We start from the raw sequence: 57671 nt of genomic DNA, 5'->3' as shown, positions 1-57671 counted from the left end.
TTGCCGTGCACGGCAACATCGTCGGTGAGGTCGACCTTCTTGACGTTGACCTCGTCGGCGATGATGTCGGCGTACGGACGCAGTCGTTCCGCGTCCTCGGCGGCGACGGTCACCTCGGGGAGCGGCAACCGCACCCGAAGGTTCTGGGCCTTCCGAAGTCCGAGTACCGCGCCGCACACCGAACGCACCTCGTCCATCGACTCGACCAACTCCGGATCGGCAGGCAAGTCTGCTGTCGCCGGCCAGTCCGCGAGGTGGACCGACCGTCCACCGGTCACACCGCGCCACACCACTTCGCTGACCAACGGCAACAGCGGCGCAGCAAGTCGCGTCACGACCTCGAGCACCGTGTGCAACGTGTCGATCGCGTCGGAGTCCTCGCTCCAGAACCGCGAACGTGACCGTCGCACATACCAGTTGGTGAGCGCGTCGCAGAACGTACGCAGCTCGTCGCACGCCCCTGCGATGTCGTGGACCTCGAGCGCTTCGGTGATCGCGTCCCGCGTCGCCGCCAGCTTGGCCAGAACGTACCTGTCCAGCACGTTCGGCGAATCCGTTCGCCACGTACCCGGCTTGCCTGCGTACAACTGCAGGAAACTCCACGCATTCCAGATCGGCAGCAACGCCTGGCGGACGCCCTCACGGATGCCTTGCTCGGTGACGATCAGGTTGCCACCGCGCAGGATCGGCGACGACATCAGGAACCAGCGCATCGCATCGCTGCCGTCTCGGTCGAACACCTCCTTGACGTCCGGGTAGTTGCCCTTGGACTTGCTCATCTTGAGACCGTCGTCGCCCAGCACGATGCCGTGCGCCGCAACGGTCTTGAACGCAGGACGATCGAACAACGCGGTCGCGAGCACGTGCAACGTGTAGAACCAGCCACGAGTCTGGCCGTTGTACTCGACGATGAAATCGCCCGGGTTGTGTGCTGTGGCATCCCCCGTCGTTCCGCTCGCCCCGGAAAACCACTCTGCATTCTCGAACGGGAAATGCACCTGCGCGTACGGCATCGACCCGGACTCGAACCAGCAGTCCAGGACCTCGGGAACCCGTCGCATCGTGGACTTGCCCGTCGGATCGTCCGGGTTGGGACGCGTCAGATCGTCGATGTACGGACGGTGGAGATCGTTCGGACGCACGCCGAAGTCACGCTCGAGCTCGTCGAGGCTGCCGTACACGTCGATACGTGGGTACTCGGGATCGTCGGACGTCCACACCGGGATCGGGCTGCCCCAGTATCGGTTTCGACTGATGTTCCAATCGCGTGCGCCTTCGAGCCACTTGCCGAACTGCCCGTCCTTGATGTGCTCGGGCACCCAGGTGATCTCTTGGTTGAGCTCCACCATGCGATCGCGGAACTTCGTCACCGCCACGAACCACGACGGGACCGCCATGTAGATCAGCGGCTGCCCGCTGCGCCAACTGTGCGGGTAGGAGTGCTCGATGGTCTCGTGACGCAGCAACCGACCGGACGCCTTCAGATCCTTGATGATGACGGGGTTGGCGTCGAACACCATCAGGCCCTGGTACGGCGGCACAAGTGCCGTGAACTTGCCACCGGGGTCGAGCGGCTGAACGACCTCGATGCCGTTCGCCGTCGCGACGTCCATGTCCTCTTCACCGAATGCCGGTGCGAGGTGCACGATTCCGGTACCCGAGTCGGTGGTGACGTAGTCCGCCTGCAGAACACGATGCGAATTGGCGTGTCCCAGAAAGAAATCGAACGGCGGAGTGTAAGTGAGGCCGACGAGTTCCGCACCGGTGTGCTCGGACAACACCTCGGGCTCGTCACCGAGTTCGCGGGCGTAGTGCGTGAGCCGTTCCGCGGCCAACACGTAGCGTTCGCCGTCGGTTCCGCGGACCTGCACATAGCGAACATCGGGATGAACTGCGATCGCCAGGTTCGACGGCAGAGTCCAGGGCGTCGTCGTCCAGATCAGTGCACCTGCACCGTCGAGAGGCGAACCGGGTGCCGTCACCGGCATCGTGACGGTGACCGCCGGGTCCTGACGCATCTTGTAGGCGTCGTCGAGCCGAGTTTCCTGGTTGGACAACGGGGTCTGCTCGTACCAGGAATACGGAAGGACTCGATAACCCTGATAGATCAGGCCCTTGTCGTACAACTCCTTGAACGCCCACATGACCGACTCCATGAAGTCGACGTCGAGCGTCTTGTAGTCGTTGTCGAAATCCACCCAGCGGGCTTGACGGGTGACGTAGTCGCGCCACTCGTCCGTGTACCGCAGAACCGACTGCCTGCAGTAGTCGTTGAACTTGGCGAGACCCATCTCGTCGATCTCGGATTTGTCCTTGATCCCCAACTGCTTCTCGGCTTCGAGCTCCGCGGGCAATCCGTGGCAGTCCCACCCGAACCGACGCTCCACCTTCTTACCGCGCATCGTCTGAAAGCGCGGAACGAGGTCTTTGACGTACCCGGTCAGCAGGTGACCGTAATGGGGAAGACCGTTGGCGAACGGCGGGCCGTCGTAGAAGACGAACTCGTCCGCACCCTCGCGACGGTCGACGCTGGCACGGAACGTTCCGTCCTCGGCCCAGAAATCGAGCACTCTGCGCTCGAGGTCTGGAAACGACACACCCGCGGCTTTCGGACCAACCATGTCGACCAACGGGTACTTGTCACCGTCGGTCCTCGCAACATCGCCGCTCTTCGAATCTTCGGTACTCATGACGGACGCTCCTGCCGTGCCGACGCCGTCGCTTCTGCGACGGCGATAGTTTCCTCGGCACGGGGACGACGATCGACGTGTGGGACGTCGACTACCGCGGTACCACCCCGCTTGCTTCATCGACGCCGGAAAACGATCCCTCGTCGACGAAGCCTCTCGCACTGCTGTGACGGGCTTACCCGTTCGGTTCTACTGAGCCGACCCGACCTCGACGGTCGATTCGGCCGTTCTTCCGAATGCTCCCCGGGGATGACCGGATCATCGCGTTCTTCTCGACAGTCGTTGTTCTCGACAGTCGTTGTTCTGTTCTCGATGTTCGTGATGACGACTTCGGACACCTCGAGGGTAACCGAAACGTCCACACAATCGATTCTCGGGTGGCGACTACTTCTCGGGTGGCGACCTGCGGCCGGTCAGCGCGCCTGCCAGCAACAGAATCGCGCCGACGATGCAGACACCGATGCACCCGTACGCCCAGACGACCGATCCGGTCGTCAGGGCGATGACCAGCAGCGCGAACCCGACACCCGCTGCGCACAGCGTCAAGACGAGCACTGTGCGCCTCGTTCCGCACGAGCCGGCTCACGCCGGGCGGGTTTCACGTCCGCAGCCATGCCGAACAGGCTGGGCGAGAATGCGTCAGTTGTTGCCCTTGGCATACGACTGGCTGTAGCCCGACGACTGCTCGTTCTGGTTGAAGCTGTCCGACCCGTTGTCCACCGGCAAAGCCGAGGAACGGTTCTCGAGCTCTTCGAGCTGGGATTCCAGGTAGGACTTGAGACGGACACGGTACTCGCGCTCGAACGTCTTGAGCTGCTCGATACGACCCTCGAGCACCGAACGCTGCTCGTTGATCGTCGCCATGATCTCGGTGTGCTTGCGCTCGGCGTCCGCCTGAAGAGCATCGGCCTTCTCCTTGGCCTGACGAAGCTGTGTCTCGGACCTCGTCTGAGCGTCGGACAACAGCGATTCCGACTTCTGACGAGCGTCGGTGACCATCGCCTCGGAGCGGGTCCGTGCGTCGGTGACGAGACGCTCTGCATTGGTGCGAGCGTTCCCCAGGAGCTGCTCGGACTCGGTCTTGGCGTCGCTGGTGAGCCTGTCGGCCATTTCCTGCGCGAGTCCGAGAATCTTCGCGGCTTGCATGTTGGAGTCGCCACCCTGCGCCGGCGCAGCCGCAGCCACGGGAGCAGGCGCCACCACCGGGGCGGGCTTGGGTGGCTCGACGGGGCGCTGAGGCTCCGGAGCCTTCTGCTGAACCGGAGCGGGCTGAGCCGGACCGGACTGTCGAGCCGACTTGGCATCCGACAGTTCCTGATCGAGCTCGCCCACGCGCTGGCGCAGGTCTGCATTCTCCTCGATCAGTCGCGACAGCTCTTGCTCGACGAGATCGAGGAAAGCATCCACCTCGTCTTCGTTGTAACCGCGCTTACCGATAGGCGGCTTGCTGAAAGCGACATTGTGCACATCAGCTGGAGTCAGCGGCATGGAAGGATCCCTTCACGCGTCTTGAGGCGGTAGAGCAAGCATTCAGTTATATCCCATTCCGCACTTGCCGGAACAATCAAACTGTAACTGGCGTCCATTCTGTCACATCGGTTGCGCAGGTCGCGCCTGTCCCCGATGTCTTTCATCAAAGTTCGATCAGTTCACGATCCCAGACTCCGCACGACGGACATCAGGATGAAAACGCCGAACAACAACACCATGATCGACAAGTCCAGTCGAACTCCCCCGAGATTCACGGGGGGAATCACTCTTCTCAGCAGCTTGACCGGTGGATCGGTCACGGTGAATATCGCCTCGAGCAAGACAACGACGATTCCCGACGGCCGCCAATCCCTGGCGAACGTCCTGATGAATTCGACGATGATGCGGCCGATGAGAAGAAGCCAGAAAATGAACAGTATGAAGTAGATCACCGCGAACAAGGCCACAGGTCATACTCTGCCCGAAAAGGTCGGCTCGATCAAAGCGAGCAGGTCAGAGACCTGTTCGAATCGATCGAGCCGAAGGAACGCACCAGTGCTGTCGATTGTCATTGCTGACTGTAGAAGCCCGTCTCGGCGATGCGACGCCGTTCCTGGGGGGACACGTCGATATCTGCCGGCGAGAGAAGAAATACTTTCGTTGCGACCTTGTCGAACGAGCCGCGAAGGGCGAAGGCGAGCCCTGCGGCGAAATCGACCAGACGCTTGGCGTCGGCATTGCTCATCTCGACGAGATCCATGATGACCGGAGTTCCGTCACGGAAACGCTCGCCGATCGTCCTGGCTTCGCTGTAATCGCGGGGACGCAGGGTGGTGATCTTCGACAACGCGCTGCCGTCGTCCGCCACCGGGCTACGGCGGGTCTCCGCGCGCGTCATCGGCTCACTGCGCAGGCTGCGCTCCTGCGCGTCCATACGGGTGTCCACCGCGAGGTTGCCGCGAGTGGACACGCCTCGTCCGGCCCCGGCCGACCGCGACGAGCGACCGCCGATGGGGGCAAGTGTCGGCGCGGAGCGAGGTGCCTCGTACTCGTCGTAGTCGTCGTCGAGGTCCTCGATCTCGGCACGGGACGAGCGCCGCGAGGAGAACGACGGCTTCGCGAACTCCCGGTCGTCGTCCGCGTAGGGATCGCGGCCGCGGACGGAGTGCCGCGATTCCGGCTCGTCGAGGTAGTCGTCTTCGTAGTCCGCAAGAGGAACCATGCCGAAGTACGCCTTGAACTTGTGCAGGGTACTCATTGATGCAGCCTTCCGTGCCGGGTACTTCGTTGCCGGTCTCCAGGTTCGCAAGTGTCAGGTGTGACTGATGTGATCCGTGGACTGTACTGGCGAGGTTATCGGCCGAGGGCCGAGTATTGCGGTACCGACACGCACGCACGTCGATCCGTGTAGAACAGCAGCCTCCAGATCGCCCGTCATCCCCGCGGACAGCTCGACTGCATCCGGGTGCTGCTCGAGCAACTGCTGGTGTACGGCCGACAGATCGGCGAATGCGTGATCCGGATCCGAGTCCAACGGCGGAACGGCCATCACTCCGGACAGGGTGAGCCCGTCGGTGTCGGCCACCTGATCGGCCAGCTCGAGTAGATGCTCTCGCTCGACTCCACCGCGATGGACGTCTCCGTCCAGACTCACCTGAATCAGGACCTCGAGCGGAGTGGACCTGACCCCGTCGGACTGTGCTGCGTCCACCGCCTTGCCGAGAGCGGACACCAAGCGATCACTGTCGACCGAGTGGATCGACGTGGCCCATCTCGCGACGGATTTGGCCTTGTTACGTTGCAGATGCCCGATCATGTGCCACCGGGCCGGTTCGGTACCGAACGCTCCGGCCAATTCGTCGACCTTCGCCGACGCGTCCTGCTCGCGTGACTCGCCGAAGTCGCGGCATCCGAGACCGTGGAGAATCTCGATGTCCGACGCCGGGAAGAACTTGGTGACCGGAAGCAACATCACGTCGTCCACCGAACGGCCGGCGGCGGCGCACGCGGCGGCGAGCCGAGCCTCCACCGAGCGAAGTGCCTCCGAGATCTCGGATTCTCTGGTCGTCGTCATATCGACAGTCAAGCAGGACCGTCGGTGCGGCCGGCCGAGGTGTCCATCCAGATCACGCTTGCCGATCGTCCCGTCGGCGACCCGCGCCGATGGCTGAACAGGGTTCGGTCTTCGATGGTGCACCGAGGATCGACGGCAATCGACGTCACGCCGAGTCCGTGAAGTTGCCGTCTGATTCCGTCGCGGATGTCGAGGCCGGGCGTCTTTCTGACGGTGGTCGTGGCGCTACCGGGAAGGTGCTTCTCCACGTCGGCCTGCATGTGCGCGGGTACCTCGTACTGACGCCCGCTCGCGGCCGGACCGAGGAAGGCACCGATTCGACGTGTGTCGGCTCCGAGCGCCACCATCGCCTCGACCACACGGGGAACGATGCCGATGCGCGCTCCGACCCTTCCGGCGTGTACAGCCGCGATCACACCGGCCTCGTCGTCGGAGAGCAGGACCGGCACGCAGTCCGCGGTGAGGACGACGAGTGCTAGATCACGGCTGGTCGTGACCAACGCGTCGGTGACCGGAACGGGCTCGGGGGTCGGACCGTCGACGACAGTGACGGTCCGTCCGTGGACCTGTTCCATCCACACCAGTCGACCAGCGCCCATGCCGAGCTCACTACCGAGCCGCTCGCGGTTGGCGGCCACGGCCGACGGTTCGTCGCCGACGTGGTCGCCGAGGTTGAAGCTGTCGTACGGCGGCGCCGACACCCCGCCTGCCCGCGAGGTGGTGACCCTACGAACCTTGAAGTCGTTCTCCGCCATCGGCGATCAACGACGCATGAACGACGGCACGTCCACATCGTCTTCGCCGTCGTCCTCGGTGACGGGCACACGCCGACCCGAGTTGTTCGACCCTGACGATCCCGAGTTCGAGGACTGAAGCGGAGGCAGGCTGCTGCCGTTACCTGCACTGCCTGCACCGACCGGGTCACGGAACACGGCACCGGATTCGGTGGAGTCGGACCGAGACGACACCTCGCCGGATCGTGCGGATCCGATGGTGCTGCGTGAGGCGCCCGGAGCTGCTTCGACGGGACGTCTCGTCGGCGTCCCTCCATCGAAACCGGCTGCGATGACGGTGACGCGCACCTCGTCGCCGAGGGAATCGTCGATGACGGTTCCGAAGATGATGTTGGCGTCGATGTGTGCCGCTTCCTGGACGAGCGACGCAGCTTCGTTGATCTCGAAGAGTCCGAGGTCCGAGCCTCCCGCGATCGACAGCAGCACGCCGCGCGCACCTTCCATCGACGCTTCGAGCAACGGCGAGTTGATGGCGGACTCGGCTGCCTTGATGGCGCGACCCTCGCCGCGCGACGAACCGATTCCCATCAGCGCGCTACCTGCCCCCGACATGACGCCCTTGACGTCGGCGAAGTCGACGTTGATCAGGCCAGGCGTGGTGATGAGGTCGGTGATGCCCTGAACGCCGTTCAGGAGCACCTCGTCGGCGCTGCGGAACGCGTCCATCAGGCTGACGGCTGCGTCACCGAGCTGGAGCAGTCGGTCGTTGGGGATGACGATGAGGGTGTCGCAGGACTCGCGCAGTTGCTGGATCCCGGTATCGGCCTGCCCTCCGCGCCGCTTGCCCTCGAAGGAGAACGGGCGCGTGACGACGCCGACGGTGAGAGCGCCGAGCTTGCGAGCGATGTTGGCGACGACGGGTGCGCCACCGGTACCGGTGCCACCTCCCTCGCCTGCGGTGACGAAGACCATGTCGGCGCCCTTGAGCACCTCTTCGATCTCGTCCTTGTGATCGTCGGCTGCCTTGCGGCCGACTTCGGGATCGGCGCCTGCGCCGAGACCACGGGTGAGCTCACGGCCGACATCGAGCTTGACGTCGGCGTCGCTCATCAGCAGCGCTTGAGCATCGGTGTTGACCGCGATGAACTCGACTCCCTTGAGTCCCTGTTCGATCATGCGGTTGACCGCGTTAACGCCGCCGCCGCCGATGCCGACGACCTTGATTACGGCGAGGTAGTTGTGCGGGGGCGTCATTGGCTCTCGCCTTCCGTGGTTGTGTACTGGTCCGTCTTTGTACTCGGCTGATGCGCTTCGACAAAACCCTCAACCTAAACCATAGGCTTAAGGTTATGTCAAGTACTCGACGCTCGGAACGCTATTCACCGCAACGGAGATACGCCATTAGGCGCGCCGAGAAGTCGAGAAAAGAATTTGGGTTTCGTGAAAGTCACTTGGTGGTGGGCAGGTCCGGACTCGACACATCCAGGATTTGCCCCGGTTGAGACAATAGCGCAAGAGCCACAGCGGATTTCCGCTCGGATCTGTCGCGGTCTCCCCACACCACCGTCCTACCGTCGAACAGAATCACGGACACGTCCGACGCCGAACCCGCCCGAATCTCCCCGACCTGCACCCGCAGCGGTTCGGGCAACGAATCGAGCACTGCGAGAGCACTTTCCGTCGGCGGATCGCCTGTCACCGGGTTGTCGGTGACCAGACGAATCACTCCGGGAGGCGGCGGGGCGACGGCGAAATCCACGGCATCGGCGTCGAGCAGGTGGGTTCCGTCCGGTCGGTCGACGAACACGACCGGTATCCGCTCGGTGACGGTGACCCGGATGGTCGACGGGTACATCCGTTGCACCCGAACCGAAGCCAACGACGGAATCGACGCGACGCGCCGAGCGGCCGCGCCGGTGTCGACTCGAACGAGCTTCTCCCCCATCGGCACCGCCAGATCGGCGATCACCTCGTCCTCGGAGACCGACACCGCACCGCGTACGTCGATGGTCCGCACCGTCAGCACAGGTGAGAAGTACACGACGGCAAACCCCGCGAGTACGACGGCGACCACGGCGGCCGCGATAGTTCCAGCGCGTCGACGCGATCGCGACACCTTCGCGCGTTCGTCCTCGCGAGCCCGACGACGATCCGCTCGTTCCTGGGATTCGGCGCTCGGACGGGTGGTGTCGCGGTTGTCCCGGCGTGCGTACGCGCCCCGGTCCCGAGCTCCGCCCTTCGATGCACTGCCCGTGTCGACCTTGCCCGTGCCGACCTTGCCTGTGTCGACCTTGCCCGGGCCGCTCGGCGTTCCGGTGTCGGTCCGAGCGGCGTCCTCGCCGGAGGACGTGTCCTCGGTCGGACGCTTCGGACGAGACGTCACTGCGACGCCCGGCCGTGCCCGATCCGGAAACTCGTCCTCGAACGCAGCGCGTCGAGGATCGGCCCGGCCAGCATGGTGACGTCCCCGGCACCCATGGTGATGACGACGTCGCCGGGCTCGGCAAGAGACGCCACCTGCTTCGCCACCAGCGACAGGTCCGGTTGATAGATGACGGGCTTGGTCACTGCAGACGCGACGAGAGCTCCCGTCACGCCGGGAAGCGGTTCCTCACGGGCACCGTAGACGTCGAGGACGACCACCTCGTCGGCGATGGACAGAGCCTCACCGAACTCCGCTGCGAACGTCTCCGTACGGGAGTACAGGTGCGGTTGGAACACGACGACGACCCGGCCGCGTTCGCCCGCCCCTGCGGCGCTCGTGACGAGTTGCTGAGCTGCGCCCAGCACGGCACGCACCTCGGTGGGATGGTGCGCATAGTCGTCGAACACGCGGATGCCGTGTTCGCGCCCGCGAATCTGAAAACGTCGGTGCACACCGCCGAAGCCCGCAAGACCTTCCAGCAGATCCGTCGCTGCGGCGCCTGCCTGGGTTCCGGCTGTGAACGCGGCCAGTGCGTTCAGTGCCGTGTGTCGTCCGGGAACGCCGAGTCTCAACGTCCGCGGGCTCTCCTCCCCCGCGATCAACAGTTGGGCGACGCCTCCGACGTCCTCGGGTTCCCACTTCAGCAACCGAACCGCCATGTCCACGTCGCCCGCGTCGGTGTCCTCGGATCCGTATCCCAGCACGCGTACGCCCGGGAGCGCTCGTTCGTGGACGCGCCGAGCCAGAGCGGCCGATCCTGGATCGTCCATGCAGGCAACGAGCACTCCACCCGGTCCGAGCAACGCCGCGAAATCGTCGAAGACCTGCGTGTACGCCTCGGGAGTACCGAAGTAGTCGAGGTGATCGGCCTCGATGTTGGTGACGATGACGACGTTCGGGCTGTACTGCAGGAGCGAACCGTCGCTCTCGTCTGCCTCGGCGACGAACACGTCACCACTGCCGTGGTGCGCGTTGGTGCCGGCCTCGTTCAGTTCTCCACCCACCGCGAACGACGGATCGAAGCCACAGTGCTGCAGCGCGACGATCAACATCGACGTGGTCGAGGTCTTGCCGTGCGTGCCGGACACCAGCAGTGCCCGATAACCCTCCATCAGCGATGCCAACACCGTCGGCCGGAGCACGACGGGAATTCCTCGGCGCCCGGCTTCGACCAGTTCGGGGTTGGTCTTGGGTATCGCGGCGTGCGTGGTGACCACCACCGTCGGACCACCGGAGATCAAGTCGAGAGCCGAGGCATCATGACCGACACGAACCTGTGCACCACGAGCGCGCAGTGCCAGAACCCCTCGGCTTTCCTTCGCATCGGAGCCGGAGACTTCGCCGCCACGAGCGAGCAGAATCCTGGCGATGCCGGACATGCCGGCACCCCCGATTCCGACCATGTGAACCCGTCGGAGATCCTCCGGCAGTTCAGCGGGTAGCTCGGGCATGTCCGTCCTTTCGGTACCACCTTGTCGTGCCACGACCGTCACACGCCTCGTCGACGCTGGGAGGCGACGTCGAGCACGATTTGCGCCACGGTCGCCGCGGCGTCGCGGTGGCCTGCACTCGCGGCGCTCTTCGACATCGCTTCCACTCGTGCAGAGTCTGTGATCAGGTCGATCACCTCAGCGGCGATGTATTCCGGAGTCACCGATCCGTCGGCCACGAGTATGCCTCCCCCGGCGTCGACGACGGGGCGTGCGTTGAGTTCCTGTTCACCGTTCCCGTGCGGCAACGGAACGTACACCGCGGGCAGACCCGTCGCCGACACTTCGGCAACCGTCATGGCGCCCGATCGACAGATGGCCAGATCCGCAGCGGCGTACGCCAGGTCCATGCGGTCGATGTACGGAACGGCGACATACGGTGCTGGCGCATCGGCCGTCGGTACCTCGATCGAATTCTTGGGTCCAACGGCATGCAGTACCGACACTCCGGCTTCGGCCAATCGGTCCGCGGCGCCCGACACGGCGTCGTTGAGCGACCTGGCACCCTGCGATCCGCCGAACACCAGCAGTACGGGGCCGCTCCCCGGCAACCCGAAGTACTCGCGAGCCTCGGCGCGCATCGCCGCTCGGTCCAGCCCGGTGATGGTCGGTCGAACTGGAATTCCGACGATGTCCGCGTCCGAGCGGCCACGAGCGGACACGCCGGATCCGGCCACCGCGGCGAGGACACACGTCGCGACCTTCGCACCGACCTTGTTCGCGATCCCGGCACTGGCATTGGCCTCGTGGACGATGACCGGAATCGACCGGCTGCGTCCGAAGGTTCGCCGTGCAGCAAGGTAGGCGGGCAGGGCCACGTAGCCACCGAACCCGATCAGTACGTCGGCGTCGACGGCCGCGAAGACCGCCCGGGTGGCCCGTACCGACCGAATCACACGCCCCGGCAGCCGGACCAGATCCAGGGTGGGCTTACGCGGAAGCGGCACCGGAGGAATCAACTCGAGCTGGTAGCCCCGCGCCGGTACGAGCGTGGTCTCGAGTCCACGCTCGGTTCCCAGAGCGGTGATCCGTACCGAGTCGTCGAGCGCGCGCAGTGCGTCCGCGACAGCCAACGCCGGCTCGATGTGTCCCGCGGTCCCACCGCCCGCGACGACGACGGACAAGTGTGTGGGAGATGCATTCACCGTCGATATCCTCGCGTATCCGAGTGTCCGTACGCACCGCGGGGTTGAGCGCCTGCGCGCGGTGCTGCGCTGCGGCCTCCAACTGCACCGCCACGGGGAAGTGCCGCGCCGGTTCTGCGTGGTTCGGAATGACGAGGGGGCTCGCCCCCTCGAACTCGACCCGCCCTGCCACCGGCGTCCGGTGCACGACGCTGCGACGAACCGCTCTCGATCCGACGGCGATCCTCGCGATCGAGCGCAGGCCGGGTCGACTTGGATCTGGCCGCGGCGGCACGCAACGGAGAGAACGATGCGGGCATCGGGAGTCGCAGCACACGGTCCAACCGCGAGTCCTGCCCGGAGTGCAGCGCCGCGATGGCTTCCGGTTCGTGCCGGGCGGCGTTGGCGATGATGCCGAACATCATCAGCGTGATCGCCGTCGACGAGCCGCCGTAGGACACGAGCGGAAGCTGAAGCCCGGTGACCGGAAGCAGCCCGACCACGTACCCGATGTTGATCATCGCCTGCGCGAAGATCCAGGTCGTCGAACCCGCCGCGAGCAGACGCAGGAACGGATCCACCGAACGCATCGCGATGCGCAGACCGGTGTAAACGAACAACGCGAACAGGCCCAGTACCGCGAGGCAACCGATGAAACCCAGTTCCTCGCCGATGATCGCGAAGATGAAGTCGTTGTGCGCGTTGGGCAGGTAGCTCCACTTTGCGCGGCTCTGACCGAGACCGACACCGAACGGCCCACCGTCGGCGAGCGAGAACTTGGCCTGATTCGACTGGTAACCCAGCCCTTGCGGATCGTCACCGGGGTTCAGCCAAGCCTTGATTCGGTTCGATCGGTATCCCGCGGTGAAGGCGAGCACCGTCGCCGCGGCGATACCGCCGCCGACGATGATCGCGAAGAGCCTGGCGTCGAGACCGGCGAACCACAGCAGCGACACGAGAATGATGCCGATCGCGATGGCGGTACTGAGGTTCGGCTGCAGAACAACGAGACCCGCCATCAGCAGCGCTGCGGGCACGAGCGGAATGAGAAGCGATTTCAGGCTGGCGTGCTCGCTACGGCGAGATGCCAGCAGGTGGGCTCCCCACAGTACGAGGGTGACTTTCGCCAGCTCGGAAGGCTGGAACGAGACGCCGGCGACATTGAACCACCGGCGCGCGCCGTCGGCGCCCTCCGATCCGATACCGGGAATGAGCACCATCATGAGCATGACGACGGATAGGCAGAACAGCGGAAACGAGACCTTCCGCAGCACGCGCACGGACGTACGCAGCGCGACGTAGAACGCCACGACGCCGAGACCGACACCGATCAGCTGCTGTGTGAACAGGGTGTACGCCGATCCGTCGGTGGCGTACGCCTCGGCTGCCGACGACGACAGCACCATCACCAGGCCGAGAATCGTGAGCAGAGCGGCAACGGTGACGATCAGGTGGAACGACGCCAGAGGACGGCCGAGCCACAATCCGATCCTGGTGCGCGGCGAGTTCGCCGGGGCATTCTCAGGACGGGCCATCAGGATTGCCCGCCCGACCGTGTAGTGCCGAGCGCGTGCACGGCGTCCGCGAAGCTGCGGCCACGGTGGCCGTAGTCGACGAACATGTCGAGCGACGCGGCGGCGGGGGCGAGAAGCACCGTGTCTCCCGGTCCGGCTCGCCGGGCGGCCTCGTCGACCGCGGCGCGCATCACGACTTCAGCATCTTCCGCAACATGAGTCACACCAGCATCGTCTCTCAGCGGGAACTCGACAACGGGAACATCCGGTGCGTGTCGCGCCAAAGCCTCTGCGATCTGCGTCCCATCACGCCCGATCAGCACCGCAGCGACGAGTCGGGGCGCCACTTCGGCCACGAGCTCGTCGACCGATGCTCCCTTGAGGAGACCACCGGCGATCCAGACGACGTGCTCGTGCGCGAGCAACGACGACCTTGCTGCGTGCGGGTTGGTCGCCTTGGAATCGTCGACGAACGTCACACCCCCCACGGTGCGGACGACCGACGCACGGTGTGGCCCCACGTCGTAGGTACGAATCCCCTCCGCCACGGCCTCTGCCGGGGCGCCGATCGCGCGGGCGAGCGCCGACGCCGCCAACGCGTCCATCGTCCCGGCCGGACCGGACGGGCTGACATCGTCCACCGACATCAAGTGCAGACGCTCGCCGAAAGCGTTGTCCACCAACTGCCCGTCGATCACGCCGAGTTCCCCGGGCGCGGGGTCTCCGAGGCGGAATCCGACCACTCGATCGGCGCGAGCCGAGCCTGCCAAGGCCGCTGCCCGCGCATCGTCGAGACCCACCACCCCGACATCGCCGACGAGCGCTCGTGCTTTGGCGTCGACGTAGCCGTCCATACCACCGTGCCAGTCCAGATGATCCTCGGCGATGTTGAGGACGACACCCGCCGCGGGCCGGACGGACGGAGCCCAGAACAATTGGAACGACGACAACTCGACGGCGAGGACCTCCGGATGCGGGTCCGACTGCAGAGCGTCGAACACCGGCAGACCGATGTTTCCGCACGCCGCACTCGCCATACCGGCCGATTCGAGGATGGACGCCAACATCGAGGTGGTCGTGGTCTTCCCGTTCGTTCCCGTGACCACCAGCCATGTCGTCGGCGGGCCGTACACACCCGCGCGGTCGACGTGCCAGGACAGCTCGATGTCTCCCCAGATCGGAATACCGAGTGCGGCGGCACGCGCGAGCACCGGCGCGTCCGGGCGAAAGCCCGGACTGGTGACGACGAGCGCGATCGAATCGAATGCGGAACCGTCCGCGAGAAGGTCGTCCTGCAGGATGCCGTCGGCACCGGCTGCATGCGCCTTGTCCACCGCGGCCGGGTCGGTATCGGTGACGAGTACTCGCGCACCGAGGGCGCGGAGCGGCCCGACGGTCGCCAACCCGGATACCCGTCCCCCGGCGACCAGCACGGTCTTGTCCCTCAGCCACGCCACGTCGTCGGACATCGCACTCCCCTTCACCGGATTCGAGCTCTATCCACCGACAGCGGCGAGGTACTCGCTGTAGAACAAGGCAAGGCCGACGGCCGACGCGATGGCCGCCAGTAGCCAGAACCTGATGATCACCGTGGTTTCTGCCCAGCCTGCGAGCTCGAAGTGGTGATGGAACGGCGCCATACGGAACACACGCCGTCGACTCGATCGGAACACCGCGACCTGGATCACGACGGAGGCCGCCTCGGCGACGAACAGTGCCGCGATGACGACCATGATCAGTTCGGTACGCGTCACGATGGACAAGCCGGCGATGAGTCCACCGAGGGCCAACGACCCGGTGTCGCCCATGAAGATCTTTGCTGGAGCTGCGTTCCACCACAGGAAACCGATGCAGGCACCGGCAGCGGCCGCGCAGATGAGCGCCAGGTCCAGAGGGTCACGCACGTCGTAGCATCCGGGGCCCGGATTGGTGGAGCAGGACTGGCGGTACTGCCAGAAGGTGATGACGGTGTAGGCGCCGAGGACGAGCGTCATCGAACCGGCCGCAAGACCGTCGAGTCCGTCCGTGAGGTTCACGGCATTGGACCATGCCGTGACGAGGAAGTAGCACCACACGATGAACACGAGTGGGCCCAGGCTGACCGTCGCGATATCGCGCACGTAGGAGAGCTGCATGCTAGCTGGAGTGAGCCCGTTCTCACCCTTGAACTGCAGTGCGAGGATGCCGAACAGAACTGCGGCGAACAGCTGGCCGACCAGTTTCGCTGTCTTGTTCAGACCCAGATTGCGCTGCTTGCGAATCTTGATGAAGTCGTCGAGGAAACCGACGAGACCCAGGACCGTGGTCAACCCGAGAACCAGCAACGCGGACGCCGACGGCCCGTCGGCGTCGTAGCCGATTCCGATCAGGTGCGAGCCCCAGTAACCAGCCCAGAGACCGGCGAGGATCGCGACTCCGCCCATCGTCGGCGTGCCACGTTTGGATTGATGACTTGCCGGGCCTTCGACGCGGATCTCCTGGCCGAAGCCTTGTTTGGAGAACGCCTTGATCAGCACCGGTGTCAGCAGAATCGCCACAGCGAGCGCGATGCCTCCGGCGAAGAGGATCTGTCTCACTGCGGTGCCTCCCCGTTGGTTGTCGTGTTCTCCCCGGCGTCCTCGCCGTCCTGCAGCAGTGTGTCGGCGACGGTCCACAGTGCGACGGACTGCGATGCCTTCACCAGCACGATGTCATCCGGTCGAAGTTCTTCCCTCAACACCGCGACGGCAGATTCCCGATCGGGAACCAACATCGATTCGTCGCCCCAGGAGCCTTCCATGACTGCGCCCTGGTGCATGGCTCTGGTCGGGCGGCCCGACTCGACGATGATCAACCTGGACACGTCGAGCCGTACCGCAAGGCGTCCGATCGCGTCGTGTTCGACGACGGAATCCGGCCCCAGCTCGCCCATCTCCCCCAGAACCGCCCATGTTCGACGCGGTGGCCCGGTTCCCGACCTCGACATCGTGACGAGAGCCTTGAGCGCTGCGCGCATGGAGTCGGGGTTGGCGTTGTAGGAGTCGTTGACGACGGTGACGCCGTCCGGTCTCGTCCGAACGTCCATGCGCCGGACGGAAGCCGCGGTGGAACCGGTGAGTGCATCGGCGATCCCGGTGAGGGTGCCGCCGCATTCGAGAGCGACGGCGGCGGCTGCGAGGGCGTTGCCGACCTGGTGCTCACCGTGGACGGCCAATACCACGTCGACGGTTCCAGCCGGGGTGACCATGGTGAAACGGGCTCGCGCTTCGGCGTCGAGTGTGACGTTCTCGGCCCTGATGTCCGCGTCCGGAGACATCCCGACGGTCACCACCCGAGCCGACGTGCGCGTGCGCATGGCCGACACGAGTCGGTCGTCGGCGTTGAGGATGGCCACGCCGCCGTCCGCGGCACTCGGAAGCGCTTCGACCAGTTCACCTTTGGCGACGGCGATGATGTCTCGGGAACCGAATTCACCGAGGTGGGCTGTGCCTACGTTGAGTACGACGCCGATGCGAGGAGGGGCAGCGTGGGCAAGGGCGGCAATATGTCCGACACCCCGCGCGGACAGTTCGAGCACGAGGAAGTCCGAGGACTCGTCGGCGCGCAGGACTGTCCAGGGATGGCCCAGTTCGTTGTTGAACGAGCCCGGCGGCGCGACGACGGATCCGAGTGGTCGCAGCACCGCGGCCAGCAAGTCCTTCGTCGAGGTCTTTCCGGACGAACCCGTCACTCCGACGATCGTCAGCCCGGAATCAGCGGTCAGTTCCACCGCCGAGGCGCGGGCGAGCGCGCTGAGCGCCGCCAGAACCGCGGCACCGGACCCGTCGGAGTCGTGTTCCAGTGCCATCGCCTTGCCATCGTGCGGCTTCGGTGCGACGACGACGGCCGGGACGCCGACCGGCCGCGCCGCCAGCACCACGGCAGCGCCTGCCGCGACTGCTGCAGCCGCGTGGTCGTGGCCGTCGACACGCGCACCGGGGAGCGCCAGGAACAGCCCGCCTGGGCCGATCTTGCGTGAATCGAACTCGACCGAACCGGTGACCAGCACGGACGGGTCTTCCACGTCGTGCATGTCACCCCCGACGATGTCGGCGATCTGTGCGATGGTCAGGTCTTTCACGAACTGGCTCCTGCGTGTTCATCGGTCGCGCGATCGAGGGCATCGGCGAGCACGACGCGGTCGTCGAACGGATACTTCACCCCATCGATCTCCTGACCTGTTTCGTGGCCCTTACCCGCGATCAGCACGACGTCGCCTTCACGCGCCCAGTTCACCGCGTCGGCGATCGCAGCGCCGCGGCCGGCAATGTTCCTGACCTCACCCCGGGCCGACTCGTCGACCGAGAGGGCACCCGCCATCACCGCATCACGAATGAGTGCAGGATCTTCGGATCGCGGATTGTCGTCGGTGATGACGAGAAGATCGGCGCCTCGGGCACCCGCGGCACCCATCAACGGACGTTTGGCGGTGTCACGGTCGCCGCCTGCACCGAGGACAACCGCGATTCTGCCCTGAGTCTGTTCGCGCAGTGTCTCGATCACGGCTTCGACGGCAGCAGGCTTGTGTGCGTAGTCGACGACGGCGAGGAACTTCTGGCCGCGGGAGATGCGCTGCACTCTGCCCGGGACGTCGACGTCGGCCATTCCGGCGACAGCCCGACGCACGTCGACGCCGGCAGCCGCACAGACCGCGGCCGCCAGTGCGGCGTTGGCGACGTTGTATCTGCCCGGCAGTCGGATCGATGCAGCGTGTCGGTCGCCGGCAGTGTCGACGAGGGTGAATCGTTGAGTTCCCGTCGGTTCCTTCGACCACCCGTCGACACTCCAGTCGGCGTCGCCGAGGACGGACACGGTGAGCAGGGTCGAGCCCGCCGATCGCGCGATGTCGGCCATGCGCTGGCCCCAAGCGTCGTCGACGCACACGGCAGCCGACCGCGTGTGGACGCGCGACTCAGCGGCGAACAGTCTGCTCTTGGCGAGGAAGTACTCCTCCAGCGTGTCGTGGAAGTCGAGGTGATCCTGCGAAAGGTTGGTGAACGCCCCGACCGAGAAGACCGTGCCGTCGACCCGCCCGAGAGACAGTGCGTGGCTGGACACTTCCATTACGACGGTGTCGAGACCTTGCTCGACCATCGCCGCGAACAGCGCGTGCAGATGCGGCGCCTCCGGTGTGGTGAGGGCACTCGGCACTCGGGTGCCGGCGATCTTGGTCTCGATGGTGCCGATCAGGCCGGTTCGCCGGCCTGCGGCCGACAGTGCCGCTTCCAACAGATACGACGTGGTCGTCTTACCGGACGTCCCGGTGATGCCGATGACGGTCATCTTCTCCGACGGATTGCCGTAGACGAGCGCCGACACGTGTCCCAGCACCTCCCTCGGCCGGTCACGCACGAGGACGGGCACCGGTAGCTGCGGATACTGCGCCGAGACGAGCGCCAGACCTTCGGAGTCGGTGAGGATCGCGGCTGCTCCCCTGTCGATCGCTGTCGCGACGAAGGAGGCGCCGTGCGCGGCCGATCCGGGCAGTGCCGCGAAGAGATCGCCTGCGACGACTCCCTGCGCTCGAAGATCGACTCCCGTGACGAACGGCGACGGCAGCTCGGAGCCGTCCGCTGTGGCCGCGTGAACCAGCCTGGCTTCCGCCGCGGCTGCGATGTCCTCGACCGCGGTACGCGGTGGGTTCGACGGTCTGAGCGACGACGGAGCATCGGTCGACTCTGCTGGCACGGACACTGCGCTCCTTTCTGCTCGACGTACTACTTCAGGCCCACCCGCAGGCCGTGGTGCTGCGCCGAGCGCTGCAGGACGGACTTTCGGTTTCGGGCCGACGAGTCAGGTTACCGGCGCGGCTCGGCCACGCTGACCCCCGACCCTTTCAGCCGAACCACACGCGAGGTGCGCGTCACTGTCAGTCGGCTTGCAGCACCAATTTCGGTCCGGAAGCAGACAGTGGAACGCTGTCGCGCTGGAGCATCCAACTGGCGATGTTGTGGAACAGCGGCGCTGCAGACTGTCCGCCTGATCCGTCTGCACTCCTGGTCGGGGCGTCCAGCATGATGCCGATGACGTACCGGGGGTCGTCGGCCGGGGCGATGCCGGCGAACGTGATCCAGTAGTTCGAGTTGGAGTAGCAGCCGCATTCCGGATCGACCTGCTGCGCAGTGCCGGTCTTCCCGCTGATCTGGTACCCGGGGATCCCCGCTGCGACACCGGTTCCTCGTTGGTTCCCGGTGTCGTCCTGCGTGACGGAACGGAACATGTCGCGAACGGTCGTCGCGGTCTGTGGGCTCACCACATAGACGCCTTCGGGCCTGTCGGTCTCCGTACGATTTCCGTCCGGGTCGACCGTCGACTTGACGATCCGGGGTGGAATCCGCATCCCGTCGTTGGCGATCGCCTGGTACATAGCCGTCATCTGCAGCAACGACATGGACAGACCCTGACCGATGGGGAGGTTGGCGAACGTGCCGCCGGACCACTGATCTCGACTCGGCACGCTGCCTGCACTCTCTCCTGGAAGCCCGACATCGGTGCGTTGACCTAGCCCGAACCTGGAGAGCATGTCTGCGAAGCGATCTTCGCCGACGCGCTGAGCGAGCATGAGTGTGCCGACGTTCGAGGACTTTCCGAACACACCGGTCGACGTGTAGGGAACCACGCCGTGATCCCACGCGTCCTTCACCGACACACCGGACATGAAGATGTCGCCGGGAACTTGCAACACCTCGTCGGGCGTCGTGAGGCCGTATTCGATTGCGGCGGCGGCAGTGATGATCTTGTTGACCGAACCGGGCTCGAACGGAGTGGAGACGGCGAGGTTGCCCATCTCCTTGTTGCGGTCGTTGTTGCCGACGCCGATACCCGGGTTGAACGTGTTGTCGTTGGACATCGCCAGAACCTCGCCGGTGTGTGCGTCCTGCACGACTGCGGACGCATTCTTCGCACCGGACAGGTCTTTTGCGAGCTGCACCTGTTGTTGGACGTAGTACTGCAGATCCGCGTCGATGGTCAGCTCCACTCCCGAGCCGTTCACCGCGGTCTGCTTGTCGCGCCAGCTGCCGGGTATGACGGCGCCGTCCGACCCGCGGTCGTAGGTCTGCGATCCGTCGGTTCCGGCCAGCGTCGCGTCGAGCGAATCCTCCAGTCCCAGAAGGCCGTGGCCGTCCCATCCTGTCGCGCCCACCATGTTGGCGGCGAGTGATCCACCCGGGTACTCGCGAATGTCCTGCCGCTCGAGGCCGACTTCTTCGAATTCTTCGCTGATCCGTGTCGCCACGGTCGAGTCGACTCCCCGGACTAGGTAGGCGAACGTGTCGTTGCTCTTCAGCTTGGCGAGAATGTCCTTCTCGTTCGCGATGTCACCCAGTTCGTCGTGGATGCCTGCGGCGATCTCGGCCAGCCTGTCGTCGGTTTGGGGCGCAGAGGGATCCTTGGCGCGTGCCTCGTCCAACTCCTGCCGGACGCGCACGGGTTGGAACGTCAGGGCCTTGGCCTCCATCGTGAATGCGATGGGCTTGCCGTTCCTGTCCGTGATGGAGCCTCGTGCTGCTGCGTCCACCAGGGTGGTGGTGCGCTGCGACGCGGCTTCGACGGACAGGCGAGTTCCGTTGACCCCCATGATCCAGACCAACTGCAGTACGACGACACCGAGAATGCCGAACATGACGATGCGGCCGAAGCCGTTGCGGAAGGTGAAGGACGAGGCGTCGAAGCGACTGCCCGCTCTGGGATGCGGGCGACGTGGAGGCACCCCGCCTCGCGCCGGGGCGGGCCTTCGGTCGGACGCAGTGCCGCCGGATGCGTTCCGCCTGGAATCATTCCGCCGGCTCCGCTCGTGCGGCGCTGGTGTACGACGAGTGTTCCCGGATGTCGGCCTGGTCACTGCCGACTACCCGAAGGACTCGCCGACGGGATGCTCATAGGAACCAATTGTTCACCCATGGCTTCGGTTCCCGCGCCATTCGACGTGTTCGGCGTGGCGGATGTGGCTGATGGTGCGACGCCGGACGGTGTACCTGCGCCGTCGGATGCCGCCCGCGTGCCCGACGGGTCGGAGGCCGAGCGTGGAGCAGTCGAGTCCGATGCCGATCGCGGCGCGGTCGTCTGCGGCTGATTGCGCACCTGCAACGGGTTGCGGGCCTCGGAATCGGCCGATTGCGACGTGCCTTGCGAGGTGGGTGGATCGAGTGGTGCAACCGGGTTGCCCTGTGCGGGAGCGGGAGTGCCGACGACTTGAACCGAACCGTCTTCCGCCACCACGATGCGCGCAGCGCCCGCGGCAGGGACCATCCCCAACTCCGCGGCTTTGCGCGCGAGTTCCGGTGCGGAATCCGCCAATTCGACATCACGCTGCAGCGACGCACGTTCCTGAACGAGACGCTCGTTGTGAGCCTTCGCATCGCTCAGTACATAGGAGTCACCGGCAGATCTCGTCGTCAACAGCAGCGTCAAACCGAGACCGAGGGACAGGAGTCCGATCACCAACGCGACGAACGGAACTCGCGCACCGATGGACGCGGACATCGTCCTCGCTGCCGCATGTCCGCTCGATGCAAGCTCCACCCCGCGCGAGGACGCGCGTTGTTGACGACGCTCGTACGCCCGCGATGCCGCGCCGGAGCGACCCGAGCCGGCGCCGCGGCGCTGGCGCCGTGTGGTCGGTGACGAAGTCGAGGTAATGGTCATCTACGATCTCCTCGCAATTCGCTCGGCCGCGCGCAGGCGCACCGGGGCCGAGCGCGGGTTCTCCTCGATTTCTTCTTCCGACGCGCGTTCCGCTCCCTTGGTCAGAAGACGAAACTCGGGTCCCATCCCGGGTAGCTCGACGGGAAGCCCCTCGGGGCTTCGTGATTTCACGCGGGGCGTGAGCTCTTTCTTCACCACGCGATCCTCGAGCGACTGGTAGGACATGAACACGACACGTCCTCCGACGGCCAATGCATCGAGTCCGGCGGGTACGGCAGTCTCGAGCGAATCCAACTCGCCGTTCACCTCGACCCGTAGCGCCTGGAAGGTGCGCTTGGCGGGATGACCTCCCGTTCGCCGCGTCGCGGCCGGAATTGCCGAGTAGAGCAGTTCGACGAGGGCCGCGCTCGTGGTGAACGGGGTGGTTTCGCGACGTTTGACGACAGCCGACGCGATGCGTCCGGCAAATCGTTCTTCACCGTACGTGCTGAGCACGCGGGCGATGTCACCGTGCGAGTAGGTGTTCAAAACGTCCGCCGCAGTCAGCCCGACCGTCGGATCCATCCGCATGTCGAGTGGGGCGTCCACCGAGTAGGCGAATCCGCGGTCCGCTTCGTCGAGCTGCATCGACGACACTCCGAGGTCGAACAGAATGGCGTGGACCGAGTCCTGCGGCGCGAAGCCGGACTGCTCGAGGGCGTCGGCAATTCCGTCGTATGTGGTGTGCACGAACGATGTTCGATCCGAGAACTCGTCCAGCCGCCGGCCGGCACGCGCGAGCGCGTCCGGGTCTCGGTCGAGGCCGATCAGATGCAGCGTCGGATAAGTACGCAAGAAGTGTTCGGAATGTCCGCCGAGGCCGAGCGTCGCATCGATCATCACAGGTGTGAGACCTGACGCGTGAGCTGCGGTGAGGGCGGGTCCCAGAAGTTCGTCCGCGCGTTCGAGGCGAACGGGGATGTGTTTCGGCTGGGGCCGGTCGACGGAGTCGTCGCCCTCGGGAGCGCTGTCAGAGGCGGCTGACGATTCGCCTTCCACGATGATTCCTCCCGGTTCGTGCGTCTGCGCGGTGGTGCGTCGAGATCGCGCATCGATCGATGGTGTGGACGAATGCCTCGAGGTCCCTGTCCGATAGGAACCTGACGTCGGGGAAGTACGTCAGGGTCCTGATCTTCGAAACCTGGCGTTGGGGAAGAACGTCAGGGTTCTGATCGGGCAGAGGCCTCGCGGCACTCGGCGGTTGATCCGGGCGGTTACAAGATTCCTGCGGTTACAAGATTCCTGCGGTTACAAGATTCCTTCCAGGGACGCATCCACTGCATCCGAGAAACTCTGCTCACCCTCGGACGAGTAGCGAGCCCAGGCTTCTTCGTTCCAGATCTCGATGAACTCGATGGATCCGTTCACGACGACATTGCGTTCCAGACTCGCGTAACGCCTGTGGTCCGAGCTGAGCATGATGCGGCCCTGACCATCGAGCTTCTGCTCGTCCGTGCCCGCACCGAGCTGCCTGATGTACGAGCGGGCAACCGGATTGGAACGAGATGCTTCGGTGAGCTTTCTTACCTTTTCCGCGAACGCCTCCTGGGTGTAGATCGCAAGGCTGTGGTCTTGACCTTTGCTCACCATCACACCCTCCTTCAGCGCATCCCGGAACTTCGCCGGCAACGTGAGCCGGCCCTTCTCGTCGAGCTTGGGCGTGTAGGTACCGAGGAACACTCGACACCTCCCGCTCTCGCTGCTGCCACCACATTACCCCACTTTCCTCCACTTTCAATCCATCGGGAGGAATATTTTTGGGATGTACCCCAATTACCGCAGGTCAACTTGGTGGTTGATTGTGGGGAAGCGTATCGGCACCGATCGACGATTGTCGACCTACACAGAGCCCCGAACGAGACGATCGAACAAAAGTCCAGGTCAGAAGGTCGCATCCGACAATGGATCGGTCATCGACGATGGTGGTGGTTGAAAGTGGGGATTGCGCAGTTCGCTCCCCCACGCGGTGGGGGGAAGTGGGTGACGAGGTTCTGGTTCGTCCTCGACAGGGCCGGATCGCACCCCCATGCGGGGTGCGGGCCATACACAACCGGGACATACGAAAGCGGTGCCCACCCATTCGGGTGAGCACCGCTTCTGTGGTGTTCCGTTGTCTCTGAATCTATGGCTTTTCCGGCTTCACTGCATCCGACTCCACTGCGTCCGGCTTCACTGCATCCGGCTCAGTGGCGCAGCGCCTGCGACATGGAGACGGAGAGAACTAGTCCTGTTCGAATCGCTTCCGGAACCGATCTTCCATACGGGAAGTGAAACCGCCGCCGCTCTTGCGGCCGGACTTGGGTTTCGGCCCCGAACTCTTGGGTCCGCCCGAGCCAGTCGCTTCGGACTCCTCCTGTGACGCAGCAGCGCCCTTACGAGACCCACCGAGTAGGAACAGCACACCGGCGCCGAACATGAAGACGAAGCCGACGAGACTGATCACCGGGAAACCACCGGGCTTGAACGGCAGCGCCAGCCCGGCGATGAGCAAAACAAGCCCCAAGACGAACAAAGCGGCCGCTTGGAAGCGACGTTTGCTCGAAGCCGTACGCATACGGCCGCTTCTCACGTGAGAAGCGAACTTGGGATCCTCGGCGTAGAGAGCGCTCTCGATCTGATCGAGCATGCGCTGCTCGTGCTCGGAGAGTGGCACGGTACCTCCCCCTGCACAGATATTAGAAGTCATTTCGGGTGCGAAACGACGGGAAGCTGACTCTGGCGGCTACCTGCTATTGATAATACGAGGTGAATCGACTGCTTACCACCTACTCGGTCCATGTGTTCCTGAGAATGTCCGAAGTTTCCCTGCGCAGACCCCCGACAAGTCGCATGCGGACTCGGCAACTCGACTCCTCCGGCGCACCGAACTCCGGCGAACGACACCACGACCGCAACAGAATCAGCCTTCACGCCGACATCGATCGGGGCGGGAGGAGTGCACGATCGAGACGTGAATCCGCACCGATGAAATCCTCCACCACATGCAGGAAACGGCCGACTTCGCGATAGAACGTGTCCGCAGCGTCCTGGTCGATGGAGCGAGACACACCGGCCTGGAGAGCGGCCCGCAACGATGAGTAGCTCGCGAAGTACTCCGCCCAGGCTTCGAGCTCCGGCTCGGCTTTTGCCAGCAGCACCCATGCGCTGCGTGATCTTGCTCGCGTCGCGGGCGCGACTTCCAGGATGGCAGCCGCTCCACGGAGGGCTGCCATGTAGCAGTCCAGAAATTGGTCGGCGACCGACTCGGCGCCGAGGGAACCCGACAGCAAGGCATCTGCCCGGCCCAGTAGTACACGAGCACGCGGCGACACCGGCGGACGCACATCACCACGGAGAACCTTCGTAGCCATACTCGAACACCTCCCGATTTCGTTCGCCGTTCGTGACCGCAATTTCCGAAACGACCGGACGTCGACGACGATCTAAGGTCAGGGATCCAGCGAGCCCCGCTTCCCTCGGGGTCATCGCCGGATCACCGACATCGAACATCCGTTCGACATATTCAATATAGCTGTGCCCACCGACAAGTCGTCAAGGAAAGGTTGAGAACAGTCGCTACCGACGCGGAACCGACCCCGTACCTGGTCGATCTGTCCGCCCGAGAACTCCGTCGTCGCCTTCCCGAAGCGCTGGCGATCTACGTCGAGGCAATGGGTTACCCGCAAGGCACGGAGTATCACCGCGCCCCGATGTGGTCCGAGCACGTCCTCCGACCCGGATGGTGCGCTGTCGGTGCAGTCCTGCCCACGCCCGACTCCCCTCTCGTCGCCGTCGCGTACGGGTACAGGGGTGCTAGGCATCAGTGGTGGCACCAGCAGGTCAGGGACGGTCTGCGCAGATCCGGCGCCGATGACGAGTACGTCGACTCGGTCCTCTCGGACTACTTCGAACTGACCGAGCTGCACGTGTCCCCGCGTGCGCAGGGTCACGGACTGGGCCGTGCCCTGACACGCAGACTCCTTCGCGACCGCCCCGAGCGCACCGTGCTGCTGTCCACTCCGGAAGTGGAGAACGAGAACAACCGCGCATGGCGCCTGTACCGAAGCCTCGGCTTCGGAGACGTACTCCGCGATTTCACCTTCGCGGGCGACCGTCGACCGTTCGCAGTTCTCGGTCACGCACTGCCGTTCGAAACGGACGAACCGCCCAATCGGTGACGATCTATACGCTGGTGCCGTGATCGATGTTCTCGTAGTGGGCTCAGGCCACAATGCCTTGACTTCCGCGTGTTACCTGGCCGACGCCGGCCTGTCCGTCGAAGTCGTGGAGAAGGACACGATCGCAGGTGGTGGTGTGTCGTCCGCCGAGCGCTTTCCCGGACACCGAGTCGACCGTGGCTCGTCTGCTCACATCATGGTTCGGCATACCGGCATCGTCGAGGAACTCGGTCTGGCCGACCATGGTCTCGCCTACGTCGATTGCGATCCGTGGGCGATCGCTCCCGGCGCACCCGGTACCGACGACGAGGCCATTGTGTTTCGTCGCGACCTCGACGCCACCTGTGACTCCATCGCGCGGTCGTGCGGTGCTGCGGATGCGAAAGCGTATCGGACGTTCGTCGCGTCCTGGGGGCCGCGCAGCGCACGCACCATGAAAGCGTTCTCGGCGGCGCCGACGGGAGCCAATCTGGTGCGCTCCTTCTGGGGACTCGATGCGCCGGACGGCGGGAGTGCTCTCTCCCGCGAGTTCCTCACGACCGGCGACGCGCTGCTCGACGCCACGTTCTCGTCGGAGAGGCTGAAAGCTGCCCTCGCATGGTTCGGTGCGCAGTCCGGCCCGCCGATGTCGGAACCGGGCACCGCCCCCATGGTTGGCTTCGCCGCGCTGATGCACACACTTCCACCCGGTCGCGCCGTCGGCGGAAGCGGCGCGTTGACCGAGGCAATGATCTCGAAGCTCGTCGCCACGGGGGGTCGGCTCACCGTCGGTGACGGCGCCATATCAGTGGCGCGGTCCGGCGACGGGTGGACGACGCACACGGAATCGGGTCGGTCGATTCGCAGTCGCACGGTCGTCGCCGGCTGCCATGTTCTGACGACTCTGGACCTGCTCGACGCCGGAGGATTCGATCGTCGACGAACGGAGGCGTGGCGCCGAGGAATCCGCGTCGGGCCCGGCCTGGGAATGGCGGTCCGACTCGCGACCTCCGCCGTGCCGCAGTATTCCAGTGCACCATCGGTGCAGGACGGTACCTCCGGTCTGCAGTTGCTCGTGCACGATCGTCGGCAACTGCGCCGTGCGCACGGTCACGCCTTGGCAGGAGATCTGCCGCCCGAGCCTGCCGTCCTCGGGATGTCGTTCACTGCAATCGAACCGAGCGTGGCACCGGAGGGTGAACACCAGGTGTCCCTCTGGTCGCAGTGGCATCCGCACACCCTGTCCGACGGACGGCGATGGCGTGCGTCGGACACCGAGCGCGTGGCGACGGATCTTGCGGAGACCGAAGCCGACCGCATCGTGGACTCGCTCGAGTCGTACGCGCCCGGCTTCCGCGACACGATCCTGCACCGTTACGTCCAGTCCCCCACCGACATCGAGCGCGAACTGGGAATGATCGGCGGGAACATCATGCACGTGGAGATGTCCTTGGACCAGATGATGATCTGGCGTCCCGTCCCCGAACTCGCGGGCCATCGTGTGCCCGGTGCGCAGGGGTTGTACCTGACGGGCGCATCCACCCATCCCGGCGGCGGCGTGTCCGCGGCCAGCGGACGGACGGCGGCGAAGATCGCGTTGTCCGACCACGGCGGCGGCCGTGTCCGAGCGTGGCTGGGACGGAAGCGGCGATGAACAGATTCGTGTGGATCCTCGCCGGAAGTGCAGTGACGGCGCAGATCGTCTATCCGCTCGTGAGCGGCTCGAACCGCGATGTCGTGACTGTCGCCGTCGTCGCGCTCCTCGCGGCGTCCGCTCTCGTGCACGCCGCGATCACCCGGGGCGTCAAGTGGGCGGCAGTACTGTTCGTCACCACGGCCGGGCTCGGTATCGCTGCCGAGATCGTCGGCACCGCAACCGGGTTCCCGTTCGGCTCGTACTTCTACGCCACGAGTCGACTCGGCCCGGACATCCTCGGTGTTCCCGCGGTGGTGCCGTTGGCCTGGACGGCCGGCTTCTACCCCATCTGGTGCGCGGTCTCGCTTCTGCTGCACCGTGTCGGTCCGGATCAGCGAGCGCCGCTGCACCGGATCGTCATGACGGCGGTCGCAATGGTCGGTTGGGACCTCTACCTCGACACCCAGATGGTCACGGACGGGCAGTGGACATGGACCTCGCCCATCGCCGGACTCCCCGGGATCCCGTCGATTCCGGTGACGAATTATCTGGGCTGGTTCGTCGTGGCACTGTCGATGGCCGTGATCGTGGAGTTCGCCGGAAAGTCGGTGATCCGGACGGATCCGCCTCGTCTCACAGATTCCGCACCCATCGTCCTGTTCATGTGGACGTGGCTGGGCTCCGCCTTCGCGCACGCAGTCTTCCTCTCCGGTCCCGAATTTCGATTCTCCGCGATCTACGGGTTCGTCGTCATGGGGACCGTCGGCGTTCCCCTCGCGTGGACGTGGACCACCCGATCGAGGCGAAGGACGATCGACACGGCGCGGTGATCGTCACCGTGCGTCGTCGACCGGTCTGGTTCTCTGGCACGATGTCGCTGTGCAGTCGACATCACGCGAACGTAGTACTCGTAGACGGAACCGCATCGCGAAGGTGCTCGCGCTCACCCTGTTGCTCGCGCCGCTACTGACCGGGTGCCTCCGCGCCCAGGTGTCGATCGGTGTGTCCGCGGACGATCGGGTGTCCGGTCAGATCGTGGCCGCGACGATTCCCACGTCGGACGCCGACACCGGCCCCCAGTTGGTCGCACCGTCGACTCTTGCCAGCAAGATCCGCATCCAGGAGTACCGCCAGGACGGATACGTGGGCACCGAAGCTCGATTCAACGATCTGTCCTTCGGAGACGTGCAGACCCTCGGCCAGATGTCCGAACAGGCAACGGGCAGCTATCAACTGGTGCTCCAGCGCGCTGGGGACACCGTCACTCTGGACGGCAAGGCCGATCTGCAGAACGTTCCCGCTCAGGGCACGGACGTGCAGTTCACCATCGCGTTCCCGGCTCGAATCGGTACCACCAACGGAACCCGTGAGGGCGACAACATCATCACCTGGAAGTTGCCGGCGGGTGAGGTCACGTCGATGCGCGCCGAGGTCAACTACCCCGACCCGAACACACGCAGTTTCGCAGGATGGGCAGGAATCGTCGGGGGCGTCACCGTCGGCATCGCAGCGATCGTCGGCGCCATGGCGTGGGTGACACGCAATCCTCCCGTGCGACGCACACCGTCGTCCGTGTGACCGATTTCCGCGACGCGGTCAGGCGGGCGACGGCGGCCGGTGCGGCTCTCGCTGGTGTCGGTGCGGCGACGACGCTCGTCAATGCGCTGTCGATGAGGTCGCTGCGGCGGCCCACATCCGATGTTCCCGGCTCGGTCGCCGTCTGCATACCGGCAAGGAACGAGGTCGATCTGGTCTCGGCGGTCGTCACCGATCTACGGCAGCAGGTTCACTGCCCCACCCTCGAGGTGTTCGTTCTCGACGACGGGTCGACCGACGGCACGTTCGGCGCTGCCGTCGCCGCGGCTGATTCCGATCCACGGTTCGACGTACGCCGCTCGACGACGGAACCGCCACCGGGATGGACGGGCAAAGCGGCTGCCTGCCGCACGCTGGCGGCGCGAGCTCTGGCGGGCGAGCCCGACTGGATAGCGTTCGTCGACGCCGACGTGCGCCTGTCGGCCGGGGCGATAGCTGCGGCCGTGACGGAGCTCCGACGCGGGCGTAGCGCCCTCGTCAGTCCGTGGCCACGGCAACGGGCGGACAGCGTCGCCGAGCGTCTCGTGCAACCACTCCTGAGTTTCTCCTGGTTGTCGACGCTGCCGGTACGGGTCGCCAACACCTCGACCAGGCCGTCGACCGTCGTCGCGTGCGGTCAGTTCCTGATGTTCGACGCCGCCGCGTATCGAGATGTCGGGGGACACGAGTCGGTCGCGAGCAGCGCCACGGAGGATCTGGACATTGCCCGGGCGCTACGCAGGGCCGGGCACCGTACGGCCGTGGTGTTGGGTGGTGAGCTGGCCCGGTGCCGGATGTACGACGGTTGGTCCGATCTCCGCGCGGGATACAGCCGCTGGCTGTGGAGTGCGTTCGGCGGTCCGGTCGGTTCGACCGCGGTTCTCGGCGCGGCTGCGCTCGCCTACGTGCTTCCGCCCGTCGCTGCAGTGTTCGGCTCGGGCCGTACTCGTCGGTGGGGGCTCGTGGGGTACGGCGCGGCGGTGGCAGCACGTGTCGTGGCCGCCCGAGCCGAGTCGGGGGTCGTCGGTCCAGGAGCTGTTGCTGCAGCGTCGGTTCACCCGGTGTCCGTGCTGCTGTACGGCGCACTGACGGTCGACTCGTTTCTCAGATCGAGGACCGGCTCGATCACCTGGAAGGGTCGTCCGCTCTGACGAGTTCTCCGGGCACGTGCTACCGACAACCGTTGGGTCCTAGACCCTGGCGGCGCACAATCCGAGGTTGGTGAGCACTTCGCGCGTCGCCTTCGCGAAGTTCAGGGTGATGAAGTGCAACGCCGGTGCGCCTTCGGCGATCAGCCGCTCACCGATCTGCGTCGCGAGTTCGATACCCACTTCGCGCACCGCTGCCCTGTCCTCTTCTCGGCCGGTCCCGGCTGCGGCGGTGAAGCGGTCGTCCAACGCTTTCGGCAGCGCGGACCCGGACAGCGCCAGGGCCCGTCGCACCGTGCGAAGCGACGTGATCGGCATGATCTCCGGGACGATGGGCTTTGCCCCCTGCTCGGGGTCGAACGCGGCCACCCGATCTCGCAGACGGAGGTAGTCGTCGACGTCGAAGAACATCTGGGTGATGGAGTACTCGGCTCCTGCACGGAGCTTGTTCACCAGAACCTGGGTGTCCTGTTCCAGATTCAGCGCACGGTAGTGGCCTTCGGGGAACGACGCGACACCGACGTGGAAGTCGCCCAGCTCCCGCACGAGCGTGACCAGCTCGTCCGCGTATTCGACACCGTCCGGATGCTTTTCCCAGTCGCCGAGCGGATCACCGGGAGGGTCACCACGAAGGACCAGGATGTTGGAGATTCCGCGGTCCGCATAGGAACCGACCATGGATCGCAGCTCGTCCACACTGTGCGAGACGGCGGTCAGGTGCGCCACGGGCAGCAGCGTCGTTTCCTCGGCTATCTGGCCGGTGACACGCACCGTCCGATCCCTGGTGGACCCACCCGCCCCGTAGGTCATGGACACGAACGCAGGCTGCAGCTGCTCGAATTCCCGCACCGCGCGCCACAAACGAGCTTCACCGGCCTCGTCGCGAGGAGGTGAGAACTCGACGGAGAACGGAATCCGTGCCGCGCCGTCACTGCGCAGCCGGTCCACTATCGACGGCGTCCTCGTCACGAATCCGTCGCTCGACCGCCCCCTGACGGAATCAAATGTCACCGAGACATCATAGATTCTCGCCTGAGGTGGTGCGAGGGAAGGTCGCGGAGCGTGCGAATCGGACGCGGACCGCTACTGTTGAAACCGCAGCCTGCACGTTCGGATCGACTGGAGGATCTTCTGTCCGGGAAAACGACCACGCCCAGCACCGTCGACCCGACGACCGTCGACACCTCCGTCGGCGCACCGGTCGACTCGGCCGGTGCCACCGCACCTCGCGAGTTGGTCGAGACCGCTCTCGCGGAGTTCTTCGAATCCCGTCGTGAACAGGTCGCCGCCGTGGGCGGTGGGTACGCCTCCGCCGTGCGCGACCTGACCGAATTCGTTCTCCGGGGCGGCAAGCGCGTCCGCCCGTCGTTCGCGTGGAGTGCCTGGCTCGGCGCAGGCGGGCAGCCGTCGGGCGATGCGGCTGCGGCGGTGATCAAAGCCTGCTCGTCGCTCGAGCTGGTTCAGGCCTGCGCACTGATCCACGACGACATCATCGACTCCTCCACGACGCGTCGCGGTTTCCCGACGGTGCACGTTGCTCTCGCCGATCGCCACCGGTCCGCCGGCTGGGCAGGCTCGTCGGCCAGGTTCGGTGAATCGGCCGCGATTCTGCTGGGAGATCTCGCCCTGTGCTGGGCGGACGACATGCTGCGCGAGTCCGGAATCGATGCGGACGCCTCCGCGCGCGTGTCGCCGGTGTGGTCGTCGATGCGACTCGAAGTGCTCGGTGGACAACTTCTGGACATCGAAGCCGAGGCCGGGTTGGACGAGTCCGTCGAGGCAGCGATGCGCGTCAACCGCTACAAGACCGCGGCGTACACCGTCGAACGTCCTCTGCACCTGGGCGCCGCCCTGGCCGATGCGTCACCCGAGCTGATTGCGGCGTTCCGTTCCTTCGGCACCGACATCGGACTGGCGTTCCAACTCCGCGACGATCTGCTCGGCGTGTTCGGCGATCCGGCGATCACCGGGAAACCGTCGGGCGACGACATCCGCGAGGGTAAGAGGACCGTGCTGATGGCCGTTGCGTTGGCCGATGCGGATGGGCCGTCCGCCGCGTTGATCCGCGAGTCGCTCGGCGATCACGAACTGTCCGAGGAGCGTATCGGCGACGTCCGAACAGCGTTGACCGAGCTGGGTGCCGTCGACGATGTCGAACGCAGGATCTCGGATCTCACCGAACGAGCCTTCGTGGCGCTCGACAACAGCGAGTGCGAGCCAGGTGCGGCCGAACAACTGCGGCGCATGGGCACAGCAGCAACACAGCGCAAGTACTGACGTACACGCTCCGAACACCTGACGAAAGGCTCACGTGCGCGCCATCAATGGACCCACGAACTCGGTGGTCGTCGTAGGAGCCGGATTGGCCGGTCTCTCGGCAGCACTGCGTCTCCTCGGTGCGGGACGGTCGGTGACGGTGCTCGAACGCGAGCAGTCCGTCGGCGGCCGGGTCGGCATCTATCCCGTACAGGACGAGGACGGATCGCACCTGTACGACATCGACAACGGGGCCAGTGTGCTCACGATGCCCGACCTGATCGAATCCGCCCTCGCCGCCGTGGGTGAGACGTTCCAGTCCGTCACCCCGGTGATCGAACTCGAATCGTTGGCGCCGAGCTATCACACGCGCTACGCCGACGGCACGTCCATCGACGTCTTCGCGGACCCGGAGGTGATGGCCGCGGAGGTGGAGAAGAAGTGCGGCGCTGCCGAGGCCGAGGGGTATCGATCGCTACGCCGCTGGCTCGCTGCGATCTTCGACTCGGAGTTCGATCGGTACATCGACTCCAACTTCGACTCGCCTCTCGATCTCGTGTCGACTCCGGCGGCCTTGCGCGACACCCTCACCCTTGCCCGTCTGGGCGGGTTCGGCAAGCTCGGACCCAAGGTGGATCGCTTCCTGAAGGACGATCGCTTGCGTCGAGTGTTCACTTTCCAAGCCCTGTACGCGGGGATGGCGCCTGCGCGGGCACTCGCGGTCTACGGCGCGATCGCTCACATGGACACTTCGCTCGGGGTGTACTTCCCCGTGGGCGGAATGGCGACGATCGCGGCGGGAATGGCCGATGCAGTCCGCAAGCACGGCGGTTCCGTCGTCACCGGCACCGAGGTCGCGGACATCGTGGTCACCGACGGCCGGGCGACGTCGGTGGTCACGTCCGACGGCACCGAGTTTCCGTGTGACGCACTTGTCCTGACGCCGGATCTCCCCGTCGTCGACGCGCTGTTGGACCGAGCGGACGTCACTTCCGCGGGCCGACGCCGTGGCTACGGCCGGGTGTCGCCGTCGGCGGTGGTCTTCCACGGCACCGTGCCCACGTCCGTGACCGCGACGTGGCCGAGCGAGTCGCACCACACCATCGACTTCGGGGCGGACTGGGCGGCGACTTTCCGCCGTATCACCGCTCGTTCCGGGCGTGGCTCCCTCATGAGCGATCCGTCGCTACTGATCACGCGTCCCTCGGTGTCCGATCGGTCGTTGCTGGTTCATCGGGGTGGAACGGCGTGTGAGCCGGTGTCCGTGCTCGCCCCGTGCCCCAATCTGGACAGCGCACCGCTGGACTGGGCGCGGCTGCGCGACCCTTACGTCCGGGAGCTGGGGATCGAGCTGGAGCGCCGCGGGTACCACGGGATACGGTCGATGACGATCGATCACATCGACACGCCGCAGACGTGGGCCGATCGCGGGATGGTGGAAGGTTCGCCGTTCTCCTCGGCTCATGTCTTCCGTCAGACCGGCCCGTTCCGACGCCGGAATCTCGTGGCCGGGCTCTCGAACGTCGTGTTGGCGGGTTCGGCGACCACGCCGGGTGTCGGCGTGCCGACAGTACTGGTGTCCGGCAAACTGGCCGCCGAGAGAATCGTCGGCGCACCGTGACATCCGCCCGAGTCGCGGGATGGTTCGGATCGTGCGAAATCACCAACTAAACTGACTGCGGCCATCGGCGCGGTGCTTCGTGTTCACCGTCCGGACCACACGCACTTCAAGTCCGCGACACCGAGAGGAGGATGACAGCAACGATGTCCCCGGTTCAGGGTTCGGCCCCATCCGAGAAACCCGGCGACAGCACCGTTTCGAGCACTGCTTCCTCCTCGGGTGCGGCGGGTGATTCCCGGGTTCGACACCTCGCTTCGTTTCTTCGTAGTCCGGAAGGCCACGCTGCCGTCCTCGGAGTCGTGGGCGCGGCGCTCATCACGTTCGGTGGCTTCGGCGCAGGCAGTGTCCGGCGCCGCGATCCGTTGCTCGAAGCCATGCACCTGTCGTGGCTACGGTTCGGCCACGGTCTGATTCTCTCCAGCATCCTCGTGTGGGTCGGTGTCCTTCTGATGATCGTCGCCTGGGTCCGGCTGGGCCGCGCGACGCTCGGTGGCCGCACCTCGCTGCGAGAGTTGCGTTGGGTGGTCCCGGCGTGGACGGCGCCGTTGTTGCTGGCCGTCCCGATGTTCAGCCGGGATGCTTACTCGTACTTGGCGCAGGGGGCGTTGCTACGCGACGGCTTCGACCCGTACGCCGTCGGTCCGGTGGCCAATCCCGGAATGCTGTTGGACAACGTGAGCAATGTCTGGACCACGACGACGGCACCGTACGGGCCGCTGTTCCTCCTGCTGGGTCAAGCCATCACGAGTATCACCGGCGACAACGTCGTGGCGGGGACGATGCTGCTGCGGATCACGATGCTGCCGGGCCTCGTGTTGATGATGTGGGCCGTCCCACGTCTGGCGTCGCACCTCGGCGGCAGGCCCGCTATCGCGCTGTGGCTCGCCGTCCTCAACCCACTCGTACTCATCCATCTGATCGGCGGCGTTCACAACGAGCTCCTGATGGTCGGTCTGATGACCGCTGGAATCGTCCTGGTTCTCGAACGCAAGCACGTTGCGGGCGTCGCGCTGGTCGCGGTGGCGGTCGCGATCAAGGCAACGGCCGGGCTGGCGTTGCCGTTCATGGTGTGGATCTGGATGATTCACGAACGGGAGAAAGCCGTCGCGGAGAATCGTGCACCGTCCTCCCCCATCGTGTCGTTCGCCAAGACAGCGGGAACCGGCGCAGGAGTGTTCGCCGCGGTGTTCGCGATCGCGTCCGTCGTGGCCGGTGTCGGAATCGGGTGGCTGACGGCGTTGTCCGGCTCGGCCAAGATCATCAACTGGCTATCCCTGCCCACGATCCTCGCGCACCTCGTCACCGTCAGCACGTCGTGGTTCCTGGATCTCCGTCTCGGCCCTGTACTCGAAGTGACACGGATGCTGTGTGCGCTCGCGTTGGCGGTCATCATCGTCGGTACCTGGTGGTTGTTCCGCAGAACCGAACGGGACGCGGTGAAGGGCATCGTCATCGCGCTCGTCGCTATCGTCGTTCTCTCCCCCGCCGCTCTGCCGTGGTACTACTCGTGGCCGCTGGCGCTCGCGGCCGGTTTCGCGTTGTCGACCAGGACGTTGATGGTTCTCGTGGGGCTGTCCACCTGGTTGATGCTCGTGTTCCGGCCCGACGGATCGATCGGGCTGTACACGGTTGCGCATGTCGCGCTCGCAACGTTCGCGGCCGTGGTCGCTGCGGTGTCGTTGACTCGGGTGGATCCGCTCCGCCTACGCGGACACCCCGAGAAGAGAAGTCCGAGGAAGACGTCCGAGCTCGACACGACGGACCGCACGAGTACGGCCGACCATGGGTGAACTCGACGCGATCGACCCAGCACTGCACGACGCATACCGCCTGTGCCGGGATCTCAATGCCCGCCACGGTAAGACGTACTTCCTCGCGACGAGGCTTCTTCCGGTCGAGAAGCGCGCTGCCGTGCATGCTCTCTACGGGTTCGCGCGCATGGTGGACGACATCATCGACGTCGACGTCGACGGGTCTCTGACCGAAACAGACACGGCTGCAACGTCTCTGGCACCCGCGGACGAACGTGCGGCCGCCTCCGTCGACGAGCTCGAACTGCGAGTGACGGCGGCTCTGAACGGCGAGCAACTCGGCACCGGTCCGTCGGACATGGTCCTTCGCGCCTTCGTGGACACCGTGAACCGGTACCACATCGATCATGAGTACTTCCGTGCGTTCTTCCATTCGATGCGCATGGACATCCCGGGCACCGAGTTCTTCAAGGCCCGCTACCGGACCATGCCCGAACTTCGTGAATACATGTACGGGTCCGCGGCCGTCATCGGCCTCGAGATGCTGCCTATTCTGGGCACTGCCGTCGACGGTGCGGAGGAGCCTGCCGCTGCCCTCGGCGAAGCCTTCCAGCTGACCAACTTCATTCGGGACATAGGCGAGGACCTCGACCGAGACCGGATCTACCTGCCCACCGACGAGCTCGCGGCGTTCGGCGTGGACGAGGATCTTCTTCGGTACTGCCGTCGGGAGAAACGAACCGATCCGCGGGTGGACCGCGCGCTTGCCCACTTGATCGTGCACACCCGCGCGATCTACCGGGTCGCGGATCCAGGGATCGATTTTCTCGATCCTCGGGTGCGCCCAGGTATGCGGACCGCGTCGCTCCTCTACAGCGGAATTCTGCGCGAGGTCGAGGAGAACGGCTACCGAGTGCTGTTCGAGCGAGCGCGGGTGTCGCGCGGACGGAGGCTGTCGGTGGCGGCGCCGAGGCTGCTCGCCACCGGGTGGATCAACCTCAGAACGCCATCGCCTGCGCGCGCCTGATCACCTCGCGCATGAGGTGACCGTGCATCGCGTCGATGGGCCGACCGGGGAGGCTGTCGTCGGCCTCGAACAGCCACTTCAGAATCTCCTCGTCCTCGAATCCGCCGTCGTGGAGAACGGCGAGCAGTCCGGGAAGTCCTTTGACGATCTCGCGGCGTTCGGCGTCGAGAAAGACCTCGGGTACGCCGGGGACGCGTTCACGCTTGACTGCCAGGAGCTGGCGGTCGCGAAGCATCTGCTCGACCCTCGACTTCGGAACCTCGAGGATTTTGCTCACGTCCGTCAGCTGTAGCAGCGATTCGGACGGATCGAGGACGTCGCCTGAGTAAGGGATTGTGCTCACTGCAGTAACGTTAACTGCTTCGGTCTCGTATACGAAAAACGCCCGTACCGCGCACGAACGCGGGCCGAGACGACGTCGGTGCTCGGTGCGGCCGAGACGAAGTCGATACCAACCCTGGCTACCATCACGTAGGCAGCGCCCACTTTTTCCACAGGAGGTAGACGAGGTGATGTGGAAAGATCTGCATGGATCCGTTTCGACGGGTTCGTTGCTGGATCGGCGCTACCGGATCGACGCGCCCATCGCACGTGGCGGAATGTCGACCGTGTACCGCGCACTCGACACCCGGCTGGACCGACCGGTCGCAGTCAAGATCATGGACCCCAAGTTCGCCGAGGATCCGCAGTTCGTCGCCCGGTTCGAGTTCGAGGCGAGGGCCGTGGCCAGGCTCAACAATCCGGGCCTCGTCGCTGTGTACGACCACGGCCGAGACGGAGAGTTCGCGTTTCTGGTCATGGAGTTGGTGGAGGGCGGAACCCTGCGCGAACTTCTCCGTGAGCGTGGGCCGATGCCGCCGCACGCGGCTGCCGCGGTGGTCCGACCGGTTCTCGACGCCCTGGGTACCGCTCACCGTGCAGGCCTCGTTCACCGCGACATCAAACCCGAGAACATTCTCATCTCGGACGGCGGGGACGTGAAGATCGCCGATTTCGGCCTCGTTCGAGCCGTGGCGGCCTCGAATGCCACGTCGAGTTCCGTCATTCTGGGCACAGCCGCCTATCTCTCGCCCGAACAGGTGACGACCGGGTCCGCCAATGCGGGCAGCGACGTGTACGGCGTGGGTGTCGTCCTGTTCGAGTTGCTGACCGGGCGTACCCCCTTCAACGGTGACACGTCCCTCTCGATCGCGTACCAGCGGATCGACAACGATGTTCCCCATCCCAGCGCGTACATCGCTGGTGTACCGCCGGAATTCGACGAGCTGGTGGCCCGCGCCACCGATCGAGACCCGGCCTCCAGGTTCCAGAACGCCGACGAGATGGCACGTGCGCTCCGCGTGGTGTGTGGACGGTTGGAACTGCCCCCGTACCGCGTGCCTGCGCCGCGGCGTTCGGCCGAACATCGCAGTGCTGCAGCGTTGGGTGCGCCCACCACGTTCGCCGGCGAGCGCCCCGCCGCCGAACCACCCACCCAGGTGGTGTCGTCCACGCCCCCACCGGATGCTGTGGTGCATCACACCCGCGTTCAGACTGCACCGACGTATCGCGGCGACGCTTCGGGACCGACCGTCGACGACGACTCGGCCGATGCCGCACCGTCGCGCGCACCGGGTCGCCGCGAGTACCAGTTCCCCGACTTCGATGCCGACCGGCAGCGTTCGCGCCGAGCCATCGTCATCTGGCTGACCATCGTCGCGCTACTGGCGGTCGCCGTGGGAATCGGAGGTTGGTGGATGGGATCGGGCAGATACACCTCCGTCCCCGAAATCGGCGGATTGGATCTGCAGAGCGCACAGAGCACGCTCGCGGCCGCGGACCTGGAGAACACCGTCCAGGGCACCTACTCGGACACCATGCCGGTCGATGCTCTGATCGGCACCGACCCGGCCTCCGGTTCACGGGTGGCGAAGGGCGACACCGTCGACGTGCTCGTGTCGCTGGGCAAGCCGACCGTTCCGGACATCACGTCGAACATCTCGATCGGTGACATGCAGGATCTGTTGCGTGAGCGAACTTTCGAACCGGTCGACGGCGGTGAGGCTTTCAGCACCACCGCACCCGTCGGCGGGGTCGCGGCGTTGGATCCGGCGCCGGGAACCACACTCGCCGTCGGCGACACCGTCAAGATCCTGCGTTCCAAAGGCGCACCGCCGGTGGATGTTCCGGACGTGAACGGCTTGACGGCCGAGGAGGCGACGGCAGCGCTCGCCGCCGTCGACATCTCGGTGTCAGGCACCCAGGAGCAGTTCGACAAGGACGTCGACGGCGGCCGCGTCGCGGGTACGTCACCGGAGATCGGCACGTCCGTCACCGCGGGAAGCAGTGTGGAACTGCAGATCTCGAACGCGGTGTCGGTGCCGTCACTGCTCGGCCGGTCCGTCGGCTCGGCACGAGAGACGGTTCAGCGGTTGGGCTTGGACGTACAGGTCCGTCAGGTCTTCGACACCGACGGCTCACTCGTGGTGTCGCAGACCCCGGGGCCTGGATCCAGAGTGGCCCCGGGGTCGACGGTCACCGTCGTGTCGTTGCCCTGATGCGGCAGTACTTCAGCCGCGCAGCATCTCCGCGACCAGGAAGGCGAGTTCGAGCGACTGCTGAGTGTTGAGCCTGGGGTCGCACGCTGTCTCGTAGCGCCCGGCCAGATCCAGATCCGAGATCTCCTGAGCGCCACCGAGGCACTCGGTGACGTTGTCCCCGGTCAACTCGACGTGCAGTCCACCCGGATGCGTTCCGAGCGCGCGGTGGATCTCGAAGAAGCCCTGAACCTCGTCGACGATTCGGTCGAAGTGTCGCGTCTTGTATCCCGTCGACGCCTCGTGCGTGTTCCCGTGCATGGGGTCGCACTGCCAGATGACCTGGTGTCCGGTGGCCTGCACCTTCTCGATGATGGGCGGCAGTAGCTCACGGACCTTGCCGTTGCCCATCCGCGAGATGAGGGTGAGCCGGCCGGGCTTGTTCGTCGGGTCGAGGCGTTCGACGTATTCCACGGCCATGTCCGGCGTGGTGGACGGCCCGATCTTCAGCCCGATGGGATTGTTGATCAACTCTGCGAGCGCGATGTGCGCCCCGTCGAGCTGACGGGTCCGGTCGCCGATCCACAGGAAGTGCGCGGACAGGTCGTACAGCTTGGGATGTTCGGCGTCAGCGTTGTCCAGCCGCAGCATCGCGCGCTCGTAATCCAGTACCAGTGCCTCGTGACTGGCGAAGATCTGCGCGGTTTCAAGGTTGGGATCCTTGACACCACAGGCGTCCATGAACCGCAGACCACGATCGATCTCCCCCGCCAACGCCTCGTACCGGGCACCGGCAGGCGAGTTCTGGACGAACTCACGGTTCCAATCGTGCACCTTGTGCAGATCTGCCATACCTGCGCCGGTCAGGGCGCGCACGAGGTTCATCGCAGCGCTCGCGTTGGCGTACGCGCGCACCAGGCGAGACGGATCGTGCTGGCGGACAGCCTCGTCCGCGACGAGGGAGTTGACCATGTCACCGCGGTAGGACTTGAGGCCCAGCGCGTCGACATCGGCCGACCTGGGCTTGGCGTACTGGCCGGCGATCCTGCCTACCTTGACCACCGGCAGGCTCGCGCCGTACGTCAGAACGACCGCCATCTGCAGCAAGGTGCGGATGTTGCCCTTGATGTGCGGCTCCGTGTTGTCGACGAACGTCTCCGCACAATCACCACCCTGGAGCAGGAAGGCCTCACCCCGCGCGACCGCGGCCAGCTGGTCCGACAAGGACTCGACCTCGCCTGCGACGGTGATCGGGGGAACGCTCTCGAGCACTTTCCGCATGTCGGCTGCCTGGGCCGAATCCCACGACGGCTGCTGCGCCGCCGGCCGTGCGAGCGCGTCGTCGAGTTGCTGGCGCAATGTCGACGGCAAGGGCGGCAGGTCGGGCAAGCGGTCGATGGGTACGTCGACAGTCCAGTTCACCGCTACAGGATATTCGCACCGATACCGGTGCCGGCGTCGGGCTCCCCTGTCCGTCGCCGTGTCAGCTCGAGGCGTCCTCGACGGCCCTGTATTTGGCGAGATTGTGCCGGGCGTCGGCCAATGCGTCGTGTGCATCGTCGGGCGCGGGAGGCAGATACGGACTACCTCGGTCCTCCCAGTGTTGACGAAGCTCGCGAGTGAACCGCGGCAGCGATCGAGGCAGCTCGGTCATCGATCCCCATAGCTGACACAGCGCGACATGGTCGTATGCGGCGACCCAGGCCCACAGTTCCACTTCGGCACCCGGGTACGGCACCAGGAACTCCAGCAGCTCGTCGCGGATTCTCGCGCGGCTCTTCCACAGCGGCGACGAGTACGGTGGCAGCTTGGGAAGGACGTTCCGGCGGACCCACTTGCCCGCCCGCTCGGGATCGAACTCGGAGGACACGGCGTAGAACTCACGTCCGTCCTCGGAGACCACAGCGATCGAGACCAGCTCGATTGTGCGACCATCCTCGATGAACTCGGTGTCGTAGAAGTAGCGCACGCTTCGAAGACTATCGGTCAGCCACAGGGTCGGCGTGAGTGGAGCCTGCGGAATGAATCAGGCTCAGCAGTGAGTGGAGCCTGCGGAATGAATCAGGCTCAGCAGTGAGTGGAGCCTGCGGAAGAATCGGGGTGGGTGGTGCCACACCGTCGTCAATCGCTATCGAGCACGCAGAAGGAACACGATGCTGGAAACACCCGAGATCGCCGCGGATCCGTCGGCGGGATCGACGCGACGTCGCACGTCGCCGTCGCTCGTCGCCGTGTGCGTGATCATCGCGGCCGCAGCGTTGGCGGGCATCGCGTACAACATTCTCGGCTTGCCCGGTTTACGTGGGCTGACACCTCTTGGGAACTACTACCGGATCGACCTGGACGTCTACCGAATCGGCGGTGGCGTGTTCGCGTCCGGTTCGCCGTTGTACGGGCAGATGCCTCCGACTGCGCTGGGCAACACTCTTCCCTTCACGTACCCGCCCATTGCCGCTGTTCTGTTCAGTCCGTTGTCCGCGGTGAGCCTGTACTGGGCGAACATCATCGTGACGAGTGTGTCGCTGGTGTTGCTGTTCGCCACCATCGTGCTGACGTTGAGGTCGCTCGGCGTGGCGTCTTCCCTCGGCGCCTCGGTGTCCGCATGGAGGGAACAGCACCTACCCGGTCCTGTTCTGTTGTGGTCCGCGGCCGGGATCTTCGCCGCTGCGCTTCTGCTCGAGCCTGTGTTCTCGACTCTCGACTACGGGCAGATCAACATCGTGCTGATGGCGTTCGTCGCCGCCGACTGCCTGCTTCGTAAGACTCCGTGGCCGCGCGGACTCCTCATCGGTTTCGTTGCCGCGGTGAAGCTGACACCTGCCGTTTTCGTCCTGTACTTCCTGCTTCGCAAGGACTTTCGTGCTGCCGTCGTGGCCGGTATCAGCTTTGCTGCGTTCACCGCACTCGGATTCCTGATCACGTTCTCGGACTCGGTGACCTACTGGACCGACACATTGATCGATTCCGACCGAATCGGTAGGCCCGCGTACCCCGCGAATCAGAGCATCACCGGTGTGCTCGCGCGATTCGGACTCGACGATTCGCTTCGCTCGGTTCTCTGGATCGCCCTGTCGTGCTGCGTCCTCGCGGTGGCGGCGCTTGCGATGCGCCGAGCTTTCTCGGCCGGGCAAGGCGCCCTGGCCCTGGGAGTGAACGCGATCTTCGGTTTGCTGGTGTCTCCGGTGTCCTGGTCTCACCACTGGGTATGGGTGGTTCCGTTCATGGTGGCACTTTCTGCACTCGCCTACCGCAGGCGTAGCTACCTGACGCTGGCGTTCGTCGGCGTCGGCGTCGTCCTGATGCACTTCGCGCCGCACTGGCGGCTGGCACCCGGCCGCTACTCGGGACTCGGGTGGCCGCTGTGGGACCAGGTAGCGGCGTCGTCGTACGTTCTCTGGGGCGCCGCTGCTCTCGTCGTCGTCATCGCGCTGCTTCGCTCGCCCGGAGTCGGTCGAACCCCGTCTTCGTCCTGACGACCCCGCAGAACACTCAGCTCGCGCGGGTGTCCGGGATTCGCTCGGAACCTGCGACGGCGGAGTCCTCGGGCTTCTTCTTCATCGACGCCGCGTACACGTCCACGTACTCCTGACCGGACAGCAACATCAGGTCGTACATGACTTCGTCGGTGACTGCGCGCTCGACGAAGCGGTTGCCCGCCATGCCGTCGAAGCGCGAGAAGTCGATGGGCTTACCGATCTTGATGGTGATCTTCGCCGGCCGCCACATCTTGGAACCGATGGGGTTCATCTTGTCGGTGCCGATCATCGCGACGGGAACCACCTGAACACCGGTCTGCAGAGCAAGCCGCGCCATGCCCGTCTTGCCCTTGTACAACCGACCGTCGGGCGAACGGGTGCCCTCGGGATAGATACCGAGGAGCTTGCCCTTGCCGATGACTCGCGCGCCTGCATTCAACGCGTCCTGCGCCGCATCCGCTCCGGTCCGGTCGATGGGGACCTGACCGACCGCGGTGAAGAACCACTTCTGGAATGCGCCCTTGAGCCCGGGGCCGGTGAAGTACTCGCTCTTCGCGAGGAACGTGATGCGCCGCTGCACTTTCAGCGGCAGGTAGAACGAGTCGAGAACCGCCTGATGGTTGCTGGCGAGGATCATCGGTCCTCGCGCAGGAATGTTCTCGAGGCCCTCTATCGTCGGCCTACCCAGTGCAACCAGGAGCGGACCGATGAGGACGTACTTGAACAGCCAGTACCACATGGCGTCCTTCCTGGTGAGACCAACGATGTCGAGTATCGGGTGCAGAGGAAACTGTACCTACCGTTTATGACGCCAGCCACAGATAGTGCGCACACGGGAGAAGCATCACAGAACCGGACCGTGAGGTCGCGTCCGGACCGTCGGCGCGAGGCCTCGCCTGCGTCAGTGCGACGCCGTCGAGAACGCGCTTCGTGCAAGGTCGGCCGCACCGATCATTCCGGCGGCTTCGCCTAGCTGGGTGGCGCGGATGGTCGCGAGTGGGCGGTGCCCCGCACCCGTCACCAGGCGTGCACAGTGCTCGGTCGCTTCGTTGAGAAATTGACTGGACGACGTCGCCACTCCGCCGGCGATCACGATCAGATCGGGATCGTAGACATCGCTCACCATGGACAGCCCGACACCGAGCCACCGAGAGAACTCGTGCATGGTGCGGATACCGATCTCGTCGCCGTCCTGAGCCGCCGAGGCGATCCTCCGTCCCGTCAGCGAACCGGGATCGAGAAAGACCTCACGGGCCAGAATTGTCGACGAACCCTGATCTGCGGCAAGAAATTCGACCGCAGTGTCCACCAATGCCGTTCCGCTGCAGTACCGTTCCCAGCAACCTCGCTTGCCACAGGGGCAGGCACGACCGTCGGGGACAACTTGGATATGCCCGAGTTCCGGTGCCACACCGTAACTTCCGCGGTAGATCTTGCCGTCGATCAGAAGCGCGGCACCGATACCCGTTCCGATGGCGACCATCACGACGTTGCGCCCGTCGGCTGCAGCACCGAATCGGTACTCGGCCCACGCCGCCGAGTTCGCGTCGTGCTCCAGCACGACGGGCAACCCGATACGATCGCTCATCCGTTTGGCTACCGGGCTACCCACCCATGGGAGATGCGGGGCGAATCGGACCGACGTTCGATCGGAATCGAGGAAACCTGCGACCGCCAGACCGACTGCCTCCACGGGGTGCCGAGTCGCGAGTTCGCGGACGACACGCTCCAACCCGCGCTCGAGGGCCGCAGCGGTGTGCGGCGTCGGCGACTGGGTGGAATCGATGACCTGACCGGACGCGTCGACAACGGACGCACGCAAACTGGTGCCTCCGACGTCGATACCGATCGTGAGTGATTGACGCTGCCGTTTCATTGTCCGACCTTTCTCGGCCGCCCCCAACGGCTATCTCGAGCTTTCGTGCTTCGGCCACCCCAGGAACGGCTGTCCGTCAGTTCCCGGGCTTCTCGGTGGCCGCATCTTTCACGGTAACCGTAATCGGAACGAACTTCGCTCGTCGAACTATCGGGTCTTCCGTGTCGTGCCCGACAGTGCTGTCCCCGCCGTGAGGCATGTCACCGGAGGTGTCTTCCACCGACGACGACGCTGCGGTGTCGCGTGCACCGGCGTAGCCCTCACCAGGAGCAGGGCGGCCCGCGTGCTCGGCCATGATCTGCCTCAGCAACGCCAGAACCGTCGCACCCTCGGAGGCGAGCAGTGTCAACAGGTCGTGCTGCTCCCCCCGCAGCAAGGCAGCCAGCGCGCAGACCGGGCACCAACTGCACCCCTGCTTCGGTCGTTCGCTCTGCTCCTCGACAGCCTGACGGAGAACAGGTTCCAACCTCGTCAGCACCGTCTCCGCGAGCGACCACAATTCAGCCGCGACATCCGAATGGCGCTCGTTCACGTCGAACTCACGCCCCGACGAGCGTCCCGCGCACTGACCTTCATGCCGGCCACACCGCCGGGTCGGGACGGAAACGGATGACGAGGCGCCCGGCGTCGAACTCCGCACCGAGCACGATGCATCGCCTCAAGACGGAAGCGAGCCGAACGCGCCTGCGAACGCCGTCGGCCCCGATGATCACGTCGTCGTCCACGCGTCCGAGAGTGAGGGTCGACGGATCGACGAGCGGCAGAACCATCGTCATCGCGTAGATCGACTCCAACCCTGTTCCTGACTCGTGCGCGACGGTCGGCGTGTCCGTTCCCGGTCGCTCGTCCGTCGTGTCGGTGGTCCGTTGCGTGTTCAGTGCAGCAAGAGAGACCAACCCTACCGGCTCCTGGGACGCCTGTTCCACGACGACGACGGCCGTACCTGCCGCCAGGTCGGACACCTCTCCGAGAACCTCCTGTTGAGCGGACCGCCACCCTTCGAACCAGAAGACGGCGGGGTGCGCTCCGACCAAGCCGATCGACGACGAATTGAGCAGCGGCAGAACTTTGTTGACGACGATCGTGTCCACGGCCAGACCCGTCAGCGCAGCCGCGGACAACGTCCGCCTGGCTTCGGCGACGCCGACTCGGTCCGGGGTGAGCACCACCGTCATCGATGTTCGAGAGTGGTCGAGGAACAGTTCCCTGATACGTTCCGCCGCGGTGACGATGTTCTCCAGCATCGCGACGACGAGGGTCAGTCTCGGGTCCGTGCCGGTTCCGGCGACGATCCGGTCGTGGCGCGGCCAGAGCCGTTCGAGATACCCGGCAACGAGGTCCGGCAGTTGAAGAATGCGCAGTGCGTCCGCGGTGGCCGGAAGGTCGACGAACACAGTGTCCCAACGGGATTGGTCTATGAGATCGACCAACCGATCGAGACCGACGAGTTCCTGCACCCCTGGAGCGCCGATGATCTCCTCGGGATCGACCGCACCGAACCGGACTCCGTGTTCGTGGCCGGCGCCGGCCATGGACAGGATGGAGGTCAACGCGGCGTATTTCGTCGCCACCAGGGCCAGAGTGTCCAGTTCGAGAACGTCCAATCCGGGCTCGACCGCCGCGGGCTCGGCGCCGCCCGCTCGGCCGTTGTTCACGCCGAGCACGTCGGTCACCGAGTGCGCTTGATCGAACGAGACGACGAGAGCTCGCGATCCCGCCCGGACGTCGTCGATAGCCGACTTCAGCGCAAACGTCGTTTTGCCCGCACCGCCTTTACCGACGAACAGCCGGACTGCAGTGCGGGCATCGGAACGGGCCTCGGTCAGCCTTCGACTCGCTTCTTCAGTTCTTTGAGTGCAGTGTCGGTGATGACCTTCTCTGCCTTCCGCTTGAACAGACCGATCATCGGAATGTTCAGGTCCACGGCGAGTTCGTACGTGACCTCGGTACCGCCGGCTGCGTTGTCCTTCAACGTGTACGAGCCGTTCTGCGATTTCTGCATCTCACCCGACACCAGTTCCCAGGACACGGACTTTCCATCCGCCGCCCACTGGTAACTCAGCTCGTAGGTGTCCTTGACCATGCCCGCGTCCAGTACGAACTTCACCCGCTCCGCGCGACCGTCGGATCCGGCCGCGACGACCTCGACGGACTTCGCCGCCGACACCCAGGACGGGTAGGCATCGAAGTCCGCGATCACGTCCATCACCTGCGCGGACGGAGCATCGACTGTGATCGACCTCTGAGTTCTCTCGGCCATCGTGGTTACTCGGTGTCCCTTCTGTTCTCACGCCGCACTTGTTCATGTCATCGGCAGGTACGTACGTCACCCGTGCCGGGAGCACTGCCGTCCTTCATCTCACACGATGGCAGGCGGGTCGCACAACGGCCGCTCACCTGCCGCGCGTCCCGCCTCGAGCTCCCGTTTCACTTCGAACGCCATTGCCTTGCCTGCTACCCGTCGTCGTCGATTCTCCGCGGCGAGGTCGATGGACGTCCGGACGGCCGGCTCCGCGTGCAGAAAGTAATGGAGTACGACGCCGTCGAGCTTCGGAACGGGCTCGAGCCAGACCTCCATCGTTCCCGTGAGGGCGCCTTCGACAGACCACCTGAAGCCTTTGTCGGCGCGATCGTCGGTGACGTCGACGCGGAGGTCCGGCCACCATCGGCGCCAACGCCTCGGATGCCCCAGCGACTCCGCCACGGCGGAACCCGGCGCAGCGACGAACGTCTGATCGGCTACTTGGACACTGCTCATGAGATGAGCTTCACACATCGGGACTTCAGCGCGCGCACGAGGCGGTCGAACCGGCCTCGCAACCGGGTCTACAGTGAGACGAATCCGACTACTCGTGAGTAGAGCTAACGTTCATTGGAGGTCACCGTGCGCGAGTTCACATCTCCCGCCGCTTTTGTCGTCGAAGAATCTGCGTCGGTCGTGGACACCGTGTTCGCTCGGGCAGCCTCCGAACCTCGGTCGGTCGCATTTCGCCGGTCCGTCGACGGTTCCTGGTCCGATGTCACCGCCGAGCAGTTCGCCACGGAAGTGAACGCCGTCGCGAAGGGCTTGATCGCCGCGGGAGTCGAACAGGGCGATCGCGTCGGGCTCATGTCGTCGACTCGGTACGAATGGACGGTCGTGGACTACGCGATCTGGGCCTCGGGCGGCGTCACGGTCCCGATCTACGAAACCTCGTCGGCGGGTCAGGTGGAATGGATCCTGTCCGACGCCCGACCTGTTCTGCTGATCCTCGAGACCGAGAAGCACGTCACCGACACAGCGGACGTGGTCGCCGCCGCAGAATCGGTTCGGACGACGTTCCGGATCGACGCAGGCAACGACGAGGACGGAGCCGTTGCTCGGTTGACCGAGCTCGGAGCAACCGTCGAGGACAACGCCGTACGCACGCGTGTCGACGCTCTGCGCTCCTCTGATCCAGCGACGCTCATCTACACCTCCGGCACCACCGGGCGACCCAAAGGTGTGCAGTTGACGCACGCGAACCTCGTCGCCGAGTCGCGTGGAATTCGCGAGACGTCGCTGAAGGAGTTGCTGCGTCCCGGCAGCCGGACGTTGATGTTCCTGCCGTTGGCGCACGTTCTCGCTCGCGCGGTCACGATCGCCGCGTTCGACGCCGGCACAGCCGTCGGACACACGAGCGACATCCCCAATCTCGTCGCGACGTTCGGTTCCTTCCGCCCGGACTTCATACTCTCGGTGCCCCGCGTGTTCGAGAAGGTCTACAACACTGCCAAGCAGAAAGCACACGCGGACGGCAAGGGCAAGGTCTTCGATGCAGCCGCGGACACTGCCGTGGCGTGGAGCGAAGCACAGGACACAGGCGCCGGTCTGGTTCTGAGGGTCAAGCACGCTGTGTTCGACAAACTCGTCTACTCGAAGTTGCGGGCCGCGCTGGGCGGACAGTGCCAACTCGCGATCTCCGGTGGCGCGCCGCTCGGTGCACGCCTCGGCCACTTCTACCGAGGTATCGGCATACCGATCTTCGAAGGCTACGGACTCACCGAGACCAGCGCAGCATTCGCGGTCAACACGATCGGCCACCAACGCGTCGGCAGCGTCGGACGACCGCTCCCCGGCAACACGGTCCGTATCGCCGAGGACGGTGAGATCCAACTCCGCGGCCCGGTGGTGTTCGACGGCTATTGGCGCAACGACGAGGCATCGGCCGAGTCCTTGGACGAAGGGTGGTTCCGCACAGGAGATCTGGGTTCGGTGGACGGCGACGGATACATCACGATCACCGGCCGCAAGAAGGAACTCATCGTCACAGCAGGCGGAAAGAACGTGTCGCCGGCAGGGCTCGAGGACCGGTTGCGCGCGCACCCACTCGTCAGTCAGGCCATCGTCGTCGGCGATCAGAAGCCGTTCATCGGCGCCCTCATCACGCTCGACGAGGACGCACTGTCGGGATGGAAGGACGCACACGGCAAGTCCGCCGACGCGAAGGCTGCGGATCTCGCGACCGACCCCGATCTCATCGCCGACCTCGATTCGGCTGTGGCGGACGCGAACACCACCGTCTCGCACGCCGAAGCGATCAAGAAGTACCGAGTACTCCCAGGCGATTTCACCGAGGACGCCGGTGAGATGACACCGACCATGAAGCTCAAGCGCAACGTCATCACGGCGTCGTACGCCAAGGACATCGAGGCCATCTACTCCAAGTGAACGTCGCCTGTGATGGAAGCCTGGACTTTCCCGGCTTCCATCACAGCAAGCGTCGAAGCTTCGCTGCCAATGCGTCCCACTGCCACTCGGCTCGGACCCAGGAGCGACCTGCGTTTCCCATCGACGTCGCGAGCGCTCGATCGGAGAGTATCCGTACGACGGCGTCGGTGATCGCATCGACCGACGTGCCGTCGACCACCAAGCCGGTCTTGCCTTCGAGGACGGTTTCCGGTGCGCCACCGGACATTCCGGCGACGACGGGGACTCCGGTCGCGGACGCTTCGAGGTAGACGATGCCGAGACCTTCGACGTCGAGACCGGCGCCTCGCGTCCGGCTGGGCATCGCGAACACGTCGGCGATCGTGTGATGAGCCGCCAGCTCGGCGGAAGGGACGGTCCCGGTGAAGATCACGTGCTCCTCGACACCGGCCTTGCGTGCCAACGTGCGCAGGGCTCCTTCGTAGGGACCGCCTCCGACGATCACCAGGACCGCGCCGTCCACCTTCGCCCGAATGCCCTCGATCGATCGGATCAGATAGTCCTGCCCCTTCCTCGGTACCAGCCGGGACAGGCACAGAACAGTCGGACGGTCTCCGAGTCCGTATCGAGCCCGCAGCTCGGCTCGCGCACCGGCGTCCGGTGCGAAACGGTCGGTGTCCACTCCGGACGGAACGTGTTCGAGGGCTGCACGTGGACCGAATGCCGCGGCGAATCTGCCTCGGGTGTATTTGCTGACGTAGGTCACCGTATCGACGGTGTTGCCGATGATGCGCAGGGTTCCCCGCCCACCGGGAACCATCGACCACCCCACCTCGTGACCGTGTGTACTAGCGACGACTGTCTCCGCTCCCGCGCGCCGCACCACCGGAGCCATCACCGCGAGCGGTGCCGCCGCGCCGAACCACACCGAATCACATCCGTGCGCCCGCACCAGCTGCGCCGCCCGCCGTGCCACCAACGGAGTGGGAAGCATCAGCGTTGTCGGGTGCCGAACCACCTCGAACGGCTGACGCTCGTCGAACTTCACATGGCTGTCTCCGCGCCACCGCGGCGCGTAGACCACCAGCTCGTCCGCAGGAAACCGTGTGGCAAAGCTGTGCAGGTAGGACTGGATGCCGCCCGGGCGTGGTGGAAAGTCGTTCGTCACCAGCAGAGTCCGAGGCATGTGTTCACCGTAGGTCAGCGGGACTGCTGGAGAACCCACGACCCCCACCGGCTCACGAACTCGTCCAAGCCTGTTCCCAGAGCGGAGGCGACGCCCGCCGCTGTCTCGACTGCAGTCTTGGGGCCGTCGGCGAGTTGCATGTACAACCGGCGCTGTGCCGGCTCGCCGAATTCCGCTGCCACGAAGGCGAAGACCGACCACGCGGACTCGTACGCGAGCGTGGTGCGCACTCCCCCCGCCGCGAAGTCGGAATCCTCCGGAAGCACCGTCGGTGGACCTCCCTGCATCACTACAGCACTCAAAGTCGGTGCGATACGGTCGAACTCGATATTCGATTCGCGGTAGCCCGAATAGTCGGCGAACCCCTCGAGGACCCACATGGGTGAGCCGTCGACGGTGTCGGATCTGGCCGCGACATGGGTGAGCTCGTGGCGCAGAACGGTTCGGGTCGTGACATCGGTGAGCCGAGCAGGGGCTGCGGGCCCGAACACGACTCGTTGCCCGGTCACCGGCCGGTCCTGGCGCACCGCATCCGAGACAGTCACGGCGGCGACGTCGGACTCCGCGGTGGCGTCTCCGGCCGATGCCGCGAATTCCGCTGCCGATCCGGAGGTGAAGATCAACGCCGACTGCGGCCAGTCGTCGCCGTAGAAACTCGTGACGGCATCGACGGCCGAGGGCAGCTCGGCAACGACCGCGTCGACGAGCGCGCTCTGGTCCGGATGGCCGAGCACGACGGAGGTACCACCCGCGGTGGCAACCGATCGGGCAATAACGGGCCCGAAGTCCCACGGCCCGCGCCACGTCGTCCGATCCGTTCCCGGCACCGGTGTGTCCGACACGATGCGCCACTCGTCACCACGCCGCGCCACCACCAGGGAAACCGGTCGCCGTGTCGATTCGGCGTCGGGTCCGGACACTGCGTAGCGCAGCACCACGGACGGCGCCCAGACGTCGGCGGCGTTCAGCGGCGACGCGATCGCCGAGGGAACCGGAACCTCCGGCTCGTCGACCAGTTCGTATCCCCAGTCCGAGAAGGGGACTGCGGACATGTCGTTCGCTCGACGGACCTGGGCCTGCAGAAACTCGGGATCCGCCGCGGGATCGACGACCTGCTCCAACGCGTCGACGTCGTTGGTGCGGAGTGCGTCCGCCCATTTCTGCAGCAGCGCCTCGACGCCGTTCCGCCGACCGTCCTCGTAAGGGTTCGAGACAGTCGTCGACTGCGGTGAGTTCGGCGGTGGAGTCGTGGTTGCTCCGGACGCGCAGGAACCGAGCACGACCACTGCACACAACGACGCGAACGCCGAACGAAGCGCCCGCGTTCGCACGACGAAGATCAGTAGCGACGTGCGCCGTAGTACGGGAACGACGCCATGGACTGCACCTTCACCGGGACGCCGAACGTCGAGGCGTGCAGAACGTTGCCGTTGCCCGCGTACAGGCCGACGTGAGACGCATCGGGGTAGAAGAGCACGACGTCTCCGGGCTGCAGGTCCTTCTGATCGACGGGAGCGCCGCCCGCGGCCTGAGCCTGACTGGACCGCGGCAGGGTCTTTCCCACCTGCTTGTAGGCCCACACGACCAAGCCCGAGCAGTCGAAGCCGTCCGGTCCGGTCGCGCCCCACACGTAGGGCTTACCGATCTGGGTGAGCCCAGCCTGCAGGGCACCGGAACCCGACCCGGGGATGAGGTTGGACAGAATCTTGGACAGATCGAACCCGGGCGGCAGAGGCGAACCCGCAAGCTCGGCCTGCTCCGCTCCGGACAGTGCGTTGAAGCTGGCGATGACCTCCGCCATCTGACTTTGGAGCTCGCTCTGCTTGGCCTGAAGATCGTCGCTGACGACCTTGGCCTGCTCCGCTGCTGCACGCGCAGCGTCGGCCGCGGCACGTGCTGCCTGATCCGCCGCCGCGGCATCGGCACTGGCCTGCTTGAACTGCTCCACCTGACGCGCCGTCTCGGCGGAGATCACGTCGAGTGCGGACATCTGATCGAGGAGCTGCTGTGGAGAGTCGCTGACCATCACGGCGAACAGGCGGTTGGTGCGGCCACCCTGGTAGTTGGCGTTGGCCACCTTGTCCACGGCCGGTTTCACCTGCGCCAGGGCCTCCTGGGCCCGATCCAGCTCGGCCTGGTGCGCACCTACAGCGGCTTCGGCGTCCTGCTGCACAGCCGTCTTCGCATCCAGGTCGATCTGGGCGTTGTGCAGAGCTTCCGTCGTCTGCTCGGACTCCCGGGACAGATCTGCGAGCCGCGTCTGGGCGTCGGACGCACTGTCGACACCCGGTTGCGCGCCGGCCACGGCTGTTGGGGAGACGACGAGGCAGGCCGCGAGAATGGCCGCCGCGAGAATGCCCTTCTTCGAGCGGGTGACGCGCTTGACAGTCGGTGTCGCCACGAAAGGTGACTCTCCGTTCTTGCAGTTCGTAGTCCAAAGGGGTGCGCCGAGATGAAACTTTCGGCGAAGAAACAAACCCTACCCATGAGTAGATGCCCGCGAGCGTGGAACGAGACCGAATTTTCGGACTTTTTCCGGAACTCGATCCTGCTCCATCGAGGTCGACGGTCTCGAACAGGTTACGGTTCGGCAGCCGACGAGTCCATTCGGCGACCTGCCAGGCTCCACGCACCGGTGCCTGACGAAAAACAGCACCAGGCGAGCCCGTGAGGCTCACTCCTGGTGCTGTCCTTACACACGATCATCGAATCAGTAGCGACGTGCTCCGTCGAACGGCATCGACGAGACGGGCGCGACCTTGACGGGGACACCCGACGTCGACGCATGGATGACGTTGCCGTTGCCCGCGTAGATTCCGGAGTGCGATCCGCCGTAGAAGGAGACGACATCGCCCGGCTGCAGGTCGGACTGCGACACGGGGGTGCCTGCCGCGGCCTGGTCGTAGCTGGTGCGCGGCAGACTGATGCCGGCCTGCTTGTACGCCCACTGAACGAGTCCGGAGCAGTCGAACGAGTCGGGGCCCGAAGCGCCGTAGACGTACGGCGATCCGATCTTCGACTCGGCGGCCTGAACTGCCTTGGCAGCCGGGGTGACCTGTGGTGCGAGCGGTGCGGGAGCCGCAGGCAGACCGGGGATCTCGGTCGGCAGCGGCGGAAGACCTGGGATTTCCGGAATCTCGAAGGTACCGACTCCGGGGATGGTGATGGGGGCCGCCATTGCGGGGGCTGCGGGCAGAACGACCGCACCGGCAGTGATCGCGCCGGCTACGAGGATTCGACGCAATTGGCGGGTTGAAGTATGTGACGCCACGAGAAAGGGTTGCTCCGTTTCTTCCACTCATCCGCCGACCGAGTTAGCTGACGGGTTCGGGCTGGGAAGATCAGCCCTACCCACCCGGACGCTGGTAGCGGCCGAAGCAGGATTCACCCCAATGGAAATCGGGTTCCCGGTACGGGCGCTCTCGCGAGCATCCCGATTAGGCGGTGACTTGCGACGCCGCTCCGGTTTGGATTGGCGAGACTCCGCAAGGTCTCAGGAAGATTACGAAACGGCATACCCCTGTGTCGACCCCAACTCGCCGAAGCGACCCGAAGAAGTCGATTCGACCCTAGATCGCGCGTCGATCCCCGCTTGTGTCACGAGCCGGTAACGAACCCCCGGAAGGGTCCTGTTCCGGGCCGACGACGAGACGTAGTTTCGGCACGAGACCACTCTCGGCAAGAACATCCATGGCCCCCAGTTCTTCCTGGTCGAGCGCTATCCGAGGGCGCGGAATCCCGACGTCCACCGGACGCCCCTCGGCCGTACCGGGCGGTCCGAGCAACACCGTCACGACACAGTCTGCGCACGCGATGTCACGGACCTTGCAATCACTGCAATCGATGATCATGTGATCTCCATCTCTTTCCCGTTTGGTCGACCCTTCACGGCGAAACCTAGCGATCCACTCCGACACGTTCAGCGTCCCGAGCAAGATCGGCATTGCTGTCGGTGCCTGTCGCTACCGTCTGCACTCGTGAGCGTCCCGATTCAGCTGAGCTTCGACGAGCTCGACACTCCGTTGCACGACACGACGTTCGTCGTAGTCGACCTGGAGACCACAGGTGGCAGCCCGGACACCGAAGCGATCACCGAGATCGGGGCGGTGAAGATTCGGGGCGGCGAGGTCATCGCCGAGTTCGCGACGCTGGTGGACCCGGGCCGATCCATTCCGCCGTACATCGTCGAGCTCACCGGGATCACCACTGCCATGCTGATCGGCGCCCCTCGGATCGACCGAGTGCTGCCCAGCTTTCTCGAGTTCGCCCGCGGCTCGGTCCTCGTCGCACACAACGCCCGCTTCGACACTGCTTTCCTCAGGGCGGCCGCGTCACGGCTGGACATCGCCTGGCCCAAGTTCCAGGTGCTCTGCACGGTCAAACTCGCCCGACGAGTACTCACCCGCGACGAGGCACCCTCTGTGAAACTGTCGGCACTGTCCTCGCTCTTCCAGGTCAGCACCGTACCCACCCACCGCGCCCTCGACGATGCACGAGCAACGGTCGACGTACTGCACGCTTTGATCGAGCGAGTGGGCAATCAGGGTGTCCACAGCTACGCGGAACTCGTCGACTACCTGCCTGCTGTGTCGGCCGGGCAGAGAGCCAAACGCTCACTCGCCTCTCACCTACCCCGTACCCCGGGCGTCTATCTCTTCAAGGGACCGGGCAACGAGGTGCTGTACGTCGGCACGTCGAACAATCTGCAGCGGCGCGTGCGCAATTACTTCACCGGGTCCGAGACGCGTGGCCGCATGAAGGAAATGGTGGGCCTCGCCGTCGGCGTCGACCACGTCGAATGCGCCCATGCCCTCGAAGCCGGAGTGCGCGAGCTTCGACTTCTGTGCGCCCACATCCCCCCGTACAACCGCCGCTCCAAGTTCCCCAAGAAGGGTTGGTGGATCACGACGACCACGGAGGCGTTTCCACGCCTCTCCGTCGTCCGCTCACCGACGGAGAACTCGATCGGCCCCTTCGGCGCCCGCGGTGATGCCGCCGACGCCGCTGCGCTCGTCTCCGAGGTACTCGGTATCCGTACCTGCACTCGCCGCATCCCCCGCACCTCCCTGCACGCGTGTCCGGGCGAAGCTGTCGGCGGGTGCGCCGCGGGTGGCCCCACGCCACTCACGCCCGACGAGTACGCAATCTTGCCGGGCCGGTTCGTCGAGCTCGCACACGGACGCGACGACTGTGCGCTTCAGGCCGCCCGGGATCGAATCTCCGCGCTGTCCGATGCCGAGCTGTTCGAGTCCGCAGCCAGGCTTCGAGACAGGCTCGCTTCGCTTGCAGACGTTCTACGCCGGATGCACCGGCTCGCAGCCATCGCGGCGATCGCCGAGCTGATCGTCGCCCGACGTGCGCCGGACGGTGGGTGGGAACTGGCCGTGGTCCGCCACGGCCGCCTCGCTGCATCGGCCGTCACCGCGCGCCGAGTGCACCCGATGCCCGTCGTGGAAGCGATCGTGGCAGCCGCGGAAACCGTCGTGCCGGACTCCACGCCCTTTCGAGGCGCATCACCGGAGGAAGTAGCCCTCGTCGGCCGCTGGCTCGAATCCGACGGCGTCAGGATCGTCCGGACCACCGACGGATACGCAGAGCCCGTTCACGGAGCCGGAGGGTGGCGGCAGTGGTGCACCACCGCTCGCACCGTGTCCAGGCACGAACGCGCGATGGCCGTCACACCGGTGGAGGACACCGGCGTCGGCGCCCACCTTCGTGCGGCGCTCTAAACTCGGCAGCATGATCAACGCAATCGTCATGATCGATGCCGAGTCGCACGCCATCCCGGAGACCGCACAGGCGGTCGCGGACGTCGACGGCGTCACCGAGGTCTACTCGTGTGCAGGGGACGTGGACCTCATCGCGATCGTCAAGGTCAGGGACCACGCACAGATCGCCGACGTGATCACGCAGCACATCAACAAGGTGCCCGGTGTCGTGAACACCGCCACCCACATCGCGTTCCAGTCCTATTCCAGCGCGGACATAGAAGCGGGCTTCTCCATAGGCGAGTAGTCGGCGGGGCGCAGCGACCCCGTCAATCGAGTTCGTTGGACCGTGCGATCCATCGATCGAGCAGGCTTGCGGTTCCTCCGGAATCGACGGCGGCAGCAGCACGTTCGACACCACGCTTCAGCAGACCGGTCAAGTCGTCGGCGACGATCCCGGACGTTATCCCGTCGTGCGCCGTCAGTGCCGCAGCGGCGTTCAGCAGGACTGCGTCGCGCACCGCACCATGCTTGCCGGCGAACACCTCCCGAGCCACCTGCGCGTTGAAGGCAGCGTCGCCTCCGCGGAGCGCGTCGATGTCGACGAGATCGAACCCGAAGTCCCTCGGGTCGATCCTGGCCACCGTCACGTCGCCACCCGACACGATGTGCACTGTCGTCGTCGTGGACAGCGTTATCTCGTCGAGGCCGTCGTCACCACGGACGACCAATGCGCTGGTGCCACGACCGGCGAACACCCGGGCCACGACGGGAAGCAACGAGTCGAACGCACAGCCGATCAGACCCGCCCGCGGCCGCCCCGGGTTGGTCAGGGGACCGAGCACGTTGAAGACCGTCGGGATGCC

General features: G+C 65.4%; 52 protein-coding genes and 1 riboswitch (2 of these 53 running past the window's edge). Of the genes, 14 read left to right on the top strand and 38 right to left on the bottom strand.

Annotated features, from left to right (window positions below; all coding sequences use genetic code 11):
• From ileS to H292_RS0115410, 22 genes are all read right to left on the bottom strand, one after another.
• Positions 1-2690, bottom strand: partial view of an isoleucine--tRNA ligase gene (gene ileS / locus H292_RS0115520; protein WP_020111981.1) — the 5' portion only. It extends 496 nt beyond the left edge of the window; 2690 of the gene's 3186 nt are visible here — the first part of the coding sequence; the start codon lies at positions 2688-2690; its stop codon lies beyond the left edge, outside the window.
• 384 nt (positions 2691-3074) lie between these two features.
• Positions 3075-3245, bottom strand: coding sequence for a hypothetical protein (locus tag H292_RS28445; protein ID WP_019665913.1), 171 nt, complete (start codon positions 3243-3245; stop codon positions 3075-3077).
• Between the two features lie 84 nt (positions 3246-3329).
• On the bottom strand, positions 3330-4178 hold the full coding sequence (gene wag31 / locus H292_RS0115505; protein ID WP_026347909.1) for a DivIVA-like cell division protein Wag31: 849 nt from the start codon (positions 4176-4178) through the stop codon (positions 3330-3332).
• Positions 4179-4339: 161 nt separating this feature from the next.
• The gene (locus H292_RS0115500) at positions 4340-4627 is read right to left on the bottom strand and encodes a YggT family protein (RefSeq protein ID WP_019665915.1); all 288 of its coding nucleotides are present in this window, start codon (positions 4625-4627) and stop codon (positions 4340-4342) included.
• Between the two features lie 101 nt (positions 4628-4728).
• Entirely contained in the window at positions 4729-5418 is a 690-nt protein-coding gene (locus H292_RS0115495) for a cell division protein SepF (protein ID WP_019665917.1), read from the bottom strand.
• 54 nt (positions 5419-5472) lie between these two features.
• Positions 5473-6234: a YggS family pyridoxal phosphate-dependent enzyme gene (locus H292_RS0115490; protein WP_020111980.1), complete on the bottom strand. Its 762-nt coding sequence runs from the start codon at positions 6232-6234 to the stop codon at positions 5473-5475.
• An 8-nt stretch (positions 6235-6242) separates the two neighbouring features.
• Complete coding sequence (gene pgeF / locus H292_RS0115485; protein WP_020111979.1) at positions 6243-6989, bottom strand: peptidoglycan editing factor PgeF; 747 nt, start codon at positions 6987-6989, stop codon at positions 6243-6245.
• Between the two features lie 6 nt (positions 6990-6995).
• The gene (gene ftsZ, locus H292_RS0115480) at positions 6996-8222 is read right to left on the bottom strand and encodes a cell division protein FtsZ (RefSeq protein ID WP_019665920.1); all 1227 of its coding nucleotides are present in this window, start codon (positions 8220-8222) and stop codon (positions 6996-6998) included.
• Positions 8223-8415: 193 nt separating this feature from the next.
• Positions 8416-9351, bottom strand: coding sequence for a cell division protein FtsQ/DivIB (locus H292_RS0115475; protein ID WP_020111978.1), 936 nt, complete (start codon positions 9349-9351; stop codon positions 8416-8418).
• The gene (gene murC / locus H292_RS0115470) at positions 9348-10844 is read right to left on the bottom strand and encodes a UDP-N-acetylmuramate--L-alanine ligase (RefSeq protein WP_026347911.1); all 1497 of its coding nucleotides are present in this window, start codon (positions 10842-10844) and stop codon (positions 9348-9350) included. Before murC ends, H292_RS0115475 begins: the two co-directional genes overlap by 4 nt.
• A gap of 38 nt (positions 10845-10882) precedes the next feature.
• Complete coding sequence (gene murG, locus H292_RS0115465) at positions 10883-12028, bottom strand: undecaprenyldiphospho-muramoylpentapeptide beta-N-acetylglucosaminyltransferase (protein ID WP_027498852.1); 1146 nt, start codon at positions 12026-12028, stop codon at positions 10883-10885.
• Positions 12025-13542, bottom strand: coding sequence for a putative lipid II flippase FtsW (gene ftsW, locus H292_RS0115460; RefSeq protein WP_020111976.1), 1518 nt, complete (start codon positions 13540-13542; stop codon positions 12025-12027). Before ftsW ends, murG begins: the two co-directional genes overlap by 4 nt.
• Positions 13542-14990, bottom strand: a complete 1449-nt coding sequence (murD, locus tag H292_RS0115455) for a UDP-N-acetylmuramoyl-L-alanine--D-glutamate ligase (protein ID WP_020111975.1) — start codon at positions 14988-14990, stop codon at positions 13542-13544. The genes ftsW and murD overlap by 1 nt, the downstream gene beginning before the upstream one ends.
• 27 nt (positions 14991-15017) lie before the next feature.
• The gene (gene mraY, locus H292_RS0115450; RefSeq protein ID WP_019665926.1) at positions 15018-16097 is read right to left on the bottom strand and encodes a phospho-N-acetylmuramoyl-pentapeptide-transferase; all 1080 of its coding nucleotides are present in this window, start codon (positions 16095-16097) and stop codon (positions 15018-15020) included.
• Positions 16094-17620: a UDP-N-acetylmuramoyl-tripeptide--D-alanyl-D-alanine ligase gene (locus H292_RS0115445; RefSeq protein WP_020111974.1), complete on the bottom strand. Its 1527-nt coding sequence runs from the start codon at positions 17618-17620 to the stop codon at positions 16094-16096. Before H292_RS0115445 ends, mraY begins: the two co-directional genes overlap by 4 nt.
• Positions 17617-19233 (bottom strand): UDP-N-acetylmuramoyl-L-alanyl-D-glutamate--2,6-diaminopimelate ligase, encoded by a 1617-nt coding sequence (locus tag H292_RS0115440; RefSeq protein ID WP_020111973.1) that lies wholly within the window; start codon positions 19231-19233, stop codon positions 17617-17619. The genes H292_RS0115445 and H292_RS0115440 overlap by 4 nt, the downstream gene beginning before the upstream one ends.
• A 175-nt stretch (positions 19234-19408) precedes the next feature.
• Positions 19409-21250, bottom strand: a complete 1842-nt coding sequence (locus tag H292_RS0115435; protein WP_020111972.1) for a peptidoglycan D,D-transpeptidase FtsI family protein — start codon at positions 21248-21250, stop codon at positions 19409-19411.
• A gap of 128 nt (positions 21251-21378) precedes the next feature.
• Positions 21379-22185 (bottom strand): hypothetical protein, encoded by an 807-nt coding sequence (locus H292_RS27180; RefSeq protein WP_027498849.1) that lies wholly within the window; start codon positions 22183-22185, stop codon positions 21379-21381.
• Positions 22186-23223: a 16S rRNA (cytosine(1402)-N(4))-methyltransferase RsmH gene (rsmH, locus tag H292_RS0115425; RefSeq protein WP_020111970.1), complete on the bottom strand. Its 1038-nt coding sequence runs from the start codon at positions 23221-23223 to the stop codon at positions 22186-22188. It abuts the gene before it with no gap.
• A 249-nt stretch (positions 23224-23472) separates the two neighbouring features.
• Positions 23473-23904, bottom strand: coding sequence for a division/cell wall cluster transcriptional repressor MraZ (mraZ, locus tag H292_RS0115420; protein ID WP_019665932.1), 432 nt, complete (start codon positions 23902-23904; stop codon positions 23473-23475).
• Positions 23905-24445: 541 nt separating this feature from the next.
• Complete coding sequence (locus H292_RS0115415) at positions 24446-24877, bottom strand: DUF3040 domain-containing protein (protein WP_019665933.1); 432 nt, start codon at positions 24875-24877, stop codon at positions 24446-24448.
• Positions 24878-25130: 253 nt separating this feature from the next.
• Positions 25131-25574 (bottom strand): SAV_6107 family HEPN domain-containing protein, encoded by a 444-nt coding sequence (locus tag H292_RS0115410; RefSeq protein WP_027498848.1) that lies wholly within the window; start codon positions 25572-25574, stop codon positions 25131-25133.
• Positions 25575-25766: 192 nt separating this feature from the next.
• Here H292_RS0115410 and H292_RS0115400 point away from each other — a divergent pair, with 192 nt between their 5' ends.
• Genes H292_RS0115400 through H292_RS0115380 form a run of 5 tightly spaced genes read left to right on the top strand, consistent with a single transcriptional unit; the run spans position 25767 to position 30722 of the window.
• The gene (locus H292_RS0115400; RefSeq protein WP_019665936.1) at positions 25767-26381 is read left to right on the top strand and encodes a GNAT family N-acetyltransferase; all 615 of its coding nucleotides are present in this window, start codon (positions 25767-25769) and stop codon (positions 26379-26381) included.
• Between the two features lie 19 nt (positions 26382-26400).
• Positions 26401-28014, top strand: a complete 1614-nt coding sequence (locus H292_RS0115395; protein WP_026347915.1) for a phytoene desaturase family protein — start codon at positions 26401-26403, stop codon at positions 28012-28014.
• Entirely contained in the window at positions 28011-28826 is an 816-nt protein-coding gene (locus H292_RS0115390; protein WP_026347916.1) for a carotenoid biosynthesis protein, read from the top strand. The genes H292_RS0115395 and H292_RS0115390 overlap by 4 nt, the downstream gene beginning before the upstream one ends.
• A 49-nt stretch (positions 28827-28875) precedes the next feature.
• Positions 28876-29574, top strand: coding sequence for an LppM family (lipo)protein (locus H292_RS0115385; protein ID WP_019665939.1), 699 nt, complete (start codon positions 28876-28878; stop codon positions 29572-29574).
• Positions 29571-30722, top strand: coding sequence for a glycosyltransferase (locus H292_RS0115380; protein ID WP_019665940.1), 1152 nt, complete (start codon positions 29571-29573; stop codon positions 30720-30722). The genes H292_RS0115385 and H292_RS0115380 overlap by 4 nt, the downstream gene beginning before the upstream one ends.
• 39 nt (positions 30723-30761) lie before the next feature.
• Here H292_RS0115380 and metF read toward each other — a convergent pair whose 3' ends face one another.
• Entirely contained in the window at positions 30762-31688 is a 927-nt protein-coding gene (gene metF / locus H292_RS0115375) for a methylenetetrahydrofolate reductase [NAD(P)H] (RefSeq protein ID WP_170947570.1), read from the bottom strand.
• 120 nt (positions 31689-31808) lie between these two features.
• On the opposite strand from metF, the gene H292_RS0115370 reads away from it, so the two are divergent.
• From H292_RS0115370 to H292_RS0115355, 4 genes are all read left to right on the top strand, one after another.
• Positions 31809-32996 (top strand): polyprenyl synthetase family protein, encoded by a 1188-nt coding sequence (locus tag H292_RS0115370; RefSeq protein ID WP_019665942.1) that lies wholly within the window; start codon positions 31809-31811, stop codon positions 32994-32996.
• Between the two features lie 34 nt (positions 32997-33030).
• A complete protein-coding gene (crtI, locus tag H292_RS0115365) occupies positions 33031-34596 on the top strand; it encodes a phytoene desaturase family protein (RefSeq protein WP_019665943.1) in 1566 nt (521 codons plus the stop codon).
• 143 nt (positions 34597-34739) lie between these two features.
• Positions 34740-36386: an alpha-(1->6)-mannopyranosyltransferase A gene (locus H292_RS0115360; RefSeq protein WP_019665944.1), complete on the top strand. Its 1647-nt coding sequence runs from the start codon at positions 34740-34742 to the stop codon at positions 36384-36386.
• A complete protein-coding gene (locus H292_RS0115355; RefSeq protein ID WP_019665945.1) occupies positions 36379-37374 on the top strand; it encodes a phytoene/squalene synthase family protein in 996 nt (331 codons plus the stop codon). Before H292_RS0115360 ends, H292_RS0115355 begins: the two co-directional genes overlap by 8 nt.
• Here the strand turns inward: H292_RS0115355 and H292_RS0115350 are convergent.
• Positions 37346-37717: an Rv2175c family DNA-binding protein gene (locus H292_RS0115350; RefSeq protein ID WP_019665946.1), complete on the bottom strand. Its 372-nt coding sequence runs from the start codon at positions 37715-37717 to the stop codon at positions 37346-37348. The genes H292_RS0115355 and H292_RS0115350 overlap by 29 nt on opposite strands.
• Before the next feature lie 169 nt (positions 37718-37886).
• On the opposite strand from H292_RS0115350, the gene pknB reads away from it, so the two are divergent.
• Positions 37887-39911, top strand: coding sequence for a Stk1 family PASTA domain-containing Ser/Thr kinase (gene pknB / locus H292_RS0115345; RefSeq protein ID WP_019665947.1), 2025 nt, complete (start codon positions 37887-37889; stop codon positions 39909-39911).
• 12 nt (positions 39912-39923) lie between these two features.
• On the opposite strand, the gene H292_RS0115340 is transcribed toward pknB, so the two are convergent.
• Entirely contained in the window at positions 39924-41312 is a 1389-nt protein-coding gene (locus H292_RS0115340; RefSeq protein ID WP_019665948.1) for a class II 3-deoxy-7-phosphoheptulonate synthase, read from the bottom strand.
• Positions 41313-41373: 61 nt separating this feature from the next.
• Entirely contained in the window at positions 41374-41859 is a 486-nt protein-coding gene (locus H292_RS0115335) for a polyadenylate-specific 3'-exoribonuclease AS (protein WP_019665949.1), read from the bottom strand.
• A gap of 184 nt (positions 41860-42043) precedes the next feature.
• On the opposite strand from H292_RS0115335, the gene H292_RS0115330 reads away from it, so the two are divergent.
• Positions 42044-43363, top strand: coding sequence for a glycosyltransferase 87 family protein (locus tag H292_RS0115330; RefSeq protein WP_020111966.1), 1320 nt, complete (start codon positions 42044-42046; stop codon positions 43361-43363).
• Positions 43364-43379: 16 nt separating this feature from the next.
• Here H292_RS0115330 and H292_RS0115325 read toward each other — a convergent pair whose 3' ends face one another.
• From H292_RS0115325 to H292_RS0115300, 6 genes are all read right to left on the bottom strand, one after another.
• Positions 43380-44105, bottom strand: coding sequence for a lysophospholipid acyltransferase family protein (locus H292_RS0115325; protein WP_019665951.1), 726 nt, complete (start codon positions 44103-44105; stop codon positions 43380-43382).
• 162 nt (positions 44106-44267) lie between these two features.
• On the bottom strand, positions 44268-45242 hold the full coding sequence (locus H292_RS0115320) for an ROK family protein (RefSeq protein ID WP_019665952.1): 975 nt from the start codon (positions 45240-45242) through the stop codon (positions 44268-44270).
• A 76-nt stretch (positions 45243-45318) separates the two neighbouring features.
• Positions 45319-45774 carry a hypothetical protein gene (locus H292_RS0115315; protein WP_019665953.1) on the bottom strand — a complete coding sequence of 152 codons (456 nt, stop codon included), beginning with the start codon at positions 45772-45774 and terminating at the stop codon, positions 45319-45321.
• Positions 45775-45814: 40 nt separating this feature from the next.
• Positions 45815-47029: an ArsA family ATPase gene (locus H292_RS0115310; protein ID WP_080748663.1), complete on the bottom strand. Its 1215-nt coding sequence runs from the start codon at positions 47027-47029 to the stop codon at positions 45815-45817.
• 35 nt (positions 47030-47064) lie between these two features.
• Positions 47065-47502 (bottom strand): SRPBCC family protein, encoded by a 438-nt coding sequence (locus H292_RS0115305; protein ID WP_019665955.1) that lies wholly within the window; start codon positions 47500-47502, stop codon positions 47065-47067.
• A 99-nt stretch (positions 47503-47601) separates the two neighbouring features.
• Positions 47602-48000 (bottom strand): hypothetical protein, encoded by a 399-nt coding sequence (locus tag H292_RS0115300; RefSeq protein WP_026347917.1) that lies wholly within the window; start codon positions 47998-48000, stop codon positions 47602-47604.
• A gap of 126 nt (positions 48001-48126) precedes the next feature.
• Here H292_RS0115300 and H292_RS0115295 point away from each other — a divergent pair, with 126 nt between their 5' ends.
• Positions 48127-49932 (top strand): AMP-dependent synthetase/ligase, encoded by a 1806-nt coding sequence (locus H292_RS0115295; RefSeq protein ID WP_026347918.1) that lies wholly within the window; start codon positions 48127-48129, stop codon positions 49930-49932.
• A gap of 40 nt (positions 49933-49972) precedes the next feature.
• Here H292_RS0115295 and H292_RS0115290 read toward each other — a convergent pair whose 3' ends face one another.
• From H292_RS0115290 to H292_RS0115270, 5 genes are all read right to left on the bottom strand, one after another.
• Positions 49973-51097 carry a glycosyltransferase family 4 protein gene (locus H292_RS0115290; RefSeq protein WP_027498847.1) on the bottom strand — a complete coding sequence of 375 codons (1125 nt, stop codon included), beginning with the start codon at positions 51095-51097 and terminating at the stop codon, positions 49973-49975.
• A gap of 14 nt (positions 51098-51111) precedes the next feature.
• The gene (locus tag H292_RS0115285) at positions 51112-52428 is read right to left on the bottom strand and encodes a hypothetical protein (protein WP_019665959.1); all 1317 of its coding nucleotides are present in this window, start codon (positions 52426-52428) and stop codon (positions 51112-51114) included.
• Between the two features lie 8 nt (positions 52429-52436).
• Positions 52437-53498, bottom strand: a complete 1062-nt coding sequence (locus tag H292_RS0115280; RefSeq protein WP_019665960.1) for a C40 family peptidase — start codon at positions 53496-53498, stop codon at positions 52437-52439.
• 309 nt (positions 53499-53807) lie between these two features.
• Positions 53808-54341 (bottom strand): C40 family peptidase, encoded by a 534-nt coding sequence (locus H292_RS0115275; RefSeq protein ID WP_020111964.1) that lies wholly within the window; start codon positions 54339-54341, stop codon positions 53808-53810.
• A 44-nt stretch (positions 54342-54385) separates the two neighbouring features.
• Positions 54386-54551: riboswitch (cyclic di-AMP (ydaO/yuaA leader) on the bottom strand.
• A gap of 115 nt (positions 54552-54666) precedes the next feature.
• A complete protein-coding gene (locus H292_RS0115270; RefSeq protein ID WP_019665962.1) occupies positions 54667-54948 on the bottom strand; it encodes a hypothetical protein in 282 nt (93 codons plus the stop codon).
• A gap of 126 nt (positions 54949-55074) precedes the next feature.
• Here H292_RS0115270 and H292_RS0115265 point away from each other — a divergent pair, with 126 nt between their 5' ends.
• Together H292_RS0115265 and H292_RS0115260 are read left to right on the top strand one after the other, a co-directional pair.
• On the top strand, positions 55075-56826 hold the full coding sequence (locus tag H292_RS0115265; protein WP_019665963.1) for a DEDD exonuclease domain-containing protein: 1752 nt from the start codon (positions 55075-55077) through the stop codon (positions 56824-56826).
• Positions 56827-56836: 10 nt separating this feature from the next.
• Positions 56837-57112: an Lrp/AsnC family transcriptional regulator gene (locus tag H292_RS0115260; protein ID WP_019665964.1), complete on the top strand. Its 276-nt coding sequence runs from the start codon at positions 56837-56839 to the stop codon at positions 57110-57112.
• A 22-nt stretch (positions 57113-57134) separates the two neighbouring features.
• On the opposite strand, the gene trpD is transcribed toward H292_RS0115260, so the two are convergent.
• Positions 57135-57671, bottom strand: partial view of an anthranilate phosphoribosyltransferase gene (trpD, locus tag H292_RS0115255; RefSeq protein ID WP_026347921.1) — the 3' portion only. The gene runs 537 nt beyond the window's last position; the window shows 537 of its 1074 coding nt (coding positions 538-1074); its start codon lies beyond the right edge, outside the window; its stop codon occupies positions 57135-57137.

Source organism: Rhodococcus sp. 114MFTsu3.1, assembly GCF_000383555.1.
GTDB lineage: Bacteria > Actinomycetota > Actinomycetes > Mycobacteriales > Mycobacteriaceae > Rhodococcoides > Rhodococcoides fascians_E.
This window is presented reverse-complemented; position numbering and strand designations above follow the sequence as displayed.

Excerpts from the sequence above, each read along its gene's own strand:
- wag31 (WP_026347909.1), bottom strand. The coding sequence starts at position 4,178 with ATGCCGCTGACTCCAGCTGATGTGCACAATGTCGCTTTCAGCAAGCCG.
- H292_RS0115495 (WP_019665917.1), bottom strand. The coding sequence starts at position 5,418 with ATGAGTACCCTGCACAAGTTCAAGGCGTACTTCGGCATGGTTCCTCTT.
- H292_RS0115490 (WP_020111980.1), bottom strand. The coding sequence starts at position 6,234 with ATGACGACGACCAGAGAATCCGAGATCTCGGAGGCACTTCGCTCGGTG.
- pgeF (WP_020111979.1), bottom strand. The coding sequence starts at position 6,989 with ATGGCGGAGAACGACTTCAAGGTTCGTAGGGTCACCACCTCGCGGGCA.
- ftsZ (WP_019665920.1), bottom strand. The coding sequence starts at position 8,222 with ATGACGCCCCCGCACAACTACCTCGCCGTAATCAAGGTCGTCGGCATC.
- murC (WP_026347911.1), bottom strand. The coding sequence starts at position 10,844 with ATGCCCGAGCTACCCGCTGAACTGCCGGAGGATCTCCGACGGGTTCAC.
- ftsW (WP_020111976.1), bottom strand. The coding sequence starts at position 13,542 with ATGGCCCGTCCTGAGAATGCCCCGGCGAACTCGCCGCGCACCAGGATC.
- murD (WP_020111975.1), bottom strand. The coding sequence starts at position 14,990 with ATGTCCGACGACGTGGCGTGGCTGAGGGACAAGACCGTGCTGGTCGCC.
- H292_RS27180 (WP_027498849.1), bottom strand. The coding sequence starts at position 22,185 with ATGACCATTACCTCGACTTCGTCACCGACCACACGGCGCCAGCGCCGC.
- H292_RS0115410 (WP_027498848.1), bottom strand. The coding sequence starts at position 25,574 with ATGGCTACGAAGGTTCTCCGTGGTGATGTGCGTCCGCCGGTGTCGCCG.
- H292_RS0115390 (WP_026347916.1), top strand. The coding sequence starts at position 28,011 with ATGAACAGATTCGTGTGGATCCTCGCCGGAAGTGCAGTGACGGCGCAG.
- H292_RS0115360 (WP_019665944.1), top strand. The coding sequence starts at position 34,740 with ATGTCCCCGGTTCAGGGTTCGGCCCCATCCGAGAAACCCGGCGACAGC.
- H292_RS0115355 (WP_019665945.1), top strand. The coding sequence starts at position 36,379 with ATGGGTGAACTCGACGCGATCGACCCAGCACTGCACGACGCATACCGC.
- pknB (WP_019665947.1), top strand. The coding sequence starts at position 37,887 with ATGTGGAAAGATCTGCATGGATCCGTTTCGACGGGTTCGTTGCTGGAT.
- H292_RS0115330 (WP_020111966.1), top strand. The coding sequence starts at position 42,044 with ATGCTGGAAACACCCGAGATCGCCGCGGATCCGTCGGCGGGATCGACG.
- H292_RS0115325 (WP_019665951.1), bottom strand. The coding sequence starts at position 44,105 with ATGTGGTACTGGCTGTTCAAGTACGTCCTCATCGGTCCGCTCCTGGTT.
- H292_RS0115320 (WP_019665952.1), bottom strand. The coding sequence starts at position 45,242 with ATGAAACGGCAGCGTCAATCACTCACGATCGGTATCGACGTCGGAGGC.
- H292_RS0115305 (WP_019665955.1), bottom strand. The coding sequence starts at position 47,502 with ATGGCCGAGAGAACTCAGAGGTCGATCACAGTCGATGCTCCGTCCGCG.
- H292_RS0115300 (WP_026347917.1), bottom strand. The coding sequence starts at position 48,000 with ATGAGCAGTGTCCAAGTAGCCGATCAGACGTTCGTCGCTGCGCCGGGT.
- H292_RS0115290 (WP_027498847.1), bottom strand. The coding sequence starts at position 51,097 with ATGCCTCGGACTCTGCTGGTGACGAACGACTTTCCACCACGCCCGGGC.
- H292_RS0115270 (WP_019665962.1), bottom strand. The coding sequence starts at position 54,948 with ATGATCATCGATTGCAGTGATTGCAAGGTCCGTGACATCGCGTGCGCA.
- H292_RS0115260 (WP_019665964.1), top strand. The coding sequence starts at position 56,837 with ATGATCAACGCAATCGTCATGATCGATGCCGAGTCGCACGCCATCCCG.